Genomic DNA, 57,671 nt, shown 5'->3' with positions numbered 1-57,671 from the left:
ATGACCCTTCCGGGATCGTGTTCGCCGTGCTCGCGGCTATGTCCGGCATAGAGCGCGAGTACATTCGCGACCGCACCCTCGAAGGCCACGAGAGTGCGCGGAAGCGCGGCAAGACCATCGGCGGTGCCGGGGTCACCGACGACGGCATGCTGTCCATGGCCCTCCACCTGCGCGATCAGGAGATGAGCCTGCGCGACATCGCCAAGCGCCGCGTCATCACCACAGGCATGAGGAAGGGCCAGCATCCCTCACGGCCACGGTCATGCGGATGCTGCGCGAGCACGGCGAACGGACAGCAGGAGAAGTGAAGCCCGCCGTCGGCGGTCCGGCAGCCACGGCTCCGTAGCGTTCAATCCCGCAACGTTACTGACGGGCCCCCGATGCCTGATGTCGATCTGCCGGCACGAGAAGCGTTCTGGCGCCAGATGTGCGTTGACCTGCAAGGTTCTCGGAGATCGGAGTTCGTGAACTCGCTGCTCGGCCTGTTGCTCACGAACGAGGTTCAGCCGGCCCGGCAGGTCAGGTCCTTGCCCGGGAGCCTGCCCGTGGCCAGGTAGGCCATGGCACTCGTGTCCGCGCAGGGATTGTTGCCGTTGACGATGTGCCCCTCCCCGCCGGCGACGGTGACCATCCGGGAGCCGTGCAGTGCCCGGTGCATGGCCCGGCCTCCGGCCAGGGGCGTCAGGGGGTCCCACTCGTTTTGCACGATGAGCGCGGGGACCTTGTTGTTCACCGCCGTTCTGGGCTCGCTGCCCGGCTTCCAGAAGGCACACGGCTTGATGTTGGCGTCGAAATCGCCGGACAGCGGATACCGGGTCCTGTCGCGGATCGCGTCGTGGCGGTACTGCTGCGGATCGCTCGGCCATGACGCCCGGGTGTCGGCGCACAGCACGGCCCAGGCGCTCGCGTCATTGTTGTCCGGGGGAACGTCGCGGGCGGACGCCGGAGGGACGGGGCCCGGTGCCTGCCCGGAGGTCTTGGGCTTCTTGCCGTCGGCCGTCTCCTTCAGTCCGGCGACCCAGGCGGCGGCCTTCTGGATGCGGGCGAACACGGCGCGCTGAGCGCGGATGCCGTCACCGGTCAACAGCGCCCCGCGGTCCTCGATGGGGGTGCGGTCGGCTCTGGCGACGAGGTCCCAGAAGGTCTTGCGGACCGCGGCCGGTGTGCGGCCCAGGCCGTACGCCGTGTGCCGCCGGGCCGTCCACTGGGTCCACCGTGTGAAGGCGGGCTCGGCCCTCTTGGCCATCGCGGTGAACATGCCGCGCCCGTAGCCCGCGGGGTCGGCCGCGCTGTCCAGCACGAACCGGTCGGTCCGCCGGGGGAACAACTGCGTGTAGACGGCTCCGAGATAGGTGCCGTAGGACATCCCCAGGTACGAGATCTTCTTCTCGCCCAGCGCGGCGCGGATCGCGTCCATGTCGCGCGCGGTGTTGCGGGTGGTGAGGTGGCGCAGTGTGCCGCCCGCCGCAGCCTGGCACTTGGCGGCCACGGTACGGGCCCGCTCCACATCCCTCGCGAAGGTCCTGGCCTTGTACGGGCGTTCGGTGTCCCGGTCGTCGTCGGTCAGCCCGCAGCTGACGGGAGAGCTGTGCCCGACGCCCCTGGGGTCGAACCCGATGAGGTCGTACTGCCTCCTCACCTTCCGCGAGAGGCGCAGTGCCGGGTCCACGGGCATGCCCAGGCCGGGTCCGCCGGGTCCGCCGGGGTTGAGCAGCAGAACTCCGCGCCGCTCCTTCGCGCTGCCCGCCTTGATCCGGGATATTGCGATGTCGATCGTCCTGCCGCCGGGATCGCTGTAATCCAGCGGCACTTGGAGAGTCGCGCACTGAAAGGAGGCGGGGCTGCCCGCATCGCACCGCTGCCATCGGGGCTTGTGCTGCGCTGCGGTGGGCTCGGATGCGCTGAAGGCCGTTTCGGGAATCGACACCGAAAGAAGAGCCGCCGCGGCACCGGAAGCCAGCACAGACGCTATTCGTGAGTTCCGCATCAGGATCAATTCCCCGTGAGTTGCTGGCGGACGCACTGCTTGTACTGCTGGAAACTGCCGGGCTGGTAGCACTCCTGCGTCTCGTTCGCGTACCAGACCATGAAGAAAGCAACCAGGACGGCCACCACGATCGCGACGGCCGACGCCACCACGCCGGTGATGGCCTTGCCCCGGCCGCTCCGTGTCGGACCGCTTCTCACCAGGGCGACGATGCCGAGGACCAGGCCGACGACGCCGAGCAGGCCGCCGAAGAAGAAGACCGAGGTGCCCAGGCCGGTGACGCCCAGCACCATGGCGGCTCCGGCCAGCCGGTTCTTGGGGCCCTGAGGGTGGGGGCGGTATGGGACCGTCCCACCGGTCCGGGCCGGTGCCGTGTTGTACGGCGACATCTGGGTCGCTTCCGTGTTCATCAGCCATCCTCCGGTCGAGTGCTCAGGGGGCTGATTCTGGTTTCGGGCGACGCGACCGCGCATCGCGGAAAGGTGGGAGGATTTCCTCCCCCGATCGGGGGAGGGCCCGGGCCGGCTGGCCGGTCATACTGGCCGAATCATGATCTGGGGAATCCGGCCGCTGCTGCGCGGCTCCACGTATACGGGTATGTTCTTCGCCTATTGCGGTGCTCTGGCGAGCATTCCGCTGCTGCCTTTCGCCATGCTGCCGACCCTGGTGTGGCCGTCCGCTCCCTATGGCGTGAAAGCCGTTCTGACTCTCCTGGTCTGGGCGGCGCTGATCGGTACGATCGGTCTGGCCCGCACCACGCGGCGGGCGCTGATCGCGTTCGCCCGCAGGCTGCTGGGGGTGCCGTTGCCGGACCCTGCGGCATCGGGCGGCGACCGCTGGCGGACTCCGCTGTGGCTGCTGCTGCACGTGACGCTGGGGTGGACGGGGGCACTGGCCAGTGGGGTGCCGCTGCTCATGGGGGTGACCCTTCCGTTCGGCTGGCTCCGTGGTGAGGCGGAGCTGAGTCTGTTCGGCTGGTCACTGCGGGCGGAGGGCGGCTGGCAGAACTGGCCGCTGGGGCCGTGCTGCCTGCTGCTGGCCGCGGTGGTGTGCGTGGTGGTGACAGGAGCCCTGCGCCGGCTGGCGCCCAGGCTGCTGGGGCCTTCGTCGGCCGAGCGGCTCGCGCTGGCGGCCGAGCGGGAACAGGCGCTGGCCGAACGCAACCGGCTGGCTCACGAGTTGCACGACTCGATCGGTCACACACTGACGGCGACCACGATCCAGGCGGCGGTGGCGAGCGAGGTGCTCGCCGCCGACCCGGCGACGGCGCGGGCCGCTCTGCGCAGCATCGAGGAGTCGTCCCGGGCCGCGCTGGAGGACCTGGACTACGTACTGGGTGTGCTGCGCGATCAGCGGGCGGAGACGGCACCGACCCGCACCCTGGCCGACCTGCCCGAGCTGGTCGACCGGCTGCGGCACGCGGGCGCGACGGTGGAGCCGGAACTGTCGGGCGACTGGGCGCAGGTGCAGGGGACGCTCTCCCGGGCGGCGTACCGGATCCTGCAGGAGGGCCTGACGAACGCGCTGCGGCACGGAGCGGGCGGTCCGATCGAGCTCCGCGTGGCGGCCACCCCGGACAGTCTTGAGCTGGGCGTGGTCAACAGGACCGGGCCGGGGACGAGCGCGGGCCCGGGCACCTTCCCGACGTCCGGGCACGGCATGCCCGGTCTCGCCGAACGCGTGCGGCTGCTGCACGGCGAGATCGAGGCGGGCCCGCAGGGGACACGGCACTGGCGCCTGGCGGTCCGCCTGCCGATACCGGCATCGGCATGACCGGCCCCGACACGAGCACGGCCGCCGATCCCGCAGACAACCCCATCACCCTCCTGATCGCGGACGACGACGAAGTGACCCGCAGCGGTCTGCGCATGCTGCTCGCGGCTCAACCGGGAATCGCAGTGGTCGGAGAAGCCGCCGACGGCATCGACGCGGTCGAACAGGCACGGCGACTGCGCCCGGACGTGGTCCTGATGGACGTACGCATGCCGCGCTGCAACGGCATCGAGGCCACCCGGCAACTCCTCGCCGACCCGGCCACCGCACCGCCGAAGGTCGTGGTGATCACCACCTTCGAGAACGACGACTACGTCACCGCGGCACTCAGCGCGGGCGCCGCCGGGTTCGTGCTCAAGCGACTCCCGGTCCGCCAGATCGCGGAGACGGTACGGGTGGTGGCGTCGGGAGAAGCGATCCTCTTCCCCTCAGCACTGCGCCGCATGGTCACCGCCCGCCCCCTGGACTCCGCCGAGGCGCTACCGAAAGCGGCACTGACGGACCGGGAGGAAGAAGTGCTGCGGAGCATGGCCACGGGCCTGTCCAACCCGGAGATCGCGAGGGCGCTCACGGTGAGCCTGGAGACGGTGAAGACCCACGTGGGAAACGTGCTGACCAAGCTCGGCGCACAGAACAGGACACACGCGGTGGTCATCGCCTACGAATCCGGCCTGGTAGTCCCTGTCAATCCCCCGGTTTCGTAGAGTCCTTCGTTATGTGGCCCGGGCCTCTTGCTGGCTTCGGGTGCGTGCTTCGGTGATGATCTGTTCGAACTCTTCGGGTGGCAGGCCGCCGGCTGCACTGTGCCTTCGTCGCGGGTTGTAGAACCCGGTGATCCACGTGGCGATCTTCAGCCGGGCCTCGGTACGGGTGGCGAAGGTTCGCCGGTGGATGTATTCGACCTTGATCGTCGAGTTGAACGACTCCGCGGCCGCGTTGTCCAGGGCGGACCCCACGCGCCCCATGGACTGCACCACGCCCAGGTGGTCACACAAGGAGTTGTACGCCTCCCTGGTGTATTCCGACCCGCGGTCGGAGTGGAAGATCACGCCGTCCACGTCGCCGCCCCGAGTGGCCGCCGCCATCTTCAACGACGCCCCGACCAGGGCCGCGTCATGATAGGCGCCCATCGCGTAGCCCAGCAGGCGGCGCGAGAACAGGTCCAGGACGGTGGCCAGGTAGAGCTTGCCCTCCCCGGTCTCGATCTCGGTCATGCCGCCCACCCACAACACGTCCGGCGCGATGGCATCGAACTTGCGATGTACCAGGTCAGGTGATGCGCGACGCTTGCCCTGCCGGGTCAGCGACCGGCGCTTGCGCGGCGGTTTGCGGCCCTGCAGCCCAGCTCCGCCATGACCTCCGCGACAGTGTTCACCGAGACCTGCCAGCCCTCGGCCCACAGGTCCAGGGTGATCCGCGGCGAGCCGTAGGTCTCGCCCGACTCGCGGAAGAAGTACGTGATCCTCTCCTCCAACCGCGTCTTCCTGACCTCGCGTTTCGTAGGCGCGGACGGACGGCGGCGCCATTTGTAGAACCACGCCTCGGACACGCCCAGCACCCGGCAGGCAACGGTGTGCGCAACACCGTGCTCGGTCCTCTGGTTCCCGATGAAGGCGACCAGCGCCTCCGGCTCGTTCTCGGTCACTTCACCCAGAGGACCATGCATCGCTTGAAGACATCACGCTCCATCTCAAGCTCCTTGATCCGCTTGGACTTCTCCGCGTCCTGGCGTCGCAGCCGTAGCAGCTCCTCCCGCTCGGCCTCACCCACCGTGCCGTCACCGCCGGCCCTGCGGGCCCGGGAGACCCAGCTCGCCAGCGTGGTCTCGTTGATCCCCATGTCCTTCGCGACCTGCGCGATCGGCTTCCCGGTCTCGGTGACGACCCGGACAGCCCCCTCACGGAACTCCGCATCGAACTTCCGCCGCTTCTCCGCCATGACTCTCAACTTCCCCTGCAATCACGGACTCAACGCTACGAGGGGAAGGACACCTGCGCGATTCCCCTCAGGGATCCCGTCTGGTCGTCGGGTGTGGCCAGTGGTCGGGTCAACCCGCGGCCTGTACGGCCGCGAGGATGGGCGCGTGGCCCTACGACGCCGGGGTACGAAAGGAGTCGACCGTCGCGTGCGGCGTCGGGCGGCGGGTGCCGGGCCGCCGGCGGAGCGGCGTCATCGACGCGGCCGCTGGCCCCCAGCCGCTGTCCCCCGGCCGCCGTTCCCCGCGCGTTGCTACGCCGTTGGTCCGCCGCCTGTCGGCCCGCCGCCCGTAGGTACGGAGGCAGCCCGCCGGCGGGAGGCCGCGAGAGCGAAGGCCGGGCCGATCGCCAGGAGGACGGCGAGCGCGGCGTACCCGTAGGTGAGCGTCGCCAGCGTGGCGACAGCGGCGACGAGCAACGGGCCTCCCGCGTCGCCGAGTTCCCGTCCGAGTTCGGCGGATCCCATGGTCTGGCCGAGTCGATCCTGGGGTGTGGAGGCCGCGAGGGCGGCGAAGCCGAGTGGGGTGATCAGGCCCGTACCCGCGCCGATCAGCGCCGCGGCGAGCAGGACGCCGGCCGGCCCCGGCAGCGTCGCGCAGGCGAGGCCGACGGCCGCGGTCAGCAGGCCGACGGCGATGCCGGTGCGCGCGGTGAGGCGTCCGGCGTCCAGGGCCCGCCCGGCCTTGGGCTGGACGATGGCCGCGCACAGGGCCAGTACCGAAACGGCCGCGCCGGTGGCCACCGCGCCCAGCCCGGCTGCCGCACCGGACACCGGCAGGAAGCCGACCCCGACGGAGAGCGCGGCGGTGGCGCCCGCGAGGGCCGCGGTCGGCCGCAGGAAGGCCGGGTCGGTCAGTCGCCGGGCCAGGTCCGCCACGGTCTGCCGGGTGCGCGGCAGCGGCGGTACGCGCGGTACGGCGAGCGCCGCCCAGATCGCGACGGCCGCGCCGAGCAGCGCCATCACCGTGAACAGCAACCGCAGTCCGCCGGCCCAGACCAGCACGCCGCCGAGCAGCGGGCCGAGCGTGTAGCCGATGGACTTGTAGAAGCCGTAGCTGCCGAACGCCCGCCCGTGCTTGGCCGCCGGGTTGAGCCGGGCGACCAGTGCCGAGGCCGACGGGGAGAACGCGGAGGCGGCGGCGCCCTGGCCCAGGCGGGCCGCCCAGAGCCAGCCGGGGCTGTCCGCGAGTACGTACAGGGCGGACGCCGCCGCGAAGGCGACCAGCCCGCCCAGCAGTACGGGGCGGGCGCCGACACGGTCCGCGAGGGTGCCGAAGACCGGCTTGAGCAGCACCTCCGCCCCGTCGTAGAGCGCGAGCAGCGCGCCCAGCATCAGCAGCGACGTGACGGTGTCCTCGGAGAACCCGCCGAGGTTGGCCGCGATGCCGTGGGCGCCGAAGGCGGTGGTGAAGGCGGCCGCGTACAGCGGCCACATCTGCCGGCCCGGCGCGGCCCGCGCGGCTGGCGCCGTCACCGGTCCTCCTCCGACGTCCCGTGCAGGGCGCGGAAAACCCGTTCCGCGTAGTCCTCACACGCCACCGTGCACTGCTTGAGCCGTTCCCCGGCCCGCGCCGCCTCCGGCGCGCCGAATACGTCCCGCGCCGTCAAGTCCCGGTGCCAGCGCCGCAGCCGCTCCAGGCTCTGCTCCTCTTCCTCCAGCTCGGCCAGCGTGAACTTCGCGATGCGGATCTCCTTGGCCAACTCGGCCTCGTACTTGCCGCAGTCGGAGAGGAATTCCGCCCAGTCCGCCTGCCGCGCCGCGGTGAACATCGCCTGGAACCGGGCCGCGTCATCAGGCCCCCGCCCGACCGCCTCCAGCACCACGGCCTCACCCCGCGCCCGTTCGGCCAGCTCGATGGCGCGCCGCACGCCGTGGGCGAAGACCGGCACATCCGGCACGGCCCAGATCCCCTGGCCCAGCGAGAGGGCGCCGACCTTGCGCAGCTCCCGCCAGACGGCCACTCGGTGCCTCGAAGGCTCGGCGGACAACTTGATCACGAGTACGAGCCAACGCACCTGATGTTCTTGGTCTGTCACAATGATGAATGTATCAGGTGTTACATGGATAGGTGTGCGAGGGAGGGCAGTGACCGCCCCCTCGCACACCACTTCGCCCCCGGAACCTCAGGACCGTCCCGCGAGCGAGCCCGTCAGCGCGGGCGCCAGCTTCGCGGCCTCGGCCGTGTCCTTGTGGTCGGCCGCCCCGCGCAGCTCGCGCAACTGCCCGGAGATCCGCTCGGCCTTGCCTGGTGCCGTGCTGTGTTCGACCCGCTCCCAGGTGAGTTCGAGGCTGGTGACGTCCCCGGCGACCGCGCCCTCGTCCTTGGCAGCGGCGTCCAGCTTCAACTGGCGCGCCCACAGGTCCATCCGGGCCGCCTCGACCGTCGCGAGCGGTTCGTAGCGCAGGTGCAGGTCGAGGTCGTTCTGGGCGACCCGCAGCGCGGCTCCGCGCGCCGTCCGCGCGTCGTGCGCCGCGACCGCCGCGGCGAGCGAGCCCAGATCGCGGTTCATCTGCCGCGTGAGGACCGGCGACACCCGGTCCGACGCCCGGTACGCGTCCCAGGCGGCGCGCAGCTTCCGCACCTCCGCCTGGCCCGTCGACTCGTCGTGTGCCGTGCGTACGGCGTCCGACAGGGCAGCCAGCCCGCTGGGCACCGGACCCGGCTTCGCGTCGGTGGGCACGGCCAGCGAGACCGCCTCCAGGTCACCGTTCGGCTCCCCGGTGGAGAACTCCCCGTACCCGGGGGCGAAGACCTTGTCCTCGCGAGAGCCGTCCATATGGAGCTCGTTCACCGTCACCGCGCCCTTGACCGGCCCGTACGGACCCGGGACGGTCTGCCCGACGGCCTTGACCGTGACCTCCTCGAATACGACCTCGGGCGCGTTCTCCGGCCGGTACACATCGCCGGCCTTCGGATGCGCGGGCATGATCATCGCGGCGGGTCCGGTCCTGCCCGCCTTCCAGGTGCCGTCGGTGTCGGCGACGACCCCGTCCGCGTAGTTGAAGACGTCCTCGCCGAGGTACCAGACGGAGCCGTCATCGGCCTGCGCGAACCAGTCGAGCGCGACCTCCTCGATCCGCCCGTCGGACAGTGCCGTGTACTGGAGGGTTCGCACCTTCACGCGTTCGCCGTTCAGGGCGATGGTCTTCTTGTCGGGCAGCAGGGTGAATTCGGTACGGAACGGCTTGCCGCCCACCTGGCCGCCGTAGATCACCTGCTGGACCCGCGAGCTGGGGTGGAGCGGGTTGGTGATGGACGTCGGGCGGGAGAAGGCCGGCTTGTCCAGGTCGACCCGGTCCTTCTTGGGCGCGAGCGGCATGCACTTGCCGGTTTTCTTGCCGGTGGCTTCGTTGACGATCTGTACGCAGCCCGTACTCTTCTTCGCGCTCTGCGAGCTGCTGCTGCCGCCGCTGCCGCATCCGGCGGTCGCGAGCGTCGCGGCCAACACCACCGCCACCGCTGCCGCGAGCGTTCTGCGGTCCGTGAGTGCTCTGCGATCCGCGAGTGTCCTGCGGTCCATGACGCACCTCCTCGTCTCGTATCCAGACCGTTCGTACCCAGACCGTGGCAGCAGGCCGCTGAACAGACCCTGAACGAAACTGAACCCGCGTTCAGCCGCGAGGCAGCCACACCTCGAAACGCGCCCCGCCCAGGGGGCTTTCGCCCACCGTGGCCGTACCGCCGTGCGCCGCCACCAACTCGGCGACGATCGCCAGCCCCAACCCGCTGCCGCCGCCCCCCTTCCCGGAACGGGCCCGCGCGTCGTCGAGCCGTACGAACCGCTCGAAGATCCGTTCCCGGTCGGCAGGCGGCACTCCGGGGCCGTCGTCCTCGACCAGAAGCACGGTCCGGCCGTCCTCCTCCCGGGTGAGTCCGAAAGCCACCCGCTCCCGCGCGTGCCGGGCCGCGTTGTCACCGAGGTTGCGCAGCACCCGGCGCAGACCCTGCGCGTCCGTCTGGAGCCGGGCGGCCGACACCCCCGCCGTACTGATCCGCAGGGCGGGCGCCGCGGCACGCAGCCGCCGCGCCTCGTCGAGCACCAGGTCGTCGAGGTCGACGGTCTGCCGGCGCGGCCGGAGCGCGTCCTCGTCGGCCCGCGCCAGCAGCAGCAGATCGTCGACGAGCCGCTGAATACGCAGATTTTCCGCCAGTACCGTCGCCGCCAGCTCCTCCTGGGTCGAGCGGCCGGGATGGGCGAGCGCGACCTCGGCATGCTGCCGGACGGAGGCCACGGGGGAACGCAGCTCGTGCGAGGCGTCCGAGATGAAGCGCCGCTGCGCCGTCTGGGCGCGCTCCAGACGGTCCAGCATGCGGTTCATGGTGACCGCGAGCCGTGCGATTTCGTCACGGCCCCGCGGCAGCGGCACCCGGCGTTGCAGCTCGGTCGCGGAGATCGCCTCGACCTCGGCGCGCATCGCGGCGACCGGCGCCAGCGCCCGCCCCACCGCCATCCAGGTGGCCGCCGCGGCCAGCAGAAGCAGCAGCGGCAGCCCCAGCAACAGCAGCCGGGTGACGATCCGCGTCGACTCGGCGACCGCGAGCAGCGCCCGCCCGACCAGTACGGTCTTCCGTCCGTCGGGCCCGTCGGCGGTAGCCGCCACCACCAGGAACTCGTCCTCGTCCAGCGGAGTGGTGACCCTGGCCTCGCCGTCCTTCTCCGGGCGCGCCAGGACGGGCAGCTCCTCGACGTTCCCGCTGCTCGCGAGCAGCGCGCCGTTGGCGTCCAGGACCTGGATGAACTGCTCGTCGCGCTCGGCGACGGCCAGCGAGGGCACCCCGCGCCCGGACTCGATGACGGCGGCCACCTGCTCGGCGCGGGCGCGGGCGGCCTGCCGTACGTCGTCGGTCAGCTCGGCCCGCAACAGCACGACCAGGGCCACCGCCCCGGCGAGCAGCCCCACCGCGACGACGAGGACGGCCGCCACCGTCGACCGGAACCTGACGCCCATGGCCGACCCCTTCGCCGGATCTCTCTTCTTGCCGGCCGCGTCTTCGCCGGCCCCGTCTCTGCCATCCCCGTCTCTGGCGCCCCTCTCGCTACCCCCCATCGGAGGCCAGCCGGTAGCCGCAGCCGCGCACGGTCTCGATCGCGGCCCGCCCGAAGGGCCGGTCGAGCTTGTTGCGCAGATGACGGACGTAGACCTCGACGATGTTCGAGTTGCCCTCGAAGTCGTCGTCCCAGACATGCGCGAGGATCTCCCGCTTGGACACGGTCTCGCCGCGCCTGCGCAGCAGGAACTCCAGCAACGCCAGTTCGCGGGCGGTCAGTTCGATCCGTGCACCGCCGCGCGAGACCTCCTGGGCCGCCGGATCGAGCCGCAGGTCACCGGCGGTGAGCGCGGCGGGCCGCTCGCGCGGGTCGCGGCGCAGCAGCGCCCGCAGCCGGGCCAGCAGCACGGCGTACGAGAAGGGCTTGGTCAGATAGTCGTCAGCACCGGTGTCCAGCCCCTCGACCTCGTCCCACTCACCCTCCTTCGCGGTGAGCATCAGGATCGGCGTCCAGTTGCCCTCGGCGCGCAGCGCAGCGCAGACCCGGTAGCCGTTCAGGCCCGGCAGCATGATGTCGAGCACGATGGCGTCGTACGGGTTCTCGCGCGCCCGCCACAGCCCGTCCGTGCCGTCGAGCGCGACGTCGACGGCGAAGCCCTCCGCCTCCAGACCGTTGCGCAGCCCTTCGGCGAAGCGCTCCTCGTCCTCGACGACCAGCACCCGCATGTCCTGATTGTGACGTGCGGCCGCTGAATGGGGGCTGAATGTGGGGGAGTGTCGGGGGGGTGGTGGTGTGGGGCCGTCCCCGGGGCGGGAGCGGGCCAGCCGGGCTCGGCCGTCCGGGGCGCGTGCGCGGTTCTTCCGGACAGACTCTGGGAATGCGACCAGCGACCGTCAAGTCGCCACCAAGCACGCCGGAGAACCACAGTTCACCCAGTGGCTGGTTACCCGTCTCTGCAACGATCTCCTCGATCTCTTCAGCCGTGAGCGCAGGGATGACGGACGCGCCTTCTTCGTCGCGGTCACACACGATGAATTCGCTCGGCTCCAAGCGGTCGACAAGCGCGGGCGAGTGGTCGCCACGATGAACTGGGTTCGTTCCGATGCCTCCCGCAGCCGCTCCACGATGAGCTCAAGGGCTTGAGGGTGCAGACCATGGTCGATCTCCTCAACACAGGTAAGCGCCGGCGGCTGCGGATCGTAAAACATGGCCAGCAAGCCCAGAAGACGCACCGTGCCGAATGAGGCGTCTGCCAACGGGGTGGTACGGCGTAGGCCCCGCTCGTGGAGCACGACAGCGAGCCGGTCGGCATAGCCCCCGACCTGTTCAAACTCAATGGCCTCCAGTTGCGGCAGTACGCGGCGTGCATCCTTCGTAAGAAGGTCCCAGCGCTCCTCGTCAGCACTGAGCTGGACCAGAAACGCGGCCAGGTTCTCTGCCTGCGGATCCAAGCCGCCGGCGAGAATGGAGCGGGAACGGGTGGGCCGCCGCGCGGCGGCAACGTTCACATCGAACACCCTGAACGAGGAGAGGCGTTCGGCGACTCGGGTGACCTCCTCGCCACCGTCTGAACGCCCCAGCCGGGGCAACGTCGACAACCCACTACTCAGTCGTTGGATACCAAAACTGCCGCCATCGGAGTCCCGGCCTGCTCTCTTGTCGACCACACGTGCTTTCCCGCCTGAAATCGTGATGCGTCGCCCTCTGCCCTGGGTGCGCTTGAACTGGAAACTCTCCTCGCGCGACAGGGTGTAGGACTCGCGGCTGTTCGGGAGGGAACGCCTGCGAATGGTCAGCGAGTACTCGTCCGGGGCCTGGAAGCTCGCATGAGTCGTCCAGGTGGCCTTGAGGTGGATCTTCATCGATGTCGGAGGCTTCGCACCACCCCAGAAGCCCACTTCGTCGAAACCACCGCGCTCATCGAGCGCGGGTTGGAGGTCGGTTCGGATGATCGCGGCGAGGAAGTCGAAGACGCCCAGGACGTTCGACTTGCCCACCCCATTAGGCCCCACAAGCACAGTGAGCGGGCCAAGGGGGATCGTCACGTCACGCAGACTGCGGAAGTTCTCGACGTGGAGTTCCAGGAGGCGGCCGGGCAGGGGATGAACCTATCGGGTGGGTGATCGCAGGGTAGGCAACCCGGCTAAGCGGGCCGGATCCGTCGGGGAGAAGATCTTGTGGTTACGGCAGCAGCACACTTCGGTCCAGTCAAGATCGCGATGTGCCTCCAGCGCTACCACGACGTCCCGATCAGCTCGTCCGGCGTGGGGCGTGGGGCGCAGTTGGAACAGCGTCCACCACAAGACCCCCCGGACCCAGTCCGCCACAGGACGGCAACCTTTCGGCGGTGGACTGGGCCCGGGGGCCTTTCGTGCATTTCGTGGAACTGCCGCGCGGGCCTGGTCGGTCGGCGTCGGTCGACGTCAGCCGCCGCGCGGATCGCATCAGGCGCGGAACTCGTCAGGCGTGGGTCTCGCCAGGCGAGGCACCCATCAGGCGAGAACCCGTCAGGCGAGGCTCGCGACGGCCGTGTTGAAGGTCGCCGACGGCCGCATGACGGCCGACGCCTTGGCCGCGTCGGGCTGGTAGTAGCCGCCGATGTCGGTCGGTGAGCCCTGGACCGCGATCAGTTCGTCGACGATGGTCCGCTCCTGCTCGGCCAGCGTCTTGGCGAGAGCCGTGAACGCCTCGGCCATCTGGGCGTCGTCCGTCTGCTTGGCCAGCTCCTGGGCCCAGTAGAGGGCCAGGTAGAAGTGGCTGCCGCGGTTGTCGATGCCGCCCAGCTTGCGGCTCGGCGACTTGTCCTCGTTGAGGAAGGTGCCGGTCGCGCGGTCGAGGGTGTCCGCGAGGACCTGGGCGCGCGGGTTGTCCGTGGTCTGCGCGAGGTGCTCGAAGCTGACCGCGAGTGCGAGGAACTCGCCCAGGCTGTCCCAGCGCAGGTAGTTCTCCTTGACCAGCTGCTGTACGTGCTTGGGCGCGGAGCCGCCGGCGCCGGTCTCGAAGAGGCCGCCGCCGTACATCAGCGGGACGACCGAGAGCATCTTGGCGCTGGTGCCCAGCTCCAGGATCGGGAACAGGTCGGTGAGGTAGTCGCGCAGCACATTGCCGGTGACCGAGATGGTGTTCTCGCCGCGGCGGATGCGCTCCAGGGAGAACGCGGTGGCCTCGGCCGGGGACATGATCTCGATCCGCAGGCCCTCGGTGTCGTGCTCCGGGAGGTACTGCTTGACCTTGGCGATGAGGTTCGTGTCGTGCGCGCGGCCCTCGTCCAGCCAGAACACGGCCGGGTCGCCGGTGGCGCGGGCGCGGGTGACGGCGAGCTTGACCCAGTCCTGGATCGGCAGGTCCTTGGTCTGGCACATCCGGAAGATGTCACCGGCGCCGACCGTCTGCTCCAGCACGGTGTTGCCCGCTCCGTCGAGGACCCGCACCGTGCCGGTGGTGGGGATCTCGAAGGTCTTGTCGTGGCTGCCGTACTCCTCGGCCTTCTGCGCCATGAGGCCGACGTTGGCGACCGAGCCCATGGTGGAGGGGTCGAAGGCGCCGTGCGCCCGGCAGTCGTCGAGGACGACCTGGTAGACGTCGGCGTAGCTGCTGTCGGGGATGACGGCGAGGGTGTCGGCCGCCTCGCCGTCCGGACCCCACATGCGGCCGGAGGTGCGGATCATGGCCGGCATCGAGGCGTCGACGATGACGTCGCTCGGGACGTGCAGGTTGGTGATGCCGCGGTCGGAGTCGACCATCGCCAGCTCCGGGCCCTCGGCCAGCTCGGCCTCGAAGGACGCCTTGATCGCCGGGCCCTCGGGCAGCGACTCCAGGCCCTTGAAGATGCCGCCGAGGCCGTCGTTCGGGCTCAGGCCGGCCGCGGCGAGCGTCTCGCCGTGCTCGGCGAAGGTCTTCGGGAAGAAGACGCGTACGACGTGGCCGAAGATGATCGGGTCGGAGACCTTCATCATCGTGGCCTTGAGGTGCACGGAGAACAGCACGCCCTCGGCCTTGGCCCGCGCGACCTGCGCCACCAGGAACTCGCGCAGCGCGGCGACCCGCATCACGGACGCGTCCACGACCTCGTTCTTGAGCACCGGCACCGACTCGCGCAGCACCGTCGTGCTGCCGTCGTCGCCGGTCAGCTCGATGCGCAGCGCGCCGTCCTCGGCCACGACCAGGGACTTCTCGGTCGAGCGGAAGTCGTTGGCGTCCATCTGCGCGACGTTGGTCTTCGAGTCGGCCGTCCAGGCGCCCATGCGGTGCGGGTGCGCCTTGGCGTAGTTCTTGACCGACGCGGGGGCGCGGCGGTCGGAGTTGCCCTCGCGCAGCACCGGGTTGACGGCGCTGCCCTGGACCTTGTCGTACCGCCCGCGGACGTCCCGCTCCTCGTCGGTCTTCGGGTCGTCCGGGTAGGCCGGCAGCGCGTAGCCCTTCTGCTGGAGCTCCGCGATCGCCGCCTTGAGCTGCGGGATGGACGCCGAGACGTTCGGCAGCTTGACGATGTTGGCCGCGGGGTCCTTGGCCAGCTTGCCCAGCTCGGCGAGGTCGTCGTCGATGCGCTGCCCCTCCTCCAGACGGTCGGGGAAGCTCGCGATGATGCGCCCGGCCAGGGAGATGTCGCGCGTCTCCACACTGACGCCCGCTGTCGAGGCGTACGCCTGGACGACAGGCAGGAACGAATACGTCGCCAAGGCCGGGGCCTCGTCGGTGTGCGTGTAAATGATGGTCGAGGTCGAGTCAGTCACCGATACTCCGCTTCACGTCTCACGTCTAGAACTATCTCAAGCGTCTAGAACTATCTCGATATCAAGCTATCTCGGGATCGCCCCTTCCCGACAGCAGCCCCTGCGTACGGCCACAGGGGCGGCGGTCCGCCGGGCGCCGAGCCGCCGGGCGAGCTCCCCCTCCGGACGCCTGGCCGCCGCCACGATCCGTAAGGCCGTCGCCCGCCTTGAGCACCGCACGTTCGGCAGGCTGCCCGCCCAGGCGATCGCCGGGCTTCGCGTCTCGCGGCGACACCTCGGAGCGGGCCCTCCTGATCCGCGCGCGCCCGTACTCGCATCCCCAGTCGCACCGAATCTCTAATATTCATCTCAGATGAATGTTAGAGTCCGCTCATGAGGCTCAACAAGTCGACGGACCTCGCCCTGCGGGTCGTCATGTCCCTCACCGTCACCGGCGAGGAGCCGTCGACGATCCGGAAGATCGCCGACGCGATGCGGGTGCCCTACTCGCACCTGACGAAGGTCGTGGCCCATTTGCAGCACCTCGGCCTGGTGGAGACGCGCCGGGGCCGCGGCGGCGGACTGGCCATCACCGCGGCGGGCCGGCGCGCGTCGGTCGGCGGCCTGATGCGGCGACTGGAGGGGGACGGCGAGGTCGTGGACTGCGAGGGGGCCACGCCCTGCCCCCTGAACACGGCCTGCCGACTGCGCGGAGCGCTGCGCCAGGCACAGGAGGCCTTCTACGCCTCGCTGGACCCGCTCACCGTCGAAGACCTGACCAGGTCACCGACGGGGCCGGTCCTGATCGGCCTGATCGGCAGAGGCGCCTGACCGCGCGGCCCCCGGGTCCACCACCCCCACCGCACCGCCCCCTTCAACCCACAACCAAAAACATGCATGTCAAATGAATAATATTGACGAGGAGTGCCCGTGCTCAGTGATGCGTCCATGGTCGTCGTCCGTGCCACCCTCCCCACGGTGGCAGCCTCCCTGAGAGAAATCTCCGAGCGCTTCTACGCCCGGCTCTTCACAGCTCACCCCGAACTGCTGCGCAACGTGTTCAACCGCGGCAACCAAGCCGTCGGAACCCAGCAGCAGGCGCTGGCCGGCGCGTTCGCGGCCTTCGCGGGCATGCTGGTGGACGATCCGGACCAACGGCCCGACGCACTCCTCGGCCGCATCGCCAACAAGCACGCCTCCCTCGGCATCCGCCCGGCGCAGTACCCAGTGGTGCACGAACACCTGATGGCGGCCGTCGGCGAGGTGCTCGGCGCTCCCTTCACCGCCGAAGTGGCCGCGGCGTGGGACGACGTGTACTGGCTGATGGCCAACAGCCTCATCAGCATCGAGCGACGCCTCTACGCCCAGCACGGGGTGCTCATCGGCGACACCTGGCGAACATGGACCGTCGTCGCCCGCACCCGGGAGACCGACGATGTGACGACCTTCGCACTGACCCCCGCCGACGGCGGCACGGCTCCGGGCTTCCGGCCCGGCCAGTACGTCTCCGTACGGGTCCAACTGCCGGACGGGGCACGCCAGATACGCCAGTACAGCCTCTCACGCGCCGATCAGGGGACGGACGACGTCCGGTACATCACCGTGAAGCGGGCTCGGGGCGGCGGTGACGGCAGTGGCTCGGCCAGCAGCAGCGGCCCGGGCGGCGAGGTGTCCAACCATCTCCATGACCACGTCAGCGAGGGGGACACGCTCGACGTGTCCGCGCCGTACGGCGACCTGGTCATCGAGGACACCGCCGCGCCCCTGCTGCTCGCCTCCGCGGGAATCGGCTGCACTCCGATGCTCGCCATGCTGGAACAGCTGGCGCTGGACGGGCACCGCGGCGCGGTCACCGTCGTCCACGGCGACCGGACGGCGGCCGACCATGCCCTCCGCACCCAGCAGAAGGACTTGGCCCGGCGGCTCGCGGACGGGCGAGCCCACTTCTGGTACGAGAAGCCGGACGGGGCGGCCCCGGAAGACCTGGCCGGCTTCGTCGACCTCGCCGAGGTCCCGCTGCCGGACGGCGTCCATGCGTATCTCTGCGGGCCGCTGCCGTTCATGCGGGCGGTCCGAGCTCAGCTGCTGGCACGGGGCGTGGACGCTTCGCGCATCCATTACGAGGTCTTCGGGCCGGATCTGTGGCTGGGGCGAGAGGCGACCGTCGACGCGTGATCGGTGGCGGGTTCGTGTACGACGGAGCACCCGAGCACTGCGACGGCAGGCCGGGCGGGCAGCGACGTGGGCACCTGTCCCGGCGGCCTCTGACCGAGCGCGCGACCAGCCGGGAACGGCCGGCTACGCCTCTCGCCGGCCCCCGCCCGCTCAGTCCGCGCAATGCACATCCCGCTCCGGCCGCACCCCTGCCGTAAGGAATTCCGTGACCCCGCGGTCGCCGCAAGCGTTCCCGTTGCCCAGGTAGACGCCATGTCCGCCATGGCCCACCGTGATCAGGCGGGCCCGGTCACCGAGGGCCCCGCGCATTTTCAGGGCGCCGAAGTACGGGGTGGCGGGGTCGCGGAGGCTCTGGATCATCAGGATGTCGGAGGGGCCGTCGGCGGTGATCCGGGTGGGCCGGTCCTTCGGTGCGTTCTTCCAGAAGGCGCAGGGCGTGATGTTCACCGGCATGCCGGCGGTGAGCGGGTGGCGGGCGCGGTCGGTGGTCACCGCGCGTTGGTGCGAGGAGACCGTGCCGCGCCAGCGCACGTCGTTGCAGACCGTCGCCATCACGACCGCCGCGGCCTCGTCAGGCAAGGCATGGGCGATGTCGCCGGGGAGGTCCGGCTCGGCGGTCGGGGACTGGGCCGACTGGATGAGACGGGCCAGGCCGGGGAAGGAGGCGTCGCTGTACAGGGCGTTCTGGAGCGCCTGGCGCAGCCGGTTGCCGGTCAGCGGGACGCCCGGCACCGTCGATTCCCTCGGCTCGCGGTCCAGCTTCGCCGCGAGGGAGAGGAACAACGGGCGTACGTCCTTGGGGCGTTCAGCCAGCCGCAGTCCCCCGTCCTTCCGGGCCGGGTCCGCCGCCCAGCTCGCGAAGTCGGGGAACCGGTCGTCCGCCGCCGCCGACATGTTCGCCAGCCAGCCCCGCGCGACGCGGTCCGGGTCGGGGTCGCCGCTGCTGTCCAGTACCCAACGGTCGGTGTGCCGCGGGTACTTCTGCGCGTACACGGCCCCTGCATAGGTCCCGTACGAGGACCCCCAGGCCGACAGCTTCTCCTCGCCCAGCGCCCGACTCCCTGCCCGACTCCCTGCCCGACTCCGGCCGGCGAGGGCCTGGCTGAGTCGGGCCTGATCGCGACCCCGCTCGCCCGCGACCCGCACCCCGCTCCACCCGCCCGCGAGAGCCTCATTAGCCGTCGGCGCTACACCTGAACCTGGGCCGACCCGCGCGACCGCGCGACCCGTAACCCGTGCGACCCGCGCGGAGCGGTACGAGCAACCAGCCACGGTCCGCGTTCAGTTGCTGGAAGGCAACCCGGAAGAACCCGGAAGACCGTGCCGGGTCACAGCGGCCCTCCGTCGAAGCAGCGGCGCAGCCCAGCGAGCCCCTCGCAGAACACATCCCCAGCAAAAGGAGACAACCCATGCCCGCGTGGATCAAACGGCCGGCCGCCGCGCCCGGTGGCCGACGCGGCAAATGGTTCGTGCTCGCCGCCTGGCTGATCATCGCCATTGCCCTCGGCCCGCTCGCCGGAAAGCTCGGCGACGTCTCGGACAGCAGCGCCAACGCCTTCCTCCCGCACAGCGCCGAGTCCACCGAGGTCAACACGGAGCTGGAGCAGTTCCGCAAGGACGCGCTCATGCCGGCCGTCATCGTCTACAGCGGCGAGGGGGCGATCACCGGCACGGAGCGGGCCAAGGCCCAGTCGGACCGTGGCGCGTTCGGCACGTACGCGCCCAAGGGCGAGCAGGTGGCCCCGGCCGTGGCCTCCGATGACGGCAAAGCCCTGATGCTCGTCGTGCCGCTGGCCAACGATGACGACATCAGCGACAAGGTGGAGGAGATCCGCGACACCGCCGCGGCCAATGCCCCGCCCGGACTCGACATCGAGGTCGGCGGACCGGCCGGCTCGCTGATCGACCAGACCAAGGTCTTCGACAGCCTCGACTCGACGCTGCTGATCGCCACCGGCCTGATCGTCGCGGTCCTGCTGCTGCTCACCTACCGCAGCCCGATCCTGTGGCTCTTCCCGCTGCTCTCGGTCGGCTTCGCCACCGTGCTCACGCAGGTCAGCACCTATCTGCTCGCCAAGTACGCCGATCTGCCGGTCGATCCGCAGAGCGCCGGCATCCTGATGGTGCTCGTCTTCGGCGTCGGCACCGACTACGCGCTGCTGCTGATCGCCCGCTACCGCGAGGAACTGCACCGGCACGAGAACCGGCACACCGCGATGCAGGTCGCGCTGCGCCGCAGCGGCCCGGCGATCCTCGCCTCCGCGGGCACCGTCGCGGTGGGCCTGGCCTGCCTGGCCGTCGCCGACATGAACAACGCGCGTTCCATGGGCATGGTCGGCGCGGTGGGTGTGATCTGCGGCTTCCTCGCGATGGTCACGATCCTGCCGGCCCTGCTCGTCATCGCCGGCCGCTGGGTCTTCTGGCCCTTCGTGCCGCACTTCGGCACCGCGCCGCGCGCCGAGCGGACGACCTGGGAGCGCATCGGGGCCGCCGTCTCCAAGCGTCCGCGCTGGTCGTGGATGATCTCGCTCGGCGTCACCGGCGCGCTCGCGCTCTGCGCGTTCGGCATGAACATGGGGCTGCGGCAGTCCGAGCAGTTCCAGGACAAGCCCGAGTCCGTCGTCGCCCAGGACCGCCTGTCCCAGCACTACCCCTCCGGCGCGTCCGACCCCGCGAAGATCGTCGTCGAGACCTCCGCCGCGGACCGGGTCGCACAGGCCGCGGAAGACACCGCCGGCGTAGCCTCGGCCACCGCCGTCGGCCGTTCGCCCCAGGGCGGACTGACCGAGATCTCCGTGGTGTTGAAGAACGCCCCGGACAGCCAGGCCGCCAAGGACACCGTGGACGCCCTGCGCGACAAGGTGCACGCCGTCTCCGGCGCGGACGCTCGGGTCGGCGGCTCCACCGCGCAGAACCTGGACACCCAGCGGGCCGCCGTACGGGACCAGAACGTCGTCATCCCGATCGTGCTGCTCGTCGTCCTGCTCGTGCTGATCCTGCTGCTGCGCGCGCTCGTCGCGCCGCTGCTGCTGCTCGCGACCGTCGTGGTCTCCTACTTCGGCGCGCTCGGCGCCTCGAACCTGCTCTTCGAGCACGTCCTGGACCACGCGGGCGTCGACCGGGGCATACCGCTCCTGGGCTTCGTCTTCCTCGTCGCCCTCGGCATCGACTACAACATCTTCCTGATGCACCGGGTCAAGGAGGAAGTCGGGCTGCATGGCCACGCCAAGGGCGTCATCAAGGGCCTGACCAGCACCGGAGGTGTGATCACCAGCGCGGGCATCGTCCTCGCGGCGACCTTCGCGGTCTTCGCCGTGCTGCCGCTGGTGACCATGGCCCAGATGGGCGTGCTCGTCGGCGTCGGCGTCCTGCTCGACACTTTCCTGGTACGCACCGTCCTCGTTCCGGCCCTCGCGCTGGACCTCGGCCGGCGCTTCTGGTGGCCGGGCCACCTCTCGCGCGTCGACGACTCGGTCGACGACGCCGGCGATGTCCGTGTCAGTGACGATGTCGATGCGGCGGCAGTGGTGCCGCCGCCGGCGGCGACTACGACTACGGACCACGTGCCCGAGCGCGTCTGACCGGGAACACCCCGCCAGCACCAGCCGGCACAGCAAGCACACGGCCTCTGCCGCCCCGCATCCCGCGTGGGCGGCAGAGGCCGTTGGCCGTGACGGCGGAAGTGGATGTATATAGGCCAAGCCGAAGTCCTCAGCGCGCGTCTGCGCGTCACGAATGAACGTAGCCGGAACGGGGGTTGCTGATGCGCGCCATCATGCGCTACATCCCGTTCACCACCCTTCAAGATCTCGAAGCCCTGCCGGAATACACGATCGAATGCGTGTCCGGTGACGAGGAGTCGTGTGGTGAGAAGTCGGGAACGTACACCGAACCGGCGCGTGTTGAAGAGTGGATGCGACGCCATACCCAAGAGACCCGGCACCAGAACTACCGCCGGACTTTCACGGACTTCGCGATCATGGCCCCGTTTGAGCTTGAACCGGCGCGCGTGGCGCGGGTGAAGGCGTGACGCGGTTACTGTCCCGGTTCACGGGGCGTACTCATGATCGTTATGGTCGGCGGGGCCTGCGTGTTCGTGCGCTGGGCCCTGAGCACCACGAGATAGCCCCCATCTCCGTCCCTGTCGGACGACCCGATATCGAGGCTCCCCTTCGATTCGGAACCTCGGCAGGGGCGGGTTTAGCCCCGTTCCGGCCGTTCCCTGATTGGCCAGATGGACGGTAGGAACGGGTCGGCAAGAGAATCGAACCCCAAGGGAAAGGAACCCACTCAACGGCTCGCACCTTCTCCACACGGATGCCAACCCGCACAACGTCATGATTGGCAGCCCGGATGGAGACGCTTACGCAGTGGATTGGGCCATGCCTGCAATCGGCCCCGCGTGGGTGGACGCCGCCTATTTAGCTACATGGTTGCTGAGCTACGGGCAATCACCCGCCGACGCGCTGGGATGGCTGAGCGGTTTCACCAGTTGGCGGCAGGCAGACCCGACGGCCGTTGAGACCTTCGTGAACGCCACGTGCCGGCACTGGACGGCAACCGTTGGCGAGAAGGACGCAGAACGGAGTAACGCCCGGTTCCGGCACTTGCTCGACTTCCCGCATGAGGCCCCCGTGCCCCGGCGCAGGCGCTCAAGCCCCCGCTGAACGGTCTCGAACGGCCCCGTCCGTGTCGCCGCCTCCCAGCAGCCCCGCCAGCAGCGCATCCGTCGCGGGGCGGAGCAGGCGCGCGCCCTGCTGCGTGGATTCCAACCCGAGGACCAGCGCGATGCAGATGTCGGCAGCCGTGCCGGGGTCGGTGGCGCGGGCGCTGGGGGTGGACGGGTCGGCCGCCGCGTTGGGAGCAGCCGTCGAGGGAGCCGCCGCTGCGACCTCAGCCCCGGCGGCCCCCGCCACCGCCGCCCCCGGCCCCGCCTCCGCGAACACCTCCATCAGCAACCCGCGCAGATCCGCCGTGAACCCATGGCAGATGTCGCCGAACAGCCGCGCCTTCTCGTCCAGCAGTTCGACGGTGTGCGGGGAGTCCCCGGTGAGGTCCAGCACCAGGTCGAGCTTGGCCGACAGAATGCCGTGGACGCGGTCGGCGGGCGGGGCGTCGGCCGCTGCCTCCCATCGGGCCCGCGCGAGCGCCTGGGTGTGCAGGCGCTCGGCGAGGCGGCGGAAGGCGTCGTCCTTGTTGCGTACGTACTGGTACACCGCTGAGCGGGACACCCCCATGGCGGTGGCGATGTCGTCCATCGTGGTGCGCCGTACGCCGTACCTGGTCAGGCAGGCGTACGTCGCGTCGAGCACCTCGGTCTGCCGGTCCCGGTCCCGGCCAGGTCGGTCCCGGTCCGGTCGGTCCCGGTCCGGTCGGTCCCGGTCCGGTCGGTCCCGGTCCGGTCGGTCCCGGTCCGGTCGGTCCCGGTCCGGGTTCCGTCGATCCCGGTCGGGTCGGTCGATGTCCATCAGGGGGTGTCCATCAAGGGGTGCCCATCACGTGCTGCCCATCAGCGGGTGTCCATCAGGTGCTCAGTTCAGCGCCTTGAGGACCTCGGCCGCCAGCGGAGCGGACGACGCCGGGTTCTGGCCGGTGAACAGGTTGCGGTCGACGACCACCTTCGGGGCCCACGGCTCGCCCTCCTGGAAGTCCGCGCCGAGCTCGACCAGCCGGTCCTGGAGCAGCCACTGGGCCTTGTCGGCGAAGCCCGCCTGGGTCTCCTCGGCGTTGGTGAAGCCGGTGAGCCGGTAGCCGGCGAACGGCCAGGAGCCGTCGGCGCGCTTGGCCGCGAGCATCGCGGCGGGGGCGTGGCAGACCACGGCGAGCGGCTTGCCGGATTCCAGGGCGGCGGTCAGCAGGCGGCCGGAGTCCGCGTTGCCCGCGAGGTCCTCCATCGGGCCGTGGCCGCCGGGGTAGAACACCACCGCGTAGTCGGCGAGGTCGGCCTCTTCGAGCTTGATCGGCTGCTGGATGGCGGTGATCGACGCCAGCTCGGCGGCGATCGCGTCCGCCGCCTCCTGGCCGCCGTTCAGCTCGGGCGCGAGGCTCCCCTTGTCCAGCGGCGGGACGACGCCGCCGGGCGTGGCGACGACGATCTCGTGACCGGCGGCGGTGAAGGCGCGGTACGGGGCGACGGCCTCCTCGGCCCAGAAGCCGGTGGGGTGCTTGCTGCCGTCGGCCAGCGTCCACTGGTCGGCACCGGTCATCACGAACAGGATCTTGGCCATGTCACTTCTCTCTCCACGGGCGACGCTCTGACGTTTCGCACGCAAAGCGTCATTTCGTTGACGCTCTCGAACGTAGGCCGCCCTGCCATTGAGATCCAATAGGCTCACCATCATGAGGCATAGGGAATCCAATGGCGGGGACGGGTGGGCACCCCTCCCGAACGCCGGAATCGAGGCAAGCGGAGCAAGCGGGAGACTCGGGGAAATCGAGGGAATCGGCGGAGCCGGCTCCGCCTCGCCGCTCGACCTCACCCTGCTGCGGACCTTCCTCGCCGTGCACCGCGCCGGATCGTTCACCGCCGCCGCCCGGCTGCTGACCCTGTCCCAGCCGACCGTGACCACCCAGATCCGCGCCCTGGAGAAGAAACTCGGGCGCGAGCTGTTCGAACGGCTGCCGCGCGGCGTCGCGCCCACCCCGGTCGCCGACGACCTCGCGGCCCAGGTCGCCGCCCCGCTGGACGCGCTGGAGGCGGTCACCGACCGGGGCCGTACGGGCGTGGCCGCCGCCACCGAACCCGTACATCTCGCGGGTCCGGCCGAGCTGCTCTGCGTCCGCGCGCTGCCCGCGCTCGCCCCCCTCGTGGAGCGCGGCGTGCGGCTGCGGATCACCACCGGGCTCACCGACGGCCTGCTCGACGGGCTGCGCGCGGGCCACCACGACCTGGTGCTCTCCACCATCCGTCCGCGCGGCCGGGCGCTGGTCTCCGTACCGCTGATGGACGAGGAATTCGTGCTGGTCGCGTCGCCGGCGTGGGCGGCCAGGATCGGTGTGGAGCGGGTCGCGGCGCAGGGCTCCGCCGCGCTGCGCGGGGTGCCGCTGGTGACGTACGCGGACGACCTGCCCATCGCCCGCCGCTACTGGCGGCACGTCTTCGGCGTGCGGCTGGCCGGCCCGGCGGCGGTCGTCGTGCCCGACCTGCGGGGTGTGCTGTCCGCCGTGGTCGCGGGGGCCGGCGTCACCGTGCTCCCCCGCTACCTCTGCCACGCCGAGCTCACCGCCGGCGCGCTGGTCGCGCTGCTGACCCCGGACGATCCCCCCATCAACACCGGCTACCTCGCCCAGCGCCCCGGCCCCTCCGACAACCCGCACCTGGCCCTCGTCCGCGACCATCTGCTGAGCGTGGCCCGCGACTGGTGAGGCGGTACGGACGGGGCCGCGATGCGGCCTCAAACGGGCGTGGCGGCGAGTCCCTTGAGGTACGCCTTGAGCGCGAAGCCCTCCCCCGCCGCCTCCTGCGGGCTCAGCCCGCATCCGTTGGCCAGCAGCCGCCGGGCCGCCATGTGGTCGCCGGGCCGGTTGACGGACTCCACCGCGACCAGCCGCCCGTCGCGGAAGAGCAGCGCCGAGAACGCGCCGCCCGCGTCGCCCAGCGGCACCGCCGTGTCATGGCCGTCCCCGACCCCCGCGATCTGCAAGGTCGAGGCGAACTGGTCGCTCCAGAACCACGGCAGGTCGCCGTACGGCCGCCGCTCCCCGGTGATCCGGGTCGCGACGCAGCGGGCGTGGTCGACGGCGTTCTGCACCGACTCCAGCCGGACCCGCGCGCCGGTCTGCACGCTGGGGAACGACGCGCAGTCGCCGATCGCCGAGATGGCCGGATCGCTGGTCGTCAGATGCGCGTCGACGACGACGCCGTTGTCCACGTCGAGCCCGGCCAGCCGCGCCAGCTCGGTGTCCGGGGCGACCCCGACGCCGACCAGCACCAGATCGGCCGCCAGCCGCGTACCGTCGGCCAGCTCCACCCCGGTCACCCGCCCCGCGCCGTCTCCGTGGAAGGCTGCGACGCCCCGTCCGAACGCGAAGCGGTTGCCGTGCTGTTCGTGCAGAGCCGTGAAGTAGCCGGCCGTCGAGGGCGTGACGACCCGCGCCATCGGGCGGTCCAGCGCTTCGACCACGGTGACCAGGTGCCCGAGCTTGTTCGCCATCGCGGCGAATTCGAGCCCGATGAAGCCCGCGCCGACGACGACCACGTTCTTGGCGGTCACCAGCGAACTCCGCAGCAGGTCGGTGTCCTGCCGGGTGCGCAGCGGGACGACTCCGGCCAGGTCGTTGCCGGGAATCGGCAGCACCCGGTTGCGGGCCCCGGTGGCGAGGACGAGGTGGTCGTAGCGGAGCGTGCCGCCGTCGGCGAGCCGGACGGTACGGGCCTGCCGGTCGATCCGGCTGACCCGCTGGTTGACCAGCTCGATCGTGTTGCGTTCGTAGTAGCTGCCCGGCCGGAGCTGGAGCTTCTCCGCGTCCAGCGTGCCGGAGAGGTACGCCTTGGACAGCGGGGGGCGCTCGTACGGGAGACCGGGCTCGTCCCCGACCAGCAGCACCCGGCCCGTGAACCCCGACTCGCGGAGCGAGGACGCTGTCTGGTAGCCGCCCTGGCCGGCTCCGATCACGATGACGGTCTCGCCCGACGGGCCTGGCAGGGCCGAATCCGCTGCCTGCCCCGTCTGTCCTGTCTCGCTTGCCCGGCCCATCAGATCTGCCGGTCCGGGAGGTGCACGGTGAGCCCGTCGAGCGCCTCGGTCACTTCGAGCTGGCAGCTCAGCCGGCTGTGCTCCTCGCGGGTGCAGGCCGTGAACTCCAGCATCTCCTCCTCGTTGGGACGGATCGGCTCCAACTGGTCGACGTTCGTCGGGTCCACGAAGACGTGGCAGGTGGCGCACTGGGCGTTGCCGCCGCAGCGGGCGACGATGCCGTCGATGTCGTTGGACACGGCTCCGCGCATCACGCTGGTGCCGACGGGGACGTCGATCGTCTGGACGGCTTGGGCGGCACTGACGTAGGTGATCTTGGGCATGGAAGTACTCCTCAGCGGAAGGGGAGAAATGGGAAGCGGGGGCTCGCGAGTCCCGGGCTCAACGCGTAAGCCCCTGCCGGAAGTCACGCCGAATTCAGTGCGCGAAGGGCGCGGCAGGGCGGCAAGGCCGGAGCGCGACAGTCGGTGGAATGCGAACGAACTGGTGCTGCGAAAGGGAATCGGCCGGATCATTCGAGACGGATGTCACGGCGTGCGTCTTGCTATTTGATGCGGAACTGGGGGAGACGAACGCCCCCGACTTCATCGCCTTCACGATCACGGCCGGCAAGAACGCGACGTCCTCGGCCTGTGGGACTGGCGATATCGGGGAGCGTAGCAAACACCGGGACTTTCTGCTCCACGAGCTGCTCCACAAGTTGAGGATCCGCTCCAGGAGTTGAGGATTCGCTCAGCGAGCCGAGCATCCGATCAGCGAGTCGATGCATTCCGGTGGACCAGCAGCAGGCGCGTGGTCGCGAGCTCGCGGAACTGCCGGGCGGCCGTGGACAGGTAGCCGTCCTCGCGCCAGACGAGGGTCAGGGTGCGGTAGCAGTCGGGCGCGTCGAGGTGCAGCCAGGCGACCGGGGCGTGCGTGGCGGCCTGCCGGGACATCGCGGGGATGAGTCCGACGCCCAGGCCCGCGCTGATCAGGTCCTGGGTGGCGCCGGGCTCGTCTCCCTCGCAGGTGATCAGGGGTTTCAGCCCCGCGTCGGTGAACAGCTTGTCGAGCAGCGCGCGCTGCCAGTGCCCCGGCCGGGTGGTGATGAACGGCTCCCCTGCCAGCTCGCCGACCGAGACGCGCTCGCGGCTCGCCATCGGGTGGTCCCGCGGCACCGCGAGCAGCACCTCCTCGCGGACCAGCTCGACCGACCGCAGCGCGGGGCCGGCCAGCGGCTGCGAGGCCACGCAGAAATCGACTTCGCGGCTGCGCAGTTGGCGCACCATCGCCTCGGCCGAGGACTGGAAGAGCCGGACGCCGACGCCGGGGTGCTCGGTGCGGAAGTTGGCGAGCAGGCCGGTGAGCGTGAGCAGCGTTTCGGCGGCCACGGAGACGGTGCCCAGGCTCAGCCCCGCGGTGTCCTCGATCTCGCGGCGCGCGTCGTCCAGCTCGCTGAGCGCGCGGTCGACGCGGCGCAGGAAGGCGGTGCCGTAGCGGTTGAGCCGCACTTGGCGGCCCTGCCGGTCGAAGAGCGAGACGCCCAGTTCGGCTTCGAGCCGGGCGATCATCCGGCTCACCGAGGGCTGCGCGACGTGCAGTTCGTCGGCAGCGCGGCTGATGTGCTCGTGGCGCGCGACGGTCTGGAAGTAGCGCAGTGCCAGCAGGTCCATGGGTGTCTCTCCAACTCTCCGGCTCGCTCCGGCGGCCCGGCTTATGCCTCTGGAGTCATGATGACATGGCGAAATTGGTCTTGGAAAGCATGAAAGAACTCCCCTAGCGTCATCGTTGCGACCGCTCGGCCATCGGCCCCGGACCCCCGGGACGGATGACCGCACACGCGAATCGGCCGCACGGCATCCGACAGAAGAGCGACACAGACCAGCAGCACGACAGACCACAGACCCACCACAGACCCCCGACAGACCACAGCACGACGCAGCGAAACGACGAGTGAGGGGAGTGAAGTCATGGACGCGTTGGACATCGCCCGGCTGCAGTTCGCCGGCACGACCGGCATCCACTGGCTGTTCGTCATCCTCACCATGGGCCTGGTTCCCCTGGTGGCGATCATGCACACCCGCTCGGCGTTGACCCGGGATCCCGCCAAGCGGGCCGTTCTGGAGCGGATGACCAAGTTCTGGGGTCAGCTCTACGTGATCAATTACGCGGTGGGCATCGTCACCGGCCTGGTCATGGAGTTCCAGTTCGGCCTGTCCTGGAGCGGGCTGAGCAAGTTCGCGGGCAACGTCTTCGGCGCCCCGTTGGCGCTGGAGACCCTGATCGCCTTCTTCGCCGAGTCCACCTTCCTCGGAATGTGGATCTTCGGTTGGGGACGGCTGCACAAGGCCGTCCATGTGACCCTGATCTGGCTGGTCGCGCTGACCGCCTACGCCTCCGCGTACTGGATTCTGGTCGCCAACGGCTTCATGCAGAACCCGGTCGGGGCCGAAGTACGCGACGGCGTCGCGTACCTCACCGACTTCGGGGCGCTGCTGACCAACCCGAGCGCGATCATCGCGTTCTTCCACATCGCCATCGCGGCGCTGATGACCGGCGGCATGTTCGTCGCCGGGGTGAGCGCCTACCACTTCGCCAAGCGGACCTCTGAGCGCGAGTTCTTCCGCCGCTCGATGCGGCTCGGACTGCTCGTCGCGGCCCCCGCGAGCTGGGCAGTGATCAGCGTCGGCGACCTCCAGTGGCCCGAGTTGGGCAAAACGCAGCCGATGAAGCTGGCCGCGCTGGAGAACGACGGGGTCGGCGCACTGCAAGCCCAGATGGTGCGCGACCACGGACCCGGCGACTACGTTCCGCCGTCCTGGATCGGCGACGCGATGGACGTCATGACGAACATCGGCTACACGATCTCCATCGTCACCGTGGTCGCCTTCCTGCTGCTGTTCCGGGACTGGCTGGTGCGCTACCGCCCGGTCGCCTGGCTGATGGTCGCGCTGATCCCGGTGCCGTTCATCGCATCCGTGGGCGGCTGGCTGTTCCGCGAGGGCGGCCGGCAGCCCTGGATCGTCTACGGACAGCTCAAGGTCGGCGACGCGATGTCGTCGGTGAGCACCGGCCAGATGGTGATGTCGTTCACCGCCTTCCTCAGCGTCTTCATCGCGCTGGCCGTCACCAACTGGACGCTGATCGCCCGCTTCGCCCGGCGCGGGCCGGACGGCGCCCAGCTGGGCGCCTCCGAGCCGCTCCGGCCGGCGCCGGTCGAACAGACCGTACCGACCTTCTGACGCGAGACGGCGGATTCGGGGATTCGGCAGATTCACCGGGTTCGGCAGATTTCCCGGCAGCTCGGATAGCCCGGACACCCGGACACCCCGGACAACACAGCCCATTCGGAATCCCCGACCACGCATGAATACGAGAGGAGTGCGAGAGTCATGAGTCTGGAAATCGCATGGCTGGCCCTGCTGGGGTTCCTGCTGGGCGGCTATTTCGTGCTCGGCGGCTACGACTACGGAGTACAGATGCTCCAGCCGTATCTGGGCCGCGACGAAACGGGGCGCCGTAAGACGATGGCCGCGCTCGGCCCGTTCTTCCTCGGCAACGAAGTGTGGCTGGTGGCTTTCGCCGGAGTGCTGTTCGGCGCTTTTCCTTTCCTGGAAGGGACGTTGCTCTCCGGGCTGTTCCCGCTGATCGTCCTGCTGCTGGTCGGGCTCGTCGTGGGCAACGCCGCCGTACAGCTGCGCAGCCGCGCGGGCGGTACGTCCGGGCGGCGGGTCTGGGACGTCCTGGTCGTCGTCGGCGGAGTCCTGCCGGCCGCCGTCTGGGGCCTGGTGGTCGGCGTGCTGCTGAGCGGCGTGCCGCGCGGCGCGGAGGGGTCGTTCACGCTCAGCTGGTCGAGCGTGCTGGACCCGTTCGTGCTGCTGTGCGCGGTGACGACGACCGCGCTCTTCGCCGCCCACGGAGCGGCGTTCCTCGCCCTCCGCTCCACCGAAGAACTCGCCGTACAGGCAGGGGCGTTGGCCAAGGCGCTGTCGACCACCGCGATGGCGAGCGCCGCCCTGGCCTTCCTCGCGGCGGTGGCCGGCGGCGGGGCCGACGCGGTGACCAACCCGCTGGTCGCGACGCTGCTCGTGGCCGCCCTGCTGGTGGCCCTGGCCGCTGCCCGGCTCGCGCTGGCCAAGGGCCGCTCCGGGAGCGCGTTCGCCGCCACCTGCTGCGCCGCGGCGCTGCCGGTGCTGCTGATCGGGGCCGCCCAGTACCCGTACGTCCTGGTCTCCACCGAGGCCGAACGGTTCGGGATGACGGTCGCCGAGGGCGCGGCCGACGGTGCCACGCTCGGGCTGCTGATGGGCTTCGGGGTCGTGCTGATCCCGGTCATCGTCGCCTACCAGTTCTGGAGCTGGTGGGTCTTCCGCGGCCGCGTCGACCACCGCACCCCCACCTACTTCTGAGGCTGGTGCCCTGATGCCTCCTTCCCCCGAGCGGCAGTCCCCGAGTCCGCGCGCGACCCAGCGCCGCCTGATGCGCGAAGTACCGGCGCTGCGCCGGCACCTGCTCGCGACCACGGCCCTGACCGTAGCGTCCGCCGTCGTCGTCGTCGCCCAGGCCGGACTGCTCGCCGCCGTCCTCGCGGGCGGCTTCACCGGCGACGCGTCCAGCGCGGCCCTTTCCCGGCTGCTGCTCGCGCTCGGCGCGGTCGTCGTGCTGCGGGCGCTGCTCGCCTGGGGGCAGACGGTCCTGGCCGCCCGCGCCGCCGCCGCGGTCAAGGCGGACCTGCGCGACCGGCTGGTGGGCCGCACGCAGCGGCTCGGGCCGGTACGGCTGGCCCGCTGGCGGCACGGCGAACTCGCCACCCTGGTCACTCGCGGACTGGACGCGCTGGACCCGTACTTCACCAACTACCTGCCCAAGCTGATCGCGACGACGGTGGTGCCGCTCGTCGTCATCACCCGGCTGGCCGTCGCCGACTGGACCTCCGCGGTGATCATCATCGTGACCATGCCGCTGATCCCGGTCTTCGGCGCACTGGTCGGCGCGCACACCGGCGCGCGCACCGCCCGGCAGTGGGGCCTGCTGTCCCGGCTCGGCGGCCACTTCCTGGACGTCGTCACCGGGCTGCCCACCCTGCGGGCCTTCGGCCGGGCCCACCACCAGGCGGGCGTCGTGCACACGATGGCCGACGCGTACCGCCGGGCCACCCTGCGCACCCTGCGGGTCGCCTTCCTGTCCTCGCTGGTGCTCGAACTGGTCGCCACGCTGTCCGTCGCCCTGGTCGCGGTCCCGATCGGACTGCGGCTCATGGAGGGCGGGGTGGACCTCCACACCGCGCTGCTGGTCCTGTTCCTCGCCCCCGAGGCGTACCTGCCGCTGCGCGCCGCCGGGGCCGCCTTCCACGACAGCGCGGAGGGCGTCGCGGTGGCGGAACGGGCGTTCGCGGTGCTGGACGACGAGGCGGGGGGTGGCGGGACGGCTGCTGGCGTCCGGGCCGATGCCGCTCCCGCCGCCGCCCATGCCGTACGGGAAGCTCCGCGCCCCGCCGTACGGCCCCGGCTCGCCGTACCGGATCCGAGCGTGACCGGGCTGAGCTTCGAGCACGTCACCGCCCGCTATCCGACCCGCGACGCTGCGGCGCTCGACCGGGTGTCGCTGCACGTCCGCCCGCGCGAGCGGCTCGCCCTGGTGGGGCCGAGCGGGGCGGGCAAGTCCACGCTGCTCGCGCTGCTGCTCGGCTTCGTCACCCCCGAGGCGGGCCGGGTGCTCGTCGGCGGCGTGGACCTCGCCGACCTGAGCCCGGACGGCTGGCGGTCCCAGGTGGCCTGGGTGCCCCAGCGCCCGCACCTGTTCGCCGCGTCCGTCGCCGACAACATCCGGCTCGGCCGGCCGGACGCCTCGCACCAGGACGTACGGGAGGCCGCCCGCGCCGCGGCCGCCGACACCTTCATCAGCGAGCTGCCGGACGGCTACGCGACCGGACTGGGCGAGCGCGGCGCGGGGCTCTCCACCGGGCAGCGCCAGCGGATCGCGCTCGCCCGGGCCTTCCTGCGGGACGCGCCGCTCCTGCTGCTCGACGAGCCGACGGCCCACCTCGACCCGTACAGCGAGGCCGCGGTGGTCGAAGCCTCGGCCCGGCTGATGGCCGGCCGCACCGCGATCGTGGTCGCGCACCGCCCCGCGCTGCTGCCGCATGTGGACCGGGTCGTCACGGTGACCGGCGGACGGGTCGCGGAGGCGGAACGGGTCGCGGAGGCCGAACAGGCGCTGTACGAGGGGTCGGCGCGGCCCGGACCCGCCCTCATCGACAGCCGCGCCTGACGTCTGAGGGCCGGCCCTGATCGCCCCCTTGCTCCGCACGCGTCACGGATCGGCTCGCGCAAGCCGCCCTCCCCCATCCCCCCGTCCCCCATTCCCGTGCCCCCGACTCAGGAGCCCTCCATGCTGGTCCAGCAGACGACAGCCCCCGCGTCGGCGGCCCGTACAGCAGTGGCCCGTACAGCGCTGGCCCGTACCCCGGCGGCCCGCGACCGCGCGGCCCGCAGCACGCCCCGGCACCCGACCCTGCGTCTGCTCAAGCTGCTCGCCCCGTACTGGCGGCGGCTGCTGCCAGCCGCCGCAGCGGCGGCCTGTGCCGAGCTGGCAGCGGTGGCGCTGATGGCCACAGCCGCCTGGCTGATCTCGCGCGCCGCCCAGCAACCGCCGCTGGCCGCCGTGGCCGTGGCGATCGTCGCCGTGCGCGCGCTCGCCATCGGGCGGGGAGTCCTGCGGTACGCCGACCGGCTGCTGGGCCACGACGCGGTGCTTTCGGCGGTGGCCGGGCTGCGGACCCGGGTGTACGAGGCGCTGGCGCCGCTCGCGCCCGCCGGGACGCCCGCCTTCCGCAGCGGCGATCTGCTCACCCGGCTCGTCGACGACGTGGACGCGGCGCAGGACCTGCTGCTGCGCATCCTGGTCCCGGCGACCGTGGCCGGGGCGGTCGCGGCGACGGCGACCGGGCTGTCCGTGGGGCTGCTGCCCTCGGCGGGCGCGGCGCTCGCGGTCGGGCTGCTGCTCGCGGGGGCGCTGGTGCCGCTAATGACGTTCGCGCTCTCCGGGCGCAGCGGCGGCGAGGAGAAGGCGGCGCGCGGGGCGTTGGCGGCGCGGACCCTCGATCTGACGCAGGGCGCGGCGGACCTGGCCGCGTTCGGGGCCGCCCGCGAGGCGCTCGCGCAGGCGAGCGGGGCCGGGGCGGGGCTCGCCCGGCTGGAGCGGCGCAAGGCGCTCAGCACCGGGCTCGCCACCTCGGCCGTGCTGCTGCTTCAGGGCCTGACCACCGTCGTCGTCACCCTCCTCGCGCTGCGCGCCCACGCGGCGGGCGAGCTGCCGGCGGTCCACCTGGCCGTACTGGCCGTGCTCGCGCTGACCACATTCGAAGCGCTGGCTCCGCTGCCCGCCGCGGCCCGCCGGTTCGCCGAAACGCGCGCTTCCGCGCGGCGGTTGTCCGCCCTGCTGGACGCCGAGCCGCCGGTCGCCGAACCCGCGGAGCCGGCCTCCCCGGGCGAGCCGCCCGTCGCGCTGCGGATCTCCGGCCTGCGCGCCCGGCACCGGGCCGACGCCCCGGCCGCCCTCGACGGGATCGACCTGACGCTGAAGCCGGGACGCCGGGTCGCGATCGTCGGGGCCAGCGGCTCCGGCAAGTCCACGCTGCTGGCCGTGCTCATGCGCTTCCTCGACTACGAGAGCGGCAGCGTCACGGTCGGCGGCGTGGAGTTGCGGGCCTGCCACGGCGACGACGTACGGCGGCTGATCACCGGCGTGACGCAGGACGCGCACGTCTTCCACGCCGCCGTCCGGGAGAACCTCGCGCTGGCCAAACCGGACGCCACCCACGAGGAGTTGCGCGCGGCGGCCCGCCGGGCCCGGCTGCTCGACTGGATCGAGTCGCTGCCGAACGGCTGGGACACCGTCCTCGGCGAGAGCGGCGCGTCGATGTCCGGCGGCCAGCGCCAGCGCCTGCTGCTGGCCCGCGCCCTGCTCGCCGACCCGCCGGTGCTGCTGCTGGACGAGCCCACGGAAGGACTCGACCCCGACTCCGCCGACGAGGTGCTGGCCGATCTGCTCGACGCGACACGGGGCCGTACGACCCTGCTGGTCACCCACCGCCCGGCGGGGCTCGCCGCGGCGGACGAGGTCATCGTGCTGGACGGGGGCCGCGTCGTCCAGCGCGGGACGCACAGCGAGCTGCTGTCCCGGCCGGGGTATATCGGAGCGGGTCTCCAGTAGCCCGCGCCCCGCGCCCCGTTTTCCGCGCCCCGCGCCCCGTTCCCCGCGCCTCGCGCCCCGTTCCTCGCTCGCCGCTCCGGCCATGGCCGTCCGGCCGAACGGGATGAGCGGCATCGACTCGGCGTCAACGCGCGGGCGCCAGCAGGGCGTATGCCGCTTGCCCCTCCAAGCGGGCATCCGTGTCCACGAGCCGACGCCAGGCGACGTGGTTCGGATCATGAAGGGCCTTGGCCAACGCCAGCTTCTTCCGGTCGCTCCTGTCGAGCTGATCCCGCAGCTCCAATGGATCGGCAGGCAGAGACAGCAGAAACGCGAGGTCCCGATAGTGCCGGTCCGGCGGTGCCGTCTTGATGCCCGTCGCGGCCGCCTTCGCCACGATGGCGCCCAGCAAGCTGGGACGGCGAATGGTGCCGATGCGGTCACCCAACTAGCACACGGACCGATTCTGTTCGATGTGCGGCCTGGCGACCACCGGGGACTTCCAGGGTGCGGCCGGGCGGAGTGGTCGTGAGGTCGGCGCGAGGGCCGAGATTGTCCGGCGCGAGCAGGTCCACCACCAGGCGGCCCGGCACCCCTACTTCAACGACGCCAGAACCGCCAGCACCCGCCGGTTGTCATCGTCCGACGGGGGCAGGTCGAGCTTGGTGAAGATGTTGGAGGTGTGCTTGATGACCGCTCGCTCGGTGATCACCAGCCGCTCGGCGATCGCCGCGTTCGAGCGGCCCTCCGCCATCACGCCCAGCACCTCGCGCTCCCTGGCCGTGAGGCGGGCCAGCGGGTCGACGCGGCCGGCGGAGGCGCCGGTGAAAAGGCGGGCGATGACCTCGGGGTCCATCGCGGTGCCGCCGGCGGCGACCCGGCGGACCGAGTCGACGAACTCGTCCGGGTCGAAGACGCGGTCCTTGAGCAGATAGCCGATGCCGCCGGTGCCGTCCGCGAGCAGTTCCTTGGCGTACAGCTGCTCGACGTACTGGGAGAGGACCAGAACGGGCAGTCCCGGGATCTCGCGGCGGGCCCGCAGAGCGGCCTGAAGGCCCTCGTCGGTGAAGGTCGGGGGCAGTCGTACGTCGACGACTGCCACGTCCGGACGCTTCTCCAGGAGGGCCTGCAGGAGGTCGGGTCCGGTGTCCACCGCGGCGACGATCTCGAAGTCGTACGCCTGGAGGAGCCGGACCAGACCATCTCTCAGCAGGAAGAGGTCTTCGGCGAGGACAACACGCACGGCAGCTCCATGGTCAGTGTCGTCGGACCGCCCACCGGGCTGGTGACGGCCAGAACTCCGTCGAAGGTAGCAAGCCTGCGCTCCATGCCCCGCAGGCCGGTGCCGCGCGAGGGGTCGGCGCCGCCGTCGCCGTCGTCAGTGACCTGGGTCCGCAACCGGCCGTCCTCGTGCCAGAGTTCCACCGTGACCCGCTGGGCCGAGCCGTGCTTGGCCGCGTTGGTCAGCGCCTCGGAGACCGCGAAGTACATGGCGGACTCGACCGGGGCCTCGGGGCGGCCCGGCAGTTCGGCGTTGACCTCGACGTCCAGCGGGCTGTCCATGCCGAGGGCGCGGACCGCGTCGGCCAGGCCCCGGTCGGCGAGCACCGGCGGGTGGATGCCGCGGACCAGGTCGCGCAGCTCGGTCAGGGCGTTGGCGGAGGCCTGCCGGGTGTCGACCAGGATGGCGCGGACCGCCTCGGGGTCCTTCTCCAGCAGCCGCTCGGCCACTCCGAGGTTCATGCCCATCGCGACCAGCCGGGCCTGGGCGCCGTCGTGCAGGTCCCGCTCGATGCGGCGCAGTTCGGCGGCGGAGGTGTTCACGGCGTCGCTGCGGCTCTCGGTGAGGTGGCGGACCTGCTGGGAGACCTCGGTGGGGGTCAGCAGGGTGTGCGCGAAGGACGCGTGCAGCTTCAGCAGGGCGGGGGCGATGAACAGGCCGAGCAGCAGGACCGGGACGCCGAGCGCGGCGGCGGCGAGCGCGGTGCCCTCGCCGCTGACCTTGATCATCCCGTACCAGTTGTTGCCCCCGGCGTCCGAGATCGACTCCCACAGGAAGGGCATCAGCAGGCCGAAGACGCCGTAGGCGGTGAGGGCCAGCGGCAGCAGCAGCATGACCAGACCGACGACCGGGTTGACCAGCATCCAGGCCAGATCCCGCCAGGTCGCCTGGTCGGTGAGCACCCACTGGGTGCGCTGCACCTGGCCCTTGAGGCCGGGCTCGGTCCGCGGGCGGGGCAGGTACGGCTCGGGGATGCCGACGCCCGACCAGCGGTGCGCGAGGCCACGGGTGAGGTTCGCGGTACCGCGGACGGCGATGGCGACGGCCGGCACCAGGAAGAGGCCGAGGCCCACGCTGAGCAGCGAGATCGCGACGACCATCACGGTGAAGAGCACCAGCTCCACCGGGGCGAGCGCGGCCAGCGCCAGCCCGCGGCCCATGCCCCGGACGCCTCCGGTCAGGCGGCCGTTCCCGTCGTTCCCGGTGCTCACGCTGCCGCTGCTCACGATGCTCATCCCGTATCCCCTCGTTGAGCGGTCTCTCGCCGCTGTATGGCACTCAGTCTGCTGCGGCGCGCCCGTTCGATCACTGGACTCCCGTCCCCGATCGGGGGTGTAGTCAAGTCCCCTCAAGACGCCACACAACACCATGTGAAGATCCCGCCGCAGAGCTTTGACTTGTTGGCATCGGACCCCCGACGGACCCCCGACGGACCCCCGAACGCCGATGAAGGAGCAGGAAGATGGCAGCTCGACGGATTTTGGTCACGGTGGCATCCGCGCTCCTCGGCGTGGCCATGGTCGTCCTGGCCGTGCTGGGGACAGCGGGGCAGGCCCTCGCGGGTCAGTCCGTGGCGAGCTCCCGGTCCCCCTCGCCCCCGCAGCGGCCCAAGTCGCTGGGCGCGCTGGTCGACGGCGTCGTCGAGCGCCAGTTGAAGGAGTACCGCATCCCCGGCGCCGCCGTCGTCGTGGTGTCCGGCGGACGGCAGGTTCTGGCCAAGGGATACGGGGTCGCCCACATCGGGCGCGACACCCCGGTCACCGCGGACCGTACGGGCTTCTTCATGGCCTCGGACGCCAAGGTGTTCACCGCCACGGCCGTCCTCCAGCTCGCCGAGCGCGGCAAGCTGGACCTGAACGCCGACGTGAACCGCTACCTCAAGTCCTTCAAAATCAAGGACAGTTGGCCGGGCCAGCCGGTCACCGTCGCCGATCTGCTCACCCACACCGCCGGCTTCGACAACAGCATCATCGGCCGCGCCAGCGCCTCCCCCGAGCGCTCCGAGAGCCTCGGGGAGAGCCTCGCCGCCCACCAGCCGCGGCGCGTACGGGCCCCCGGCACGGTCGCCAGCTACGACAACTACGGGGTGGCGCTCGCGGGCTACCTCGTCGAAGAAGTCTCCGGCCGGCCCTTCGCGAGCTACCTCCAGCAGCACGTCCTGCGCCCGCTGGGCATGAACCGCACCAGCTTCGCCCAGCCGCACCCCGCCCGCGTCGACGCCGGCCTGGCCCGCGGCTACCGGCCCGACGGCAAGGGGCAGCAGGCCGCGCGCGGCCAGTACGGAGCCTGGTCGCCGACCGGCGCGGGCGCCGTCACCACCGCCGCCGACATGGGCCGGCTGCTGCGCGCCCAGCTCGGCGGCGGCCGGATCGACGGCCACCGGGTGCTCAGCGCCAAGTCCAACGCGGCCATGCACAAGCGCCAGTTCGGCAACGACCCCCGGATGTCCGGAATCGGCTACATCCTGGAGGAGCGCCGCCGCGACGGCCACCGGATGCTGGTCAAGGACGGTGACGTGCCCGGCTTCCACGGCAACCTGGCGCTGCTCCCCGACCGGAACACCGGCGTCTACGTCGTCTACAACGGCGACGGCGAGGACGGCCGCGCCTCGTTCGCCGGCCAGGAGCTGGTCAACGCCGTCAGCGACCACTACTACGGGAGCGCGGCGAAGAAGAGCGCCGAGCGGAGCCCGGAGAAGGCCGCGGGCGCGGGAGCCGACCGGGCCGCGACGGGCAAGTCCACCGCGGCGCTCACCCCGAAGTCCGGCAGCGACGCCGAAGCATTCGCCGGGGACTACCGCTCCACCCGCACCAGCCAGTCCGACCTGACCCGCGCCGCCGCGCTGACCAGCTCGGTGCACGTCAGCGCCGCCTCGAACGGCACCCTGACCACCACCGGGCCGCTCACCCGCGACCCGGACGTGTCCGAGCAGCACTGGGTACGGGTCGGACCCGGCGTCTTCCAGGAGAAGGGCGGCCAGGACCGGATCGCCTTCAAGAACGGCGACCTCCAGCTCGACTCCGACCCGACCGTCGCCTACGAGCGGCTGGCCTGGTACGAATCCCCCTCGCTGCACCAGCAGTTGCTGCTCGGCAGCCTCGCCGTGCTGATCCTGTCCGTGCTGGGCTGGACGGTCGGCGCGATGGTGCGTCGCAGCCGCTCCGCCCCGGTCTGGACGCCCGGCGCCCGGTTCGCCCGGCTGCTCGCCTGGTGCACCGGAGCCCTGCTGGCCACGGCCACCGGCTGCTTCGCGATGCTCGTCGCCGACCCCAACGCGCTGAACCAGACGGTCTTCCTCGGCGACTCGCCGCTGCTGACCGTGGTGCCCACGCTGATCCTGGCCGCGCTGGCGACCACGGGAGCGGTGCTGGTCTGCGCGGTCCTCGCCTGGCGGCGTCACTGGTGGGGCTGGGCGGGCCGGGTGCAGTACACCGCCACGGCGCTGGCCTCGGTCCTCTTCCTGGCCGTCGCCGGGGCGTATCACCTGGTCGGCTGACGGGCGCGCCGGCCGCGGGGCCGGGTGCGGGGCCGGGTGCGGGGCCGGGTGCAAGCCCGTACGCGACGCCGACAGCGCCGACAGCGGGGCTGCCCGCCACGAACCCTCGTGGCGGGCGGCCCCGTCTCGGGTGGTCCCGCGCACCGCACCCCCACTCCCCGACAACCTCAACGCGTCCCCCGCCAAGACCCCGCGGGCTGGTGCGGCCCCGTGCGGTCGCGGCACCAGGTCGCGAGGTCGCGGGCCACCTCCGGCGACTGGGCGGGCCATTGGGACAGCGCGTGCAGCACCGTGGTCAGTGCCACCAGCTCCTGGAGATCCGGGTCTCCCTTGACGACCCGGAACGCGGCCCCCGCCGCTGCGTCGGCCATCAGACGCCGACGGCCTCGCGCAGCTTCGCCGCGCGGTCGGTGCGCTCCCAGGTGAACTCGGGCAGCTCGCGGCCGAAGTGGCCGTACGCGGCAGTGCGCGCGTAGATCGGGCGCAGCAGGTCGAGGTCGCGGATGATCGCGGCCGGACGCAGGTCGAAGACCTGGCCGATGGCGGCCGTGATGCGGTCCACGGCGACCCGGGCGGTGCCGAAGGTCTCGACGAACAGGCTGACCGGCTCGGCCTTGCCGATGGCGTACGCGACCTGCACCTCGCAGCGCCGGGCCAGCCCGGCGGCCACCACGTTCTTGGCGACCCAGCGCATCGCGTACGCGGCGGAACGGTCCACCTTGGAGGGGTCCTTGCCGGAGAACGCGCCGCCGCCGTGCCGGGCGATGCCGCCGTACGTATCAACGATGATCTTGCGGCCGGTGAGTCCCGCGTCGCCCATCGGGCCGCCGATCTCGAAGCGGCCGGTCGGGTTGACGAGCAGCCGGACACCCTCGGTGTCGAGGCTGATGCCCTCCGCGTGCAGCGCGGCGATCTCGGGCTCGACCACATGCGCGCGGATGTCGGGCGTCAGCATCGTCGCGAGGTCGATGTCGGAGGCGTGCTGGCTGGAGATCACGACGGTGTCCAGCCGGACCGGCCGGTTGCCCAGGTACTCGATGGTGACCTGCGTCTTGCCGTCCGGGCGCAGATACGGCACGGTCCCGTTCTTGCGCACCTCGGTGAGCCGCCGGGCGAGCCGGTGGGCGAGGGTGATCGGCAGCGGCATCAGCTCGGCGGTGTCGTCGCACGCGTAGCCGAACATCAGGCCCTGGTCGCCGGCGCCCTGCCGGTCCAGCTCGTCGACGTCCTGTCCGGTCCTGGCCTCATGCGCCCCGGTCCTGGCCTCGTGCGCACCGGTCCTTGCCTCGTGCGCCCCGGACTTGGCCTCGTACGCACCGGTCCTGGCCTCGTACGCGGAGTCGACGCCCTGCGCGATGTCCGGCGACTGCGCCCCCAGCGAGACCGTGACGCCGCAGGTCGCGCCGTCGAAGCCCTTCTTGGAGTTGTCGTAGCCGATGTCCAGGACGCACTGCCGGGCGAGGGCGGCGACGTCGGTCCGCGCGGTGGTCGCCACCTCGCCCGCGATGTGCACCTGACCGGTGGTGATGAGGGTTTCCACGGCGACCCTGGCGTGCGGGTCCTGGGCCAGCATGGCGTCCAGGACGGTGTCGCTGATCTGGTCGGCGATCTTGTCGGGGTGGCCTTCGGTGACCGATTCGGAAGTGAACAGGCGGCGGGACATCGCAAGCTCCTCGCGGGGCGACGGACGGCGGAAGGGGAAGGGGGGTGGGCCCCGGTGGGCCCGGGGCCGGCCCGGCCCCGGGGATCAGGCCGGCGCCCGGGTCAGACCGGCGCCCGTGCGGGCAGCAGCAGCGGCGCCGCGTCGTACTGCGCGACGCGCACCGGCGCGCCGAGTACGGCGAGGCAGGCGCGGTAGCCGGGGCCGGGGTCGAGGTCGGTGAGGTGCAGCGGGGCCGGCCTCGGCTGCGCGGCGGTCCAGTCGAGCAGCGCGGGCGGCGATCCCGGCGCGCTGACGGCCAGTTGGGACGGCTCGATCGTCAACCCGTCGCCGGTGGCCTTGAGCACGGACTCCTTCCGGGTCCAGTAGCGGATGAAGTCCGCCTGCCGGGCGTCCGCGGGGCAGGCGGCGAGCGCCCGCCGTTCGGCCGCCGTCAGCACGTTCTCGATCAGGTCCTCGCGCCGCCCGCTGACCTGCTCGACGTCCACGCCGAGCGGCAGCGAGCGGGCCACCGCCACCGCGACCCGCCGCCCGGAGTGCGAGAGCGACAGCTCCCAGTCCCCCGGGGCGACGACGCGGGGCTTGCCGTGCGGGCCGCCGCAGTTCTTGCAGACGGCGGTGAACCGCAGCCCCGCCGGGTCCGCGTCGAGGTGCGCGGCGAGCACGAGCCGGGCCAGCGCGTGCGCGGTCAGATGCAGCGCACGGCTGTCCGGCAGCCTGAACCGCTCCCACCTGGCCCGCTCCCGCTCATCGAGCAGCACGAGCAGATCGGTACGGGACTCCGCACCGGGCAGCGGGGCGGCCCACCAGACCTGGCACTCACCGGCCGGCAGCCGGGGTACGGATCGGTCCATCGGGCCCTCCTCAACTCTCGTCGCTTGTCGGGTGCGGATGACTGCGGATGACCGCGGATGACACGGCTGACCGCGGCTGATCAGGCGCGCCGGGCGAGCAGCACCCGGTGCATGGGGGTGTCGAGCAGCCCGACCCGGCGCAGCCCCGCGTCGGCCAGCCACTGGTCGTAGTCCTGGACGGTGAACGAGTCGCCGCCGCCGGTGGCCAGCATCGAGGCGGCGAACAGCCGGAAGAACTTGTTCTGGGTGGAGCCCTCGCCGCCCTCCTCGTCGACGATGTGGTCGGCTATCGCGATCACGCCGTCCTCCGTGAGCCCCTTGGCCGCCTTGAGCAGCAGCTCACGGGCCGACTCCGGGGTCTGGAGGTGGAAGATGTTGACGAACAGCGCGAGGTCGGTGCCGCTGCCCCAGTCCTCGTTCCAGAAGTCGCACACCTCGCCGTTGAAGCGCTCGGTGACGCCGAGCTGGGCGGCCTGCCGGTCGGCGATCGGGATGATCCGCTCGGCGTCCAGGCCGCGCGCGGTCAGCTCGGGGAACTCCTTGAGCAGCAGGTGGCTGTAGACGCCGGTGCCGCAGCCGACGTCCAGCAGCGTCGCGTCCCGGCCGGTGGTCCAGCCCAGCTCGCGCAGCGCGTCGACCAGGGCGCGGGTGATGGGCGGGGCCCAGAAGTTGATGCCGCGGACCAGCGAGGTGTAGTCCTCCTCGGAGATCTGGTTCAGCTGCTGGCCGCCGCTCGCGGTGCGGGCGCCGGTGCGGACGTTGTCGGCCAGGTTGCGCCAGGCGTTCCAGGCCACGTTGCGGTCGTGGCCGATCTTGCCGGCGAGGCTGTAGAGCCCGTCGGGCGCGAACACCCCGTGCAGCTCGGCGGGGAGCGTGTAGACGGCCTGGCCGTCCTCACCCCGGCCGCGCTCCACGACGTCGTACGCGAACAGCCCGTCGAGCAGCACCCGGGTGGCGCGCAGGTCCGTGTCGAGCACTTCGGCGAGCTGCGCGGCGGTGGCCGGGCCGACGGTGAGAGCCGCGAACGCGCCGAGGTCCTGGGCGGCCTCGATGACGCCCGGCGCCCACATCCCGATGAGGTGCTCGTAGAGCCGGTGCGCCGCGCGGACCTCGCCGGTGTCCGCGGCCGGGAACAGCGTGGTGTCGACGAGCGGGGTGAGGTTGGCGGAAGCGGTGACGGCGGGACTGGTCATGGTGCGGTCTCCTTTATCGGGTGTGGGGGTGGCCCTGCGGGCCGGTGGGTGGGGTGGCCGTGGGGCCGGTGGATCACGGGACGGCCCTGCGGGCCGGTGGGCGGAACGGCCCTGCGGGCCGGACGTACGTGTCAGGTGTTCGGGCCGGCCCGCGAGTCCGGCGTTCGGGCCGGATGCGCGGGCCGGATGCGCGGGTCGGATGTACGGGCCGGATGTACGGGCCAGATGTACGGGCCCGACGCGCGGGCCGGATGTACGGGCCGGATGTACGGGCCGCGCGTCGGGCCCGACGCGCGGACGGTCGCGGACCGGTCATACGTACCGTCGCGCCGACAGGTCGTACGAACCGGGCCCGCAGCTCCGGCATCCGAGCCGGACGCGCCGGCCGGGCCTACGGGAGGGCCCGGCCGGGCTGGCTACGAGTGCGGCCGGCCCGGGGGCGGCAAGCCCCGACCCGCTCCGCCCCGCGCGGGGTCACAGCACGATGCCGCCGTCGATCTGCAACACCGAGCCCGTGATGTACGCGGACTTGTCCGAGGCGAGGTAGGCCACCGCCTCGGCCACCTCCTCCGCCGTGCCGAAGCGGCCGAGCGGAATCGCGGCGAGGGCGCGGTCGCGCTGGGCGTCGGCGAGGACGCCGGTCATGTCGGTCTCGATCATGCCGGGGGCCACCGCGTTGGCGCGGACCCCGTACTTGCCGACCTCCTTGGCGAGTGCCCTGGTCAGCGCGATGATTCCGGCCTTGGAGGCCGAGTAGTTGCCCTGCCCCGGGTTGCCGTGCACCCCGGAGACGGAGGACAGCGTGATGATCGAGCCGGCCTTGCGCTTGACCATCGGGAAGAGCACCGCCCGGCAGACGTGGCCGACGCCGTCCAGGTTGGTCGCGATGACGTCGTGCCAGTCCTGGTCGGACATCATCAGCAGCGGCTTGTCGCGGGTGACGCCCGCGCTGGCCACCGCGACGGTGATCGGGCCGAGCTCCTTCTCGGTGCGGGTGACCCAGCCGCGTACGGCCTCCGCGTCGCTGATGTCGAGGCGCTGGTCGAGGCAGTCGACGTTGAGCGCGGTCAGCTCCTTGCGCAGGCTCGCCGCCGCCGCCTCGTCGGAGCGGTAGCAGAAGCTGATCGGGTGGCCGACCTGGGCCAGCCGCAGCGCCGCCGCCCGGCCGATGCCCCGCGAGCCGCCGCTGACCAGCGCGACGCCGGGGGTGATCGAGGTGCTCATCGGTCGTGCCCTTCGCTCTGCGGGTCGGAGTGGGTGGCGGTGCGGGAGGTGGCGGTGCGGGAGGTGCCGCCGCCGGCGGGCCCGTTCTGGGGCAGCAGGCGCAGGACGGCGCAGGCTGCCATCCCGTCGCGGTCCACGGAGGTGACGACCGCCGGCCGGCCTGCCGCCGCCGGGTCCTCGGCCGCCGCGGCGAGCACCGCGGCCACCTGGAAGACCGTGGACGCGGCCGAGGTGTCGCCGATCAGCTCATGGCTGACCACGCGTCCGGTGACCGCGGTCCCGAACACCTCGTCCAGCAGCCGCTGTTCAGCCCGCCCGGCAGCGCCGGGAAGACCGCCGCCGACCGCCGCCCACACCTCGTCGGGGCGGGCGCCCGCCTCTTCGAGGGCCTGCTCGACGCACTCGGCGAGGGTGCCCGCGAGGTCGTCACGGACATCGGCCCGTACGTCGATCGCCAGGATCTCGGCGAGCGCCCGACGCCCCTCCGGCACACCGTCGGCCGGCTCCAGCAGCAGCATCGCGCAGCCCTCGCCCAGCGGCCCGGCCTGCTCGTCGTCCGCCCCCCGGCTGTGGTGCTCCAGCCAGGAACGGACGGTGGAGTACTCCTCGACGGCGCCGACCAGCGCCCGCTCCGCGCGGCCGGCGGCGAGCAGCCGGCGGGCGTAGCCGAGGGCGAGCAGTCCGGCCGGACGGCCGCCGGCCAGCGTCGCGTTGGGGCCTTTGAGGCCGAACCAGATGGCGGTCGCGGCGGTGGGGCAGTTCATCAGCACGTTCGGCATCAGCTTGGCCGGCACGTCGTACGGCTTGTCGCCCTCGAAGGAGGCCCGGCCGAAGTCGTGCTGGCCCTGCGCGCTGCCCAGCGTGGTGCCGAGCACCAGGGCGGTGCCGGTGCCGGTGGGCACCAGCCGCTCGTCGTTCTCGGCGTCCTGGAGCAGCTCCCGGACGGCGGTGACGGCCAGCCCGGTCGACCGGTCCATGGTGCGGGTGCCCGCCTTGCCCAGCACCTCGCGGACCGCGAAGTCGGGGACCAGGCAGGCGAGGGAGTCCGGGTTCGGCGCGGTCTCCGGGTCCGACGGGGTGGCGGTGGCGGTGGCTGTCGCGGTGGTCCGGCCCGCGCCGAGTCCCTCCGCGTAGGCGGTGCGGCCGATGCCGTACGGAGAGACGGCCGACCAGGCCGTGATGACGGGTCCGTTGGTGACGGGGGCGTTGCTGACGGGGCCCTTGGTGAGGGGGCCGTCGGTGACGGTCCCGCCGGGGCGAGCGGCGCTCATCGGTGGTCCTCCTCGTAACGGCCCAGGACGACGGAGGCGTTGTTGCCGCCGAAGGCCAGACCGTTGTTGACGACGACCCGCAGCGGCGCTTCCACGGCCTGGTTGGGCACGCAGTCGATTCCGCATTCGGGGTCGGTGGTGCGGTGGTTGACGGTGGGCGGGATGAAGCCGTGCGCCAGCGCCAGGGCCGAGGCCGCCGCGCCCAGCGCGCTGGCCGCGCCCATGGAGTGGCCGAGCATCGACTTGAGGGCGACGGTGCGCGGCGGGCGGTCGCCGAACAGCGCGCGGACCGCCCGGGTCTCGGTGATGTCGTTGGTCTTGGTGCCGGTGCCGTGCGCGGAGACCAGATCGACCTCCGCCGGCTTGACCCCGGCGTCCGCGAGGGCGAGCCCCATGCAGCGGGTGACGCTCTCCTGGTCGGGGGCGGTCGGGTGGTGGGCGTCGCAGTTGAGCCCGTAGCCGAGCAGCTCCGCGTAGATCCGGGCGCCGCGGGCCCGCGCCGAGTCCAGCGTCTCCAGCAGCAGGACGCCCGCGCCCTCGGCGGTGAGCAGCCCCTCCCGCTCCGCGTCGAACGGACGGCAGCGGTCGGAGGCGACCAGGCCGAGCCGGGAGAACCCGGCGAAGGTACGGCGGGCCAGCGCGTCCGAGCCGCCGACCAGCGCCCAGTCGGCCTCGCCCGAGCGGACCGCGTCGAAGCCGTCGCCGATCGCGTAGTTGCCGGCCGCGCAGGCGGTGCCCAGTACGGAGGGCACCGCTCGCGGCAGCCGCAGCTCACGGACCAGCGCCAGGGCGAGCCGGTGCGCGGGGAGCCTGCGCACCGCCGTCGGGTCCAGGTTCTGCGGGCCGTCCGCCAGCTCGGCCTCGATGAGCTGGTCCAGCTCCCTGGCCTCGCCGTCGGTGGTGCCGATGGTGACCAGGCCGCGGCTGCCGCGCAGTTGCTCCGTCTCCAGGCCCGCGTCCCGGACCGCCATCCTGGCCGCGGCGATGGAGAACTGGGTGGCCCGGCCGAGTTGCTCCACCGGGGTGTGGTGGATCCACTCGGAGGGGTCGAAGTCATGGACTTCGTGGGCGAGTCGGCGGCGGAAGCCGTCGGCGTCGAAGAGGGTGATCGGGCCCACGCCGCAGCGGCCTTCGCGCAGCGCCCGGGTGAAGTCGGCGGCGCCGTTGCCGATGCTGGACAGGACTCCGAGTCCGGTCAGCACCACGCGCTGGGCCGTCATCGGGCTTCGGCCCGCGCGAGCACCTCGAGGACGGCCTCCATGTTGATCATGCGCGGGAGTTCGTCCTGCTCGATGGTGACGCCGAAGGTCGTCTCCAGGCAGGACAGCACCTCGATGGCGCCGAGCGAGTCCGCGCCGTAGTCCTCGATGAAGAGGCCGGTGCGGGTCAGCTGACCGCCCTCCAGGTCCAGCGAGTCGACGAGGATTTCGATGACCTTGGCCTCGGTGGCCGCGTCGATGGTGACGATGCTCATGGGTGTTCCTCCGTTGGGTGGTTGTCGGGGTGTGTGTGCGGTGAGCGGATGGGGGCGGGGTGACTCGGCGGTGGGGAGACGGCCCGGTCTCAGACGACCTGGTCTCAAGCGATCCGGTCTCAGGCGATCCGGTCTCAGACGACCTGGTCGAGGAGGCTCTTGGGGCGCAGATCGGTCCAGATGCGCTCGATGTGCGCGAGCGCCTCCTCACGTCCGGTCTCCGCCAGCACGACCGTCCAGCCGGCCGGGACCTCGGCGAACGCGGGCCACAGGCAGTGCTGGCCCTCGTGGTTGACCAGCACCAGGAAGGTGCCTGTCTCATCGTCGAATGGGTTGTTCATTTCGGCGTGTATTCCTTTCTCGCCCGACAGCTTTCGGCATGGGAATCCCCGGTGAGGAATTCGATGGATTCGATGAATTGGTCGGTAGTAGTTGCTTCGGGTCAGCCTTCGCGCTCCCGCGAATCAGCCGCCCGGGAATCAGCCGCCCGGGAATCAAGTGCCTCAACCAGAATCCGGGCGATATACGCGGCCGGCCGGGGCTCCAGCATCGCGTCGTGGTCACAGTCCACGGCGTGCCGGACGATGGTTCCCTCGATGTGCGGCGACCAGAGCGCCTCGGTCGGCGCGCCGGCGGCGAGGCCGCGGGTGGCGGCGAAGAAGAGCAGGTCTCCCCGGTAGCCGCCGGGGCGGTGCGCGGCGCCCAGTTCGCTGAAGTGCGCGATGATGCGGAGCAGGTTGCCGAGCTGGGATTCGTCCAGCTCCGCCAGCGGGTTGCCATCCTCGGCCAGCAGGGCCAGGACGCCGGCCGCGTCCAGCTCCGCGCCCGCCTCGGGGGCGAGTCCGCAGCGCAGCAGGATCTCTTCGAGCAGCGCCCGCTCGCTCAGGTCCTGCTCGGGTTCCGAGCCGCTCGCGGGGAATCCGTCCAGCACGGCCAGCAGGGCCACCTGCCGCCCGCGGCGCTGGAGTCGGCCCGCGATTTCCTGGGCCACCAGCCCTCCGAAGGACCAGCCAAGAATATGGTACGGCCCTTCCGGCTGGATTTCCAGCATTCTTTCGACGTAATCCGCCGCCATTTCCGCGACGTTCGCCGGCTGCCTTTCTCCGTCGAGAATTCCGCCCGCCTGGAACGCGTGGACGGGGAATTCCGGCAGCGCGCCGGCCAGCTCCAGGAACGGCCAGCCCAGTCCGACGCCGCCGTGCACGCAGAACAGCGGCGGCCTGCTGCCGTGCAGCCGGATCGGCAGCACCCTGGCGAAGGCGTCGCCGCCGCCGGAGGTCTCGGTGTGCTCGGTGGCGACCGTGGCCAGGCCGGCCGCGGTCCGGTGGGTGAAGACGTCGGCCGGGGTGAGGCCGATGCCCAGTTCGCGGGCGCGGCCGACCAGCCGGATGGAGCGCAGCGAGTCGCCGCCCAGCTCGAAAAAGCTGTCCTCGGCGCCCACTTGGTCGCCGCTGTCGAGCCCGAGCACCTCGGCGAAGACGCCGCACAGCGCCGACTCCAGCGGGGTCCTGGGCCCGCGGCCCGCCGCCAGGACGACCGGCTCGGGGGCCGGCAGCGCCTTGCGGTCGACCTTGGCGTTGGGGGTCAGCGGGAGTTCGGCCAGCTCGGTGAAGAACGCCGGGACCATGTAGTCCGGCAGCCCGAGCGACAGATGGGCGCGCAGGTCCGGGATGTCGACGCCGGGGCCGCCGCGCGGCACCACGTACGCGACCAGCCGCTGTTCGCCGGGCCGGTCCTCGCGGACCACCACCGTCGCCCGGTCCACCCTCGGGTGGCTGAGCAGCGCGGACTCGATCTCGCCCAGCTCGATCCGGAAGCCCCGGATCTTCACCTGGTGGTCGGCGCGGCCCAGGTAGTCGATGACGCCGTCGGTCTTCCAGCGCACCAGGTCGCCGGTCCGGTACATCCGGGAGCCCGGCTCGCCGAACGGGTCGGCGGTGAACCGGCCGGCCGTCAGCGCGAACCGGTCGTGGTAGCCGCGGGCCACGCTGACGCCGCCGATGTACAGCTCGCCGGTCACGCCGACCGGCACCGGCCGCAGGGCCGCGTCCAGCACGTAGACCCGGTTGCCGGCCAGCGGGCGGCCGATGGGCGGCCGGCCGGCGCCGTCGAGGTCGGCGGCGGTGGACCAGATGGTGGTCTCGGTCGGCCCGTAGAGGTTGGTGAGCCGCCGGGCCGCGCCGCGTACGGCGGTGGCCAGGCCGGGGCTGATCGCCTCGCCGCCGGTCAGCGCGTGCAGGTCGCGCAGCGCGTGCGGGTGTTCGGCGACCAGCGCGTGCCACAGCGTGGGGGTCGCCTGGAGCACCGTCGCCCGGGTGCGGACGATCAGCGCGGCCAGCGCCGCCGGGTCCCGTACGGTGTCGGTCCCCGCGAGGGCCAGCGTCGCGCCGGAGAGCAGCGGGACGAAGATCTCCAGGTTGGCGATGTCGAAGCCGAAGGTGGTCACCGAGACGAGCCGGTCGTCCTCGCCCATCGCGAGCAGGCCGCAGGTCTCGGCGAGGAAGTTGCCGAACGCGCCGAGCGGGACGACGACGCCCTTGGGGCGGCCGGTGGAGCCGGAGGTGTAGATGACGTAGGCGGCGTTCGCGGCGGTGGGCTCGCCGCGGCGCTCGGCGGCGCCGAGGTCGCCCGCCGGCAGCGCCGCCAGCTCGCCGTACGCCTCGGCGCTGTCGAGCAGGAGTTGTGGCACGGCGCCGAGTCCCGGCACCGCCTCGGCCACCCGGGTAGCGGTGATCGAGAGCACCGGGCGGGCGTCCTCGACCATCTGCGCGATCCGGTCGGCCGGGTAGCCGGGGTCGATCGGCAGATAGGCCGCGCCGGCCTTGAGGACCGCCAGCGCGGAGACGATCATGTCGGGGGAGCGCGGCAGCGCGATGGCGACCAGCCGGTCGGGGCCCGCGCCCCGCTCGACCAGCGCCCGCGCGAGCCGGTTCGCGGACTCGTTCAGCTCCCGGTAGCTCAGTTCCCAGCCTTCGAAGAGCACGGCGGCCCGGTCCGGCGAGGCGGCGGCGCGCGCCTCGAACTGCGCGCTGATCGCGCCGGCGTCCGGGTGCGCGGGCGCGCCGTTCCACTCCTCCAGCAGCTTCTGGCTCTCGCCGGGCAGCAGCGCGGAGACGTACGAGAGCTGGTGCGCGGGGGCCGCGGTGAGCCGGTCCAGCAGGTGGCAGAGGCGGTCGGCCAGGGTCTGCGCGCCGGCCTCGGTGAACAGGGCCGCGCTGTATTCGAGCCGCCCGGTGATGCCGCCGGGGCCGCCGGTCGGCGTGCGCTCCTCGGCGAGGTCGACGGAGAGGTCGAACTTGGCGCTGCCGGTCGTCGCGGCGCCGACGCTCGCGCGCAGCCCCGGCAGTTCGAAGCCGGCCGCCGCGTTGTTCTGGAGCGCCAGCATGACCTGGAACAGCGGGTGCCGGGCCATCGAGCGGGCCGGGGCCAGCGCGTCCACGAGCCGCTCGAACGGCAGGTCCTGGTGGTCGAAGGCGGCGAGCCCGGCCGTCCGCACCCTCCCCACCAGCTCCCGGAACGTGGGGTCGCCCGAGACGTCCGTGCGCAGCACCAGGGTGTTGACGAAGAAACCGACCAGGTCGTCCAGCGCGTCGTCGGTGCGTCCGGCGACCGGCGAGCCGACGGGGATGTCGTCCCCCGCGCCGAGCTTGGACAACAGGGCCGCCAGCACGGCCTGTACGACCATGAACAGGCTCGCTCCGCACTCCTTGGCCAGCGTGTCGGCGCGGGCGTGCACGGCGGCCGGCACGCTGAAGGCGATGCTGCCGCCCCGGTAGGAGGCGACGGCGGGGCGCGGGTGGTCGGTGGGCAGCTCCAGTTCGTCGGGCAGTCCGTCGAGGGTCTTGCGCCAGAACTCCAACTGCCGTGCGGACAGGCTCTCCGGGTCGTCCTCGCGGCCCAGGAGTTCGCGCTGCCACAGGGTGTAGTCGGCGTACTGGACGGGAAGCGGGGCGAAGCCGGGTGTCTCGCCGTGCAGCCTGGCCGCGTAGGCGGTGCTGAGGTCCTTGGCGAGCGGCGCGTTGGACCAGCCGTCGGCGGCGATGTGGTGGATCACCGTCACCAGCACATGCGCGTCCTCGCCGAGCGCGAACAGCGCCGCGCGCAGCGGGATCTCGCGCGCGAGGTCGAAGCCGCGCCCCGCGAAGTCGCGGACCGCCCGGTCCAGGGACGCCTCGCTCACCTCGCTGACCGGCAGGGCGACGCGCGGCTGCGAGCGGATGGCCTGGTACGGACTGCCGTCCGCCTCCGGGAAGACGGTGCGCAGCGTCTCGTGCCGGGCGACGACGTCACCGAGGGCGGCCTCCAGCGCGGGCCGGTCCAGCGGGCCGTCGAGCCGTAGCGTCCAGGGCAGGTTGTAGGTGCCCGCCGGGCCTTCCAGCCGGTTGAGGAACCACATCCGCTGCTGGGCGAAGGAGAGCGGCAGCCGCTCGGGCCGCTGGACGGCCGTCAGCGCGGGGCGGGCCGCGCCCGCGCCGGCGAGCAGTTCGGCGAGCGCGACCGGGGTCGGCGCCTCGAAGACGGCCCGCAGCGGGAGTTCGGCGTCGAGCAGCGAGCGCACCCGGCTGACGAGCCGGGTGGCGAGCAGCGAGTGCCCGCCGAGACCGAAGAAGTCGTCGTCGACAGAGACCCGTTGCAGGCCCAGGACCTGGGCGAACGCCTGGCAGAGCAGTTCCTCGCGCGGGTTGCGCGGCGCCCGCCCTGCCGTGCCGGACAGCTCGGGGGCGGGCAGCGCCTTGCGGTCGACCTTGCCGTTGGGGGTCAGCGGCAGCGCGTCCAGCAGGACGAACGCGGAGGGAACCATGTAGTCGGGCAGCAGCTCGGCCGCCGTCTCACGGGCCTTGGCGGCATCGGCTTCGCCGACCAGGTAGCCGATGAGCCGGCTGCCGCCGCTGGTGTCCTTGGCGAGGTCCACGGCCGCGTCGGTGACGCCGGGGACCAGCCGCAGCGCGGCCTCGATCTCGCCGAGTTCGATCCGGTGGCCGCGGATCTTGACCTGGTGGTCGCGGCGTTCGAGGAATTCGAGCTGCCCGTCGGGGCGGCGCACGACCCGGTCGCCGGTGCGGTACATCCGGGCGCCGGGCAGCGCCGCGTACGGGTCGGCGACGAAGACGGCGGCGGTGCGGCGGGGGTCGCCGAGGTAGCCGCGGCCGACGCCGGTCCCGCCGACGTACAGCTCGCCGGGCACCCCGGCCGGCACCGGGCGCAGGCTGTCGCCCAGCACGTACAGCCCGGTGTTGCGGACCGCCCGGCCGAGGGGGGCGCGGACCGACGCGAGGTCGTCGCCGGAGCGGATGAGCGCGTGCGTGACGTCGTCCGAGCACTCGGTCGGCCCGTACGCGTTGACCAGCGCAATGCCGGGGAAGTAGCCGAACCAGCGCCCGCACAGCTCCGCGGGCAGCACCTCGCCGGTGACCATCAGGGTGCGCAGCGGCGCGAGGCCGGGGACCGGCGCGCCCGCGTCCCAGCTGTCGAGGGCGGCCCGCAGCAGCGAGGGGACGACCTCCAGGACGGTGATCCGCTCGGCGTCGACCAGGCCCAGCAGTTCGGCCGGGTCGGAGGCGGTCCGCTTGGGGACCACTCGCAGCCGGCCGCCGGTGACCAGCGCGCTGAGCATCTGCCACACGGAGATGTCGAAGGTGACGGGCGCGTTGTGCACGACGGTGTCGGCGGCGGTCAGCTCCAGGTCCTCGACCTTGGCGAGCAGGTGGTTGACCATGCCCCGGCGGTGCACCATCGCGCCCTTGGGCTTGCCGGTGGAGCCGGAGGTGAAGATGACGTACGCGAGGTCGTCGTCCGCGCCGGCGACGGGCAGCAGCCCTGCGGGGTCGTCGTCGCGGCGGTCGGGGATGACCAGCACGGGTACGGGAACGGGCACGACGGGGGCCGGGATGACGGGGATGGAGGCGGCCGGATCGACGGCAGCCCGGCCCGCGAGGTCGGCGGCGGCCGAACCGGGGACGGCCGAACCGGAGGCCGTCGAACTGGAGGACTCCGAGCCCAGGGCCGCCGAGCCGGCAGCAGCCGGAGAAGCCGCCCCGAGCCGCGCGACGACGGCCTCGGACCCGGCCGTCGTCAACGCCTCCGCGCCCAGCACCGCCGCCGCCAGCTCCCCGTGTTCCTCATCGACCAGCAGCAGCCCGATCCCGGCGTCCGCCGCGAGGCTCGCGATGCGGGCGACCGGGGCCTCGACGTCCAGCGGCACCCAGGCCGCGCCCGCGCCGAGGGTGCCGAGCACGGCGGTCACGAAGCGCGTGCCCGGCGCGGCGAGCACGCCCACCAGCGAGCCGGGCCCGATGCCGCGGCCGGCCAGCGTGCGGGACAGCGCGCTGCCCCGGCCGGCCAGTTCGCGGTAGGTGAGCGTCTCCCGCTCGTCGGTCATCGCGATCGCGGCCGGGTCGGCGGCGAAGGACCGTACGCGTTCGACCACGTCGGTGAAAGCGTCCTCAGGTGCGGGAACGGCCGGCAGTACGAGCAGCTGTTCGCGCTCGCCCGGCAGCAGCGTGCCGAGCTGCCCGAAGGGGCGGTCCGGCTCGTCGGTCAGCAGGTGCAGCAGGTGCACCAGCCGGTCGGCGACCCGGGCGGCCTCGGCCCGCGTGTAGAGGTCCGGCGCGAAGCCGATGTCGAGGCGCAGCCGCTCGCCGGGCAGCGCCATCAGGCTCAGCGGGTAGTGCGTCGCGTCCTTGGCGGTGAGGCCGGCCACCCGCAGTCCGGGTGCGGGCTCCTCCATCGCGGACGGGTCCAGCGGGTAGTTCTCGAAGACCAGGACGGTGTCGAAGAGTTCGCCGCCGCCGAGCGTCTGCTGGATCTGGGTGAGGCTCAGGTGCTGGTGCGGCAGCAGGGCCGTCTGCCGCTCCTGGAGCTCGTCGAGGATCTGCCCGAAGGACTTCGCCGGGTCGAGGCCGACCCGTACCGGCAGCGTGTTGATGAACAACCCGACCATCGTCTCGACGCCGGGCAGTTCGGGCGGGCGTCCGGAGATGGTGCCGCCGAAGACCACGTCGTGCCCTCCGGTGAGCGCCCCGAGCGTCGCCGCCCACGCGCCCTGCACGACGGTGTTGAGCGTCAGCCCCCGGCCGCGCGCCCAGCGGCTCAGCTCGGCTGTGAACGACTCGGGGAGCTCCACGGAGTGCGACGCGGGCAGCACGGCGGCGCGCCCCGCGGCCTGCGGGGCGACCCGGGTCGGCTCGTCCAGCCCGGCCAGCGCGGTGCGCCAGGCGGCCTCGGCGGCCGGCCGGTCCTGGCCTGCGAGGTGCGCGAGGTACGACTTGTACGGGGTGACCCGGGGCAGCCGCGCCCCGCCGTCCGCGTAGAGCGCGAACAGCTCCTGCACGATGATCGGCATCGACCAGCCGTCGAAGAGCAGTTGGTGGGCGGTCAGCACCAGGCGGTGGGTCCGCGCGTCGCTGCGGATCAGGGTGAAGCGGAGCAGCGGCGGGCGGGTCACGTCGAACTGCCGCACCCGGTCCTCGTCGGTGATCCGCTCGGCCTCGGCCGCCCGGTCCTCGGCCGCGAAGCCGCTGAGGTCGGTCAGGGTCCACGGCAGTTCGACGGTGCGCGGGATGACCTGGACCGGCTCGCCGTTCTTGCGGTAGCGGAAGGCGGCCTGGAGGTTGGGGTGCCGCAGCAGCAGCGCCTCCGCGGCGGAGCGGAGCTTGCCTGCGTCCACCGGCCCCGCGAGGTCCAGGGCCAACTGGACGGCGTACACGTCCAGTTCGCTCGTGTTGTACACCGCGTGGAAGAGCAGTCCCTCCTGGAGCGGTGTCAGCGGCAGTACGTCACTGAGGTTCGATCTCTTCGCTGTCCGGCTCACAGGGACCACTCATCCATCTCGTCTTCGAACTCGTCGATCTCGTGCTGGCTCAGCGCCACCAGGTCCACGTCGGAGGGGGTGTGCCCGCCCGCGTCGGGGTTGCGGGCGTGCGCCGCGAGGGCTTCCAGCGCCCGGAACCAGGTTTCCGCGATGTCCCGCGCGTCCGCCTCGGGGAGCACCTCGCCGGCCCTGGTCCAGGTGGCGACCAGCCGGGGCCCGTCCGGGCCGTCCTCGGTGAGGGCGTTGACCCCGAGCACGTGCGGCAGCGGCAGCCCGGGGTCGGCGCCGGCCGCCACGAGCGAGGACTCCGGGGCCATGCCCCAGTCGGCGTCCTGCGGTGCGGGCAGCCGGCCCAGGTAGTTGAAGCCCAGCTGCGGCCTGGGCGCCGCGGCCAGTTCGGGGGCGGTGTCCGCCGCGAGGTGGCGCAGCAGGCCGTAGCCGAGGCCGTGGTCGGGCAGCGCCCGCAGCCGCTCCTTGATCTGCTTGAGCGCGCGTCCCGCCGCCGGGCCGCCGGCCCAGGTCTCGGTCCAGTCGAGCGCTCCGAGCTCCAGCCGGACCGGGTAGGCGGTGGTGAACCAGCCGACGGTACGGCTCAGGTCCACGCCGTCCGCGAACTCCTCGCGGCCGTGCCCCTCCAGCTCCACCAGTACGGCGCTGCCGTCCTCGCCCCTGCGCCGCCGCCAGTCGGCCACCGCCAGCGCGAGGCCGGTCAGCAGCACGTCGTTGACCTCGGCGTGGAAGGCGGCCGGGACCTCGGTGAGCAGCGCTTGGGTGGTCGTGGTGTCCAGCGAGAGCCGCAGGGTGCGGGCGGTGCTGGTGAGGTCGCGGGCCGGGTCGAGCCTTCCGCTGCCCAGCAGCGGGTCGGGTGCGCCGGACCCGGCGCGCCACAGCGGAAGTTCGTCGGCCCGCCGTACGGATCTGGCCTCGGTGGCCAGCAGCCCCGACCAGTGCCGCAGCGAGGTGCCGACCGGCTGGAGCGCGACCGGCGCGCCGGTGGTCACCGCCTCGTACGCCTGGGCGAGGTCGGGGAGCAGAATCCGCCAGGACACGCCGTCCACGACCAGGTGGTGCAGGGTGAGCAGCAGCCGCCCGGAGCGTCCGCGTCCGCCGTCGAACCAGACGGCCTGGGCCATCACCCCTTCGCGCGGGGCGAGCCGCTCGGCGGCAGCGGCGGCGGCGCCGGCCACCACCTCGGGGAAGGCGTCGTCGGCGAGCGAGGCGACGCCGATCCGGGAGAGCAGGCCGCGGGCGCGGACCGATCCCGGCTCGGCGGTGCGCAGGGTCCACGGGCCGCCGGAGCCGTCGGAGCCGTCAGGGCTGTCAGATCCGTCGGGGCCCTCCAGCCGCATCCGCAGCGCGTCATGGTGGTCGAGTACGGCTTGCAGGGCCCGCGCGAGGGTGGCCGGTGTCGCGCCGACCGGGGTGCGGACGACGACGGCCTGGTGGAATCCGTCGACCGGTCCGCCGAGTTCGCGCAGCCAGTGCGCGATCGGGGTCGGCGCGAGGCTGCCGACGCCGTCGTCGGCGCCGAGCACGACCTGCTCGGCGGCGGTCCCCGCGATGGCCGCCAGCGCGGCCGGGGTGCGCTGGGTGAAGACGTCCTGCGCGGTGATCAGCAGATCGGCCTTGCGGGAGCGGCTGACGAGCTGAATGGAGCTGATGGAGTCGCCGCCGAGGTCGAAGAAACTCGCGTCGGCGCCCACCTCGTCGAGCCCGAGCACCTCGGCGAAGACCAGGCACAGCGCCCTCTCCCGCGGGGTGACGGGGGCGCGCCCTGTCGAGACCGCGGTGAAGTCCGGGGCGGGCAGCGCCTTGCGGTCCAGCTTCCCGTTGCCGGTGAGCGGCAGCGCGGCGAGCTCCACGAAGGCGGCCGGGACCATGTAGTCGGGCAGCCGGGCCGCCAGGTGGGCGCGTACTTCGGCGGCGGCCGGGGCCAGGGGTCCCGCGGGCACGATGTAGCCGGTCAGCCGCTTGTCGCCGGGCCGGTCCTCGCGGACCACGACCGCGGCCTGGGCCAGCGCGGGGTGCGCGAGCAGCGCGGTCTCGATCTCGCCCAGCTCGATCCTGAAGCCCCGGACCTTGACTTGGTCGTCGGCCCTGCCCTGGTAGTCGAGCGTCCCGTCGGCCTTCCAGCGCACCAGGTCGCCGGTGCGGTACATCCGGGCGCCGGGCTCGCCGTACGGGTCGGCGGTGAACCGCTGGGCGGTCAGGCCCGGCCGGTTGAGGTAGCCGAGCGCCACCCCGGCCCCACTCACGTACAGCTCGCCGGTGACCCCGACCGGGACCGGGCGCAGCGCCGGGTCCAGCACGCGGACCCGGGTGCCGGGGATCGGGCGGCCGACCGGCGGCTTGACGGCCCCCGCGAGCGGGTCGCTGAGCGTCGCGCAGACGGTGGTCTCGGTCGGGCCGTACGCGTTGAGCATCCGCCGTCCGGCCGACCAGCGGCCCACCAGCTCGGGCGGGCACGCCTCGCCCGCCGTGATCACGGTGAGCCCCTCCGGCATCGGCCGGTCCTCGGGCCACGCGGAGAGCACGGTCGGCGGCAGGCACACCACGTCGATCCGCGCGCCGGCGATCAGCTCCGCGAGCGGCTCGCCCGGCGCGCGGTCCTCGTCGCCCGCCAGCACCAGCACCGCGCCGGTCAGCAGCGAGGTGCAGATCTCCCAGGCCGCGGCGTCGAAGCTGAACGAGGCGAACTGGAGGACCCTGACGCCTTCCCGTACGCCGAACAACTCGGCCTGGGCCACGAGCGCGACGACGGAGGCGTGCGCGACGAGAACGCCCTTGGGGCGGCCGGTGGAACCCGAGGTGTAGATGAGGTAGGCGGGGTCCCGCGGGCTCAGGGGGCGGCTGCGGTCGGCGTCGGAGGGGTCGTGGGCCGGGCGGGCGGCGAGTTGGGCGAGGGTGTGGGGGGCGTCGAGGAG

General features: G+C 72.1%; 44 protein-coding genes and 2 pseudogenes (1 of these 46 running past the window's edge). 14 read left to right on the top strand and 32 right to left on the bottom strand.

The window, feature by feature from the left end; translation table 11 throughout:
• Positions 1-308, top strand: the 3' portion of a protein-coding gene (locus QMK28_RS14955; RefSeq protein WP_326438027.1) for a hypothetical protein. The gene continues 34 nt to the left of window position 1, outside the view; only the last 308 of its 342 coding nucleotides appear in the window; its start codon lies off the left edge, out of view; it ends in the stop codon at positions 306-308.
• A gap of 194 nt (positions 309-502) precedes the next feature.
• Here the strand turns inward: QMK28_RS14955 and QMK28_RS14950 are convergent, their stop codons facing one another.
• A complete protein-coding gene (locus tag QMK28_RS14950; protein ID WP_443050729.1) occupies positions 503-1,987 on the bottom strand; it encodes an alpha/beta hydrolase in 1,485 nt (494 codons plus the stop codon).
• Positions 1,988-1,992: 5 nt separating this feature from the next.
• Entirely contained in the window at positions 1,993-2,397 is a 405-nt protein-coding gene (locus tag QMK28_RS14945; RefSeq protein ID WP_326438009.1) for a DUF4190 domain-containing protein, read from the bottom strand.
• A 139-nt stretch (positions 2,398-2,536) separates the two neighbouring features.
• Between QMK28_RS14945 and QMK28_RS14940 the strand changes: the two genes are divergently transcribed.
• Positions 2,537-3,760 (top strand): sensor histidine kinase, encoded by a 1,224-nt coding sequence (locus QMK28_RS14940; RefSeq protein WP_326438007.1) that lies wholly within the window; start codon positions 2,537-2,539, stop codon positions 3,758-3,760.
• The gene (locus QMK28_RS14935; RefSeq protein ID WP_326438005.1) at positions 3,757-4,464 is read left to right on the top strand and encodes a response regulator transcription factor; all 708 of its coding nucleotides are present in this window, start codon (positions 3,757-3,759) and stop codon (positions 4,462-4,464) included. Before QMK28_RS14940 ends, QMK28_RS14935 begins: the two co-directional genes overlap by 4 nt.
• Positions 4,465-4,473: 9 nt before the next feature.
• Here QMK28_RS14935 and QMK28_RS14930 read toward each other — a convergent pair whose 3' ends face one another.
• The 10 genes and pseudogenes from QMK28_RS14930 to QMK28_RS14885 all read right to left on the bottom strand — a co-directional run bounded on the left by QMK28_RS14930 (position 4,474) and on the right by QMK28_RS14885 (position 15,461).
• On the bottom strand, positions 4,474-5,160 hold the full coding sequence (locus QMK28_RS14930) for an IS3 family transposase (protein WP_326438004.1): 687 nt from the start codon (positions 5,158-5,160) through the stop codon (positions 4,474-4,476).
• Positions 5,061-5,405 carry an IS3 family transposase gene (locus QMK28_RS14925; protein WP_326438002.1) on the bottom strand — a complete coding sequence of 115 codons (345 nt, stop codon included), beginning with the start codon at positions 5,403-5,405 and terminating at the stop codon, positions 5,061-5,063. The genes QMK28_RS14930 and QMK28_RS14925 overlap by 100 nt, the downstream gene beginning before the upstream one ends.
• The gene (locus tag QMK28_RS14920) at positions 5,402-5,698 is read right to left on the bottom strand and encodes a transposase (RefSeq protein ID WP_326438000.1); all 297 of its coding nucleotides are present in this window, start codon (positions 5,696-5,698) and stop codon (positions 5,402-5,404) included. Before QMK28_RS14920 ends, QMK28_RS14925 begins: the two co-directional genes overlap by 4 nt.
• Before the next feature lie 291 nt (positions 5,699-5,989).
• Positions 5,990-7,171 (bottom strand): MFS transporter, encoded by a 1,182-nt coding sequence (locus QMK28_RS14915; RefSeq protein ID WP_326438025.1) that lies wholly within the window; start codon positions 7,169-7,171, stop codon positions 5,990-5,992.
• 35 nt (positions 7,172-7,206) lie between these two features.
• The gene (locus QMK28_RS14910; protein WP_326437998.1) at positions 7,207-7,773 is read right to left on the bottom strand and encodes a Chromate resistance protein ChrB; all 567 of its coding nucleotides are present in this window, start codon (positions 7,771-7,773) and stop codon (positions 7,207-7,209) included.
• Between the two features lie 87 nt (positions 7,774-7,860).
• The gene (locus QMK28_RS14905) at positions 7,861-9,258 is read right to left on the bottom strand and encodes a hypothetical protein (RefSeq protein ID WP_326437996.1); all 1,398 of its coding nucleotides are present in this window, start codon (positions 9,256-9,258) and stop codon (positions 7,861-7,863) included.
• Between the two features lie 91 nt (positions 9,259-9,349).
• Complete coding sequence (locus QMK28_RS14900; protein ID WP_326437994.1) at positions 9,350-10,687, bottom strand: sensor histidine kinase; 1,338 nt, start codon at positions 10,685-10,687, stop codon at positions 9,350-9,352.
• An 88-nt stretch (positions 10,688-10,775) separates the two neighbouring features.
• Positions 10,776-11,453: a response regulator transcription factor gene (locus QMK28_RS14895; protein WP_326437992.1), complete on the bottom strand. Its 678-nt coding sequence runs from the start codon at positions 11,451-11,453 to the stop codon at positions 10,776-10,778.
• A 166-nt stretch (positions 11,454-11,619) separates the two neighbouring features.
• Positions 11,620-12,827, bottom strand: a pseudogene (locus tag QMK28_RS14890) (AAA family ATPase); the annotation flags it as partial.
• Between the two features lie 408 nt (positions 12,828-13,235).
• Positions 13,236-15,461, bottom strand: a complete 2,226-nt coding sequence (locus tag QMK28_RS14885; RefSeq protein ID WP_326437988.1) for an NADP-dependent isocitrate dehydrogenase — start codon at positions 15,459-15,461, stop codon at positions 13,236-13,238.
• 372 nt (positions 15,462-15,833) lie between these two features.
• Here QMK28_RS14885 and QMK28_RS14880 point away from each other — a divergent pair, with 372 nt between their 5' ends.
• Complete coding sequence (locus QMK28_RS14880) at positions 15,834-16,271, top strand: RrF2 family transcriptional regulator (RefSeq protein WP_326437986.1); 438 nt, start codon at positions 15,834-15,836, stop codon at positions 16,269-16,271.
• Between the two features lie 99 nt (positions 16,272-16,370).
• Positions 16,371-17,615 carry a globin domain-containing protein gene (locus QMK28_RS14875; protein WP_326437984.1) on the top strand — a complete coding sequence of 415 codons (1,245 nt, stop codon included), beginning with the start codon at positions 16,371-16,373 and terminating at the stop codon, positions 17,613-17,615.
• A gap of 150 nt (positions 17,616-17,765) precedes the next feature.
• Here QMK28_RS14875 and QMK28_RS14870 read toward each other — a convergent pair.
• Positions 17,766-18,671 (bottom strand): annotated as a pseudogene (locus QMK28_RS14870) (alpha/beta hydrolase); the annotation flags it as partial.
• 353 nt (positions 18,672-19,024) lie between these two features.
• Here QMK28_RS14870 and QMK28_RS14865 point away from each other — a divergent pair.
• The 3 genes from QMK28_RS14865 to QMK28_RS14855 all read left to right on the top strand — a co-directional run bounded on the left by QMK28_RS14865 (position 19,025) and on the right by QMK28_RS14855 (position 22,282).
• Positions 19,025-21,196 (top strand): MMPL family transporter, encoded by a 2,172-nt coding sequence (locus QMK28_RS14865; RefSeq protein WP_326437982.1) that lies wholly within the window; start codon positions 19,025-19,027, stop codon positions 21,194-21,196.
• Positions 21,197-21,378: 182 nt separating this feature from the next.
• Positions 21,379-21,645 carry a DUF7848 domain-containing protein gene (locus tag QMK28_RS14860; protein WP_326437980.1) on the top strand — a complete coding sequence of 89 codons (267 nt, stop codon included), beginning with the start codon at positions 21,379-21,381 and terminating at the stop codon, positions 21,643-21,645.
• Positions 21,646-21,841: 196 nt separating this feature from the next.
• On the top strand, positions 21,842-22,282 hold the full coding sequence (locus tag QMK28_RS14855) for a phosphotransferase (protein WP_326437978.1): 441 nt from the start codon (positions 21,842-21,844) through the stop codon (positions 22,280-22,282).
• Here QMK28_RS14855 and QMK28_RS14850 read toward each other — a convergent pair.
• On the bottom strand, positions 22,268-23,083 hold the full coding sequence (locus QMK28_RS14850; RefSeq protein ID WP_326437976.1) for a TetR/AcrR family transcriptional regulator: 816 nt from the start codon (positions 23,081-23,083) through the stop codon (positions 22,268-22,270). The two genes, QMK28_RS14855 and QMK28_RS14850, sit on opposite strands and share 15 nt — an antisense overlap.
• Positions 23,084-23,146: 63 nt before the next feature.
• Positions 23,147-23,842, bottom strand: coding sequence for a type 1 glutamine amidotransferase domain-containing protein (locus QMK28_RS14845; protein ID WP_326437974.1), 696 nt, complete (start codon positions 23,840-23,842; stop codon positions 23,147-23,149).
• A 112-nt stretch (positions 23,843-23,954) separates the two neighbouring features.
• Here QMK28_RS14845 and QMK28_RS14840 point away from each other — a divergent pair, with 112 nt between their 5' ends.
• The gene (locus QMK28_RS14840; RefSeq protein WP_326437972.1) at positions 23,955-24,980 is read left to right on the top strand and encodes a LysR family transcriptional regulator; all 1,026 of its coding nucleotides are present in this window, start codon (positions 23,955-23,957) and stop codon (positions 24,978-24,980) included.
• 29 nt (positions 24,981-25,009) lie between these two features.
• Here the strand turns inward: QMK28_RS14840 and QMK28_RS14835 are convergent, their stop codons facing one another.
• From QMK28_RS14835 to QMK28_RS14825, 3 genes are all read right to left on the bottom strand, one after another.
• Entirely contained in the window at positions 25,010-26,230 is a 1,221-nt protein-coding gene (locus QMK28_RS14835; protein ID WP_326437970.1) for an NAD(P)/FAD-dependent oxidoreductase, read from the bottom strand.
• Positions 26,231-26,310: 80 nt separating this feature from the next.
• Positions 26,311-26,634, bottom strand: coding sequence for a 2Fe-2S iron-sulfur cluster-binding protein (locus tag QMK28_RS14830; RefSeq protein ID WP_326437968.1), 324 nt, complete (start codon positions 26,632-26,634; stop codon positions 26,311-26,313).
• 429 nt (positions 26,635-27,063) lie between these two features.
• Positions 27,064-27,963, bottom strand: coding sequence for a LysR family transcriptional regulator (locus QMK28_RS14825; RefSeq protein WP_326437966.1), 900 nt, complete (start codon positions 27,961-27,963; stop codon positions 27,064-27,066).
• A 297-nt stretch (positions 27,964-28,260) separates the two neighbouring features.
• Here QMK28_RS14825 and QMK28_RS14820 point away from each other — a divergent pair, with 297 nt between their 5' ends.
• From QMK28_RS14820 to cydC, 4 genes are all read left to right on the top strand, one after another.
• Positions 28,261-29,532 (top strand): cytochrome ubiquinol oxidase subunit I, encoded by a 1,272-nt coding sequence (locus QMK28_RS14820; RefSeq protein WP_326437964.1) that lies wholly within the window; start codon positions 28,261-28,263, stop codon positions 29,530-29,532.
• Positions 29,533-29,682: 150 nt separating this feature from the next.
• A complete protein-coding gene (gene cydB / locus QMK28_RS14815) occupies positions 29,683-30,699 on the top strand; it encodes a cytochrome d ubiquinol oxidase subunit II (protein ID WP_326437962.1) in 1,017 nt (338 codons plus the stop codon).
• A 70-nt stretch (positions 30,700-30,769) separates the two neighbouring features.
• Positions 30,770-32,560: a thiol reductant ABC exporter subunit CydD gene (gene cydD, locus QMK28_RS14810; protein ID WP_326437960.1), complete on the top strand. Its 1,791-nt coding sequence runs from the start codon at positions 30,770-30,772 to the stop codon at positions 32,558-32,560.
• A gap of 120 nt (positions 32,561-32,680) precedes the next feature.
• Positions 32,681-34,504 (top strand): thiol reductant ABC exporter subunit CydC, encoded by a 1,824-nt coding sequence (gene cydC, locus QMK28_RS14805; protein WP_326437958.1) that lies wholly within the window; start codon positions 32,681-32,683, stop codon positions 34,502-34,504.
• A gap of 124 nt (positions 34,505-34,628) precedes the next feature.
• On the opposite strand, the gene QMK28_RS14800 is transcribed toward cydC, so the two are convergent.
• The 3 genes from QMK28_RS14800 to QMK28_RS14790 all read right to left on the bottom strand — a co-directional run bounded on the left by QMK28_RS14800 (position 34,629) and on the right by QMK28_RS14790 (position 37,000).
• Entirely contained in the window at positions 34,629-34,931 is a 303-nt protein-coding gene (locus tag QMK28_RS14800; protein WP_326437956.1) for a hypothetical protein, read from the bottom strand.
• 147 nt (positions 34,932-35,078) lie between these two features.
• The gene (locus tag QMK28_RS14795) at positions 35,079-35,726 is read right to left on the bottom strand and encodes a response regulator transcription factor (protein ID WP_326437954.1); all 648 of its coding nucleotides are present in this window, start codon (positions 35,724-35,726) and stop codon (positions 35,079-35,081) included.
• Positions 35,690-37,000: a sensor histidine kinase gene (locus QMK28_RS14790; RefSeq protein WP_326437952.1), complete on the bottom strand. Its 1,311-nt coding sequence runs from the start codon at positions 36,998-37,000 to the stop codon at positions 35,690-35,692. The genes QMK28_RS14795 and QMK28_RS14790 overlap by 37 nt, the downstream gene beginning before the upstream one ends.
• A 227-nt stretch (positions 37,001-37,227) precedes the next feature.
• On the opposite strand from QMK28_RS14790, the gene QMK28_RS14785 reads away from it, so the two are divergent.
• The gene (locus QMK28_RS14785; RefSeq protein ID WP_326437950.1) at positions 37,228-39,261 is read left to right on the top strand and encodes a serine hydrolase domain-containing protein; all 2,034 of its coding nucleotides are present in this window, start codon (positions 37,228-37,230) and stop codon (positions 39,259-39,261) included.
• Positions 39,262-39,428: 167 nt separating this feature from the next.
• Here the strand turns inward: QMK28_RS14785 and QMK28_RS14780 are convergent, their stop codons facing one another.
• The 11 genes from QMK28_RS14780 to QMK28_RS14730 form a co-directional block, all read right to left on the bottom strand.
• Positions 39,429-39,632, bottom strand: coding sequence for an acyl-CoA carboxylase subunit epsilon (locus QMK28_RS14780; RefSeq protein WP_326437948.1), 204 nt, complete (start codon positions 39,630-39,632; stop codon positions 39,429-39,431).
• The gene (gene metK / locus QMK28_RS14775) at positions 39,632-40,924 is read right to left on the bottom strand and encodes a methionine adenosyltransferase (protein ID WP_326437946.1); all 1,293 of its coding nucleotides are present in this window, start codon (positions 40,922-40,924) and stop codon (positions 39,632-39,634) included. Before metK ends, QMK28_RS14780 begins: the two co-directional genes overlap by 1 nt.
• Before the next feature lie 101 nt (positions 40,925-41,025).
• Entirely contained in the window at positions 41,026-41,775 is a 750-nt protein-coding gene (locus QMK28_RS14770) for a 4'-phosphopantetheinyl transferase family protein (protein WP_326437944.1), read from the bottom strand.
• 80 nt (positions 41,776-41,855) lie between these two features.
• Positions 41,856-42,968, bottom strand: coding sequence for a class I SAM-dependent methyltransferase (locus QMK28_RS14765; RefSeq protein ID WP_326437942.1), 1,113 nt, complete (start codon positions 42,966-42,968; stop codon positions 41,856-41,858).
• 474 nt (positions 42,969-43,442) lie between these two features.
• A complete protein-coding gene (gene fabG, locus QMK28_RS14760; protein WP_326437940.1) occupies positions 43,443-44,192 on the bottom strand; it encodes a 3-oxoacyl-ACP reductase FabG in 750 nt (249 codons plus the stop codon).
• Positions 44,189-45,463: a beta-ketoacyl synthase N-terminal-like domain-containing protein gene (locus QMK28_RS14755; protein ID WP_326437938.1), complete on the bottom strand. Its 1,275-nt coding sequence runs from the start codon at positions 45,461-45,463 to the stop codon at positions 44,189-44,191. The genes fabG and QMK28_RS14755 overlap by 4 nt, the downstream gene beginning before the upstream one ends.
• Positions 45,460-46,683, bottom strand: a complete 1,224-nt coding sequence (locus tag QMK28_RS14750) for a beta-ketoacyl-[acyl-carrier-protein] synthase family protein (RefSeq protein WP_326437936.1) — start codon at positions 46,681-46,683, stop codon at positions 45,460-45,462. The genes QMK28_RS14755 and QMK28_RS14750 overlap by 4 nt, the downstream gene beginning before the upstream one ends.
• Complete coding sequence (locus QMK28_RS14745; protein WP_326437934.1) at positions 46,680-46,937, bottom strand: acyl carrier protein; 258 nt, start codon at positions 46,935-46,937, stop codon at positions 46,680-46,682. The genes QMK28_RS14750 and QMK28_RS14745 overlap by 4 nt, the downstream gene beginning before the upstream one ends.
• Positions 46,938-47,071: 134 nt before the next feature.
• Positions 47,072-47,278, bottom strand: a complete 207-nt coding sequence (locus QMK28_RS14740; protein WP_326437932.1) for an MbtH family protein — start codon at positions 47,276-47,278, stop codon at positions 47,072-47,074.
• A gap of 101 nt (positions 47,279-47,379) precedes the next feature.
• Entirely contained in the window at positions 47,380-54,747 is a 7,368-nt protein-coding gene (locus tag QMK28_RS14735; RefSeq protein WP_326437930.1) for a non-ribosomal peptide synthetase, read from the bottom strand.
• The coding region (locus tag QMK28_RS14730; RefSeq protein WP_326437928.1) for an amino acid adenylation domain-containing protein at positions 54,744-57,671 on the bottom strand (2,928 nt) is incomplete at its 5' end. The genes QMK28_RS14730 and QMK28_RS14735, both read right to left, overlap by 4 nt.

The sequence above is a fragment of the Streptomyces sp. H27-D2 genome, from assembly GCF_035828615.1.
Classification (GTDB): Bacteria; Actinomycetota; Actinomycetes; order Streptomycetales; family Streptomycetaceae; genus Streptomyces.
Note: the sequence above shows the minus strand (reverse complement) of the source record. Positions and strands in the feature narration are given on the sequence as shown.

What these genes read in the sequence shown, in the direction of transcription:
- QMK28_RS14915 (WP_326438025.1), bottom strand. Translation starts at nt 7,171, where the DNA reads ATGTGGCCGCTGTACGCGGCCGCCTTCACCACCGCCTTCGGCGCCCAC.
- QMK28_RS14905 (WP_326437996.1), bottom strand. Translation starts at nt 9,258, where the DNA reads ATGGACCGCAGGACACTCGCGGATCGCAGAGCACTCACGGACCGCAGA.
- QMK28_RS14780 (WP_326437948.1), bottom strand. Translation starts at nt 39,632, where the DNA reads ATGGCCGACGCAGCGGCGGGGGCCGCGTTCCGGGTCGTCAAGGGAGAC.
- QMK28_RS14900 (WP_326437994.1), bottom strand. Translation starts at nt 10,687, where the DNA reads ATGGGCGTCAGGTTCCGGTCGACGGTGGCGGCCGTCCTCGTCGTCGCG.
- QMK28_RS14840 (WP_326437972.1), top strand. Translation starts at nt 23,955, where the DNA reads ATGAGGCATAGGGAATCCAATGGCGGGGACGGGTGGGCACCCCTCCCG.
- cydB (WP_326437962.1), top strand. Translation starts at nt 29,683, where the DNA reads ATGAGTCTGGAAATCGCATGGCTGGCCCTGCTGGGGTTCCTGCTGGGC.
- QMK28_RS14945 (WP_326438009.1), bottom strand. Translation starts at nt 2,397, where the DNA reads ATGAACACGGAAGCGACCCAGATGTCGCCGTACAACACGGCACCGGCC.
- QMK28_RS14790 (WP_326437952.1), bottom strand. Translation starts at nt 37,000, where the DNA reads ATGAGCATCGTGAGCAGCGGCAGCGTGAGCACCGGGAACGACGGGAAC.
- fabG (WP_326437940.1), bottom strand. Translation starts at nt 44,192, where the DNA reads ATGAGCACCTCGATCACCCCCGGCGTCGCGCTGGTCAGCGGCGGCTCG.
- cydC (WP_326437958.1), top strand. Translation starts at nt 32,681, where the DNA reads ATGCTGGTCCAGCAGACGACAGCCCCCGCGTCGGCGGCCCGTACAGCA.
- QMK28_RS14845 (WP_326437974.1), bottom strand. Translation starts at nt 23,842, where the DNA reads ATGGCCAAGATCCTGTTCGTGATGACCGGTGCCGACCAGTGGACGCTG.
- QMK28_RS14745 (WP_326437934.1), bottom strand. Translation starts at nt 46,937, where the DNA reads ATGAGCATCGTCACCATCGACGCGGCCACCGAGGCCAAGGTCATCGAA.
- QMK28_RS14785 (WP_326437950.1), top strand. Translation starts at nt 37,228, where the DNA reads ATGGCAGCTCGACGGATTTTGGTCACGGTGGCATCCGCGCTCCTCGGC.
- QMK28_RS14740 (WP_326437932.1), bottom strand. Translation starts at nt 47,278, where the DNA reads ATGAACAACCCATTCGACGATGAGACAGGCACCTTCCTGGTGCTGGTC.
- QMK28_RS14935 (WP_326438005.1), top strand. Translation starts at nt 3,757, where the DNA reads ATGACCGGCCCCGACACGAGCACGGCCGCCGATCCCGCAGACAACCCC.
- QMK28_RS14895 (WP_326437992.1), bottom strand. Translation starts at nt 11,453, where the DNA reads ATGCGGGTGCTGGTCGTCGAGGACGAGGAGCGCTTCGCCGAAGGGCTG.
- QMK28_RS14755 (WP_326437938.1), bottom strand. Translation starts at nt 45,463, where the DNA reads ATGAGCGCCGCTCGCCCCGGCGGGACCGTCACCGACGGCCCCCTCACC.
- metK (WP_326437946.1), bottom strand. Translation starts at nt 40,924, where the DNA reads ATGTCCCGCCGCCTGTTCACTTCCGAATCGGTCACCGAAGGCCACCCC.
- QMK28_RS14850 (WP_326437976.1), bottom strand. Translation starts at nt 23,083, where the DNA reads ATGGACATCGACCGACCCGACCGGGATCGACGGAACCCGGACCGGGAC.
- QMK28_RS14865 (WP_326437982.1), top strand. Translation starts at nt 19,025, where the DNA reads ATGCCCGCGTGGATCAAACGGCCGGCCGCCGCGCCCGGTGGCCGACGC.
- QMK28_RS14860 (WP_326437980.1), top strand. Translation starts at nt 21,379, where the DNA reads ATGCGCGCCATCATGCGCTACATCCCGTTCACCACCCTTCAAGATCTC.
- QMK28_RS14750 (WP_326437936.1), bottom strand. Translation starts at nt 46,683, where the DNA reads ATGACGGCCCAGCGCGTGGTGCTGACCGGACTCGGAGTCCTGTCCAGC.
- cydD (WP_326437960.1), top strand. Translation starts at nt 30,770, where the DNA reads ATGCGCGAAGTACCGGCGCTGCGCCGGCACCTGCTCGCGACCACGGCC.
- QMK28_RS14940 (WP_326438007.1), top strand. Translation starts at nt 2,537, where the DNA reads ATGATCTGGGGAATCCGGCCGCTGCTGCGCGGCTCCACGTATACGGGT.
- QMK28_RS14950 (WP_443050729.1), bottom strand. Translation starts at nt 1,987, where the DNA reads ATGCGGAACTCACGAATAGCGTCTGTGCTGGCTTCCGGTGCCGCGGCG.
- QMK28_RS14920 (WP_326438000.1), bottom strand. Translation starts at nt 5,698, where the DNA reads ATGGCGGAGAAGCGGCGGAAGTTCGATGCGGAGTTCCGTGAGGGGGCT.
- QMK28_RS14880 (WP_326437986.1), top strand. Translation starts at nt 15,834, where the DNA reads ATGAGGCTCAACAAGTCGACGGACCTCGCCCTGCGGGTCGTCATGTCC.
- QMK28_RS14820 (WP_326437964.1), top strand. Translation starts at nt 28,261, where the DNA reads ATGGACGCGTTGGACATCGCCCGGCTGCAGTTCGCCGGCACGACCGGC.
- QMK28_RS14825 (WP_326437966.1), bottom strand. Translation starts at nt 27,963, where the DNA reads ATGGACCTGCTGGCACTGCGCTACTTCCAGACCGTCGCGCGCCACGAG.
- QMK28_RS14830 (WP_326437968.1), bottom strand. Translation starts at nt 26,634, where the DNA reads ATGCCCAAGATCACCTACGTCAGTGCCGCCCAAGCCGTCCAGACGATC.
- QMK28_RS14765 (WP_326437942.1), bottom strand. Translation starts at nt 42,968, where the DNA reads ATGACCAGTCCCGCCGTCACCGCTTCCGCCAACCTCACCCCGCTCGTC.
- QMK28_RS14770 (WP_326437944.1), bottom strand. Translation starts at nt 41,775, where the DNA reads ATGGACCGATCCGTACCCCGGCTGCCGGCCGGTGAGTGCCAGGTCTGG.